General features: G+C 52.2%; 61 protein-coding genes (2 of these 61 running past the window's edge). 25 read left to right on the plus strand and 36 right to left on the minus strand.

Annotated elements, in window-relative coordinates:
- The 18 genes from BZK41_RS06215 to BZK41_RS06305 form a co-directional block, all read right to left on the minus strand.
- Positions 1–1,161 carry the 5' portion of a phage tail protein gene (locus BZK41_RS06215; protein WP_079937560.1) on the minus strand. The gene continues 627 nt to the left of window position 1, outside the view, so only the first 1,161 of its 1,788 coding nucleotides appear in the window; its start codon is at positions 1,159–1,161; its stop codon lies off the left edge, out of view.
- 11 nt (positions 1,162–1,172) lie between these two features.
- Entirely contained in the window at positions 1,173–1,766 is a 594-nt protein-coding gene (locus tag BZK41_RS06220; protein ID WP_079937561.1) for a phage tail protein, read from the minus strand.
- Positions 1,759–2,943 (minus strand): baseplate J/gp47 family protein, encoded by a 1,185-nt coding sequence (locus tag BZK41_RS06225; protein ID WP_079937562.1) that lies wholly within the window; start codon positions 2,941–2,943, stop codon positions 1,759–1,761. The genes BZK41_RS06220 and BZK41_RS06225 overlap by 8 nt, the downstream gene beginning before the upstream one ends.
- Entirely contained in the window at positions 2,936–3,271 is a 336-nt protein-coding gene (locus BZK41_RS06230) for a DUF2590 family protein (RefSeq protein WP_001656607.1), read from the minus strand. Before BZK41_RS06230 ends, BZK41_RS06225 begins: the two co-directional genes overlap by 8 nt.
- The gene (locus tag BZK41_RS06235) at positions 3,268–5,382 is read right to left on the minus strand and encodes a phage tail tape measure protein (RefSeq protein WP_079937563.1); all 2,115 of its coding nucleotides are present in this window, start codon (positions 5,380–5,382) and stop codon (positions 3,268–3,270) included. The genes BZK41_RS06230 and BZK41_RS06235 overlap by 4 nt, the downstream gene beginning before the upstream one ends.
- 1 nt (position 5,383) lies before the next feature.
- Positions 5,384–5,563 carry a hypothetical protein gene (locus BZK41_RS06240; RefSeq protein WP_000719046.1) on the minus strand — a complete coding sequence of 60 codons (180 nt, stop codon included), beginning with the start codon at positions 5,561–5,563 and terminating at the stop codon, positions 5,384–5,386.
- An 8-nt stretch (positions 5,564–5,571) separates the two neighbouring features.
- Positions 5,572–5,841: a putative phage tail assembly chaperone gene (locus tag BZK41_RS06245; RefSeq protein WP_001656609.1), complete on the minus strand. Its 270-nt coding sequence runs from the start codon at positions 5,839–5,841 to the stop codon at positions 5,572–5,574.
- A gap of 102 nt (positions 5,842–5,943) precedes the next feature.
- A complete protein-coding gene (locus BZK41_RS06255) occupies positions 5,944–6,327 on the minus strand; it encodes a hypothetical protein (RefSeq protein ID WP_079937565.1) in 384 nt (127 codons plus the stop codon).
- Positions 6,327–6,665 (minus strand): M15 family metallopeptidase, encoded by a 339-nt coding sequence (locus BZK41_RS06260; protein ID WP_001656611.1) that lies wholly within the window; start codon positions 6,663–6,665, stop codon positions 6,327–6,329. Before BZK41_RS06260 ends, BZK41_RS06255 begins: the two co-directional genes overlap by 1 nt.
- Positions 6,652–6,963, minus strand: coding sequence for a holin (locus BZK41_RS06265; protein ID WP_000980879.1), 312 nt, complete (start codon positions 6,961–6,963; stop codon positions 6,652–6,654). Before BZK41_RS06265 ends, BZK41_RS06260 begins: the two co-directional genes overlap by 14 nt.
- A 4-nt stretch (positions 6,964–6,967) precedes the next feature.
- Positions 6,968–7,423, minus strand: a complete 456-nt coding sequence (locus tag BZK41_RS06270) for a phage protein (protein WP_006624202.1) — start codon at positions 7,421–7,423, stop codon at positions 6,968–6,970.
- A gap of 3 nt (positions 7,424–7,426) precedes the next feature.
- Positions 7,427–8,569, minus strand: coding sequence for a DUF2586 domain-containing protein (locus BZK41_RS06275; protein ID WP_079937566.1), 1,143 nt, complete (start codon positions 8,567–8,569; stop codon positions 7,427–7,429).
- Between the two features lie 2 nt (positions 8,570–8,571).
- Positions 8,572–9,228, minus strand: a complete 657-nt coding sequence (locus BZK41_RS06280; RefSeq protein WP_042854138.1) for a phage protein — start codon at positions 9,226–9,228, stop codon at positions 8,572–8,574.
- Between the two features lie 35 nt (positions 9,229–9,263).
- Positions 9,264–9,740 (minus strand): phage tail protein, encoded by a 477-nt coding sequence (locus tag BZK41_RS06285; RefSeq protein ID WP_000080428.1) that lies wholly within the window; start codon positions 9,738–9,740, stop codon positions 9,264–9,266.
- Positions 9,737–10,210 (minus strand): head completion/stabilization protein, encoded by a 474-nt coding sequence (locus BZK41_RS06290; RefSeq protein ID WP_079937567.1) that lies wholly within the window; start codon positions 10,208–10,210, stop codon positions 9,737–9,739. Before BZK41_RS06290 ends, BZK41_RS06285 begins: the two co-directional genes overlap by 4 nt.
- Positions 10,211–10,312: 102 nt before the next feature.
- Positions 10,313–11,014: a phage terminase small subunit gene (gpM, locus tag BZK41_RS06295; protein ID WP_079937568.1), complete on the minus strand. Its 702-nt coding sequence runs from the start codon at positions 11,012–11,014 to the stop codon at positions 10,313–10,315.
- A 2-nt stretch (positions 11,015–11,016) separates the two neighbouring features.
- On the minus strand, positions 11,017–12,039 hold the full coding sequence (locus BZK41_RS06300; protein WP_079937569.1) for a phage major capsid protein, P2 family: 1,023 nt from the start codon (positions 12,037–12,039) through the stop codon (positions 11,017–11,019).
- Positions 12,040–12,067: 28 nt separating this feature from the next.
- On the minus strand, positions 12,068–13,129 hold the full coding sequence (locus tag BZK41_RS06305) for a GPO family capsid scaffolding protein (RefSeq protein ID WP_079937570.1): 1,062 nt from the start codon (positions 13,127–13,129) through the stop codon (positions 12,068–12,070).
- Between the two features lie 177 nt (positions 13,130–13,306).
- Between BZK41_RS06305 and BZK41_RS06310 the strand changes: the two genes are divergently transcribed.
- From BZK41_RS06310 to BZK41_RS06325, 4 genes are all read left to right on the plus strand, one after another.
- Entirely contained in the window at positions 13,307–15,118 is a 1,812-nt protein-coding gene (locus tag BZK41_RS06310; RefSeq protein WP_001631635.1) for a terminase family protein, read from the plus strand.
- Entirely contained in the window at positions 15,115–16,176 is a 1,062-nt protein-coding gene (locus BZK41_RS06315; RefSeq protein WP_079937571.1) for a phage portal protein, read from the plus strand. Before BZK41_RS06310 ends, BZK41_RS06315 begins: the two co-directional genes overlap by 4 nt.
- A 47-nt stretch (positions 16,177–16,223) precedes the next feature.
- Complete coding sequence (locus tag BZK41_RS06320; RefSeq protein ID WP_079937572.1) at positions 16,224–16,493, plus strand: ogr/Delta-like zinc finger family protein; 270 nt, start codon at positions 16,224–16,226, stop codon at positions 16,491–16,493.
- 112 nt (positions 16,494–16,605) lie between these two features.
- A complete protein-coding gene (locus tag BZK41_RS06325) occupies positions 16,606–17,958 on the plus strand; it encodes a P-loop NTPase fold protein (RefSeq protein ID WP_079937573.1) in 1,353 nt (450 codons plus the stop codon).
- A 96-nt stretch (positions 17,959–18,054) separates the two neighbouring features.
- Here the strand turns inward: BZK41_RS06325 and BZK41_RS06330 are convergent, their stop codons facing one another.
- The 6 genes from BZK41_RS06330 to BZK41_RS06355 all read right to left on the minus strand — a co-directional run bounded on the left by BZK41_RS06330 (position 18,055) and on the right by BZK41_RS06355 (position 23,708).
- Complete coding sequence (locus tag BZK41_RS06330) at positions 18,055–20,649, minus strand: replication endonuclease (RefSeq protein WP_079937574.1); 2,595 nt, start codon at positions 20,647–20,649, stop codon at positions 18,055–18,057.
- A gap of 163 nt (positions 20,650–20,812) precedes the next feature.
- Positions 20,813–21,823, minus strand: coding sequence for a phosphoadenosine phosphosulfate reductase family protein (locus tag BZK41_RS06335; RefSeq protein ID WP_079937575.1), 1,011 nt, complete (start codon positions 21,821–21,823; stop codon positions 20,813–20,815).
- A gap of 1 nt (position 21,824) precedes the next feature.
- A complete protein-coding gene (locus tag BZK41_RS06340) occupies positions 21,825–22,028 on the minus strand; it encodes a hypothetical protein (RefSeq protein ID WP_079937576.1) in 204 nt (67 codons plus the stop codon).
- On the minus strand, positions 22,028–23,011 hold the full coding sequence (locus tag BZK41_RS06345; RefSeq protein ID WP_079937577.1) for a DNA adenine methylase: 984 nt from the start codon (positions 23,009–23,011) through the stop codon (positions 22,028–22,030). Before BZK41_RS06345 ends, BZK41_RS06340 begins: the two co-directional genes overlap by 1 nt.
- 70 nt (positions 23,012–23,081) lie before the next feature.
- Positions 23,082–23,465: a hypothetical protein gene (locus tag BZK41_RS06350; protein ID WP_172313114.1), complete on the minus strand. Its 384-nt coding sequence runs from the start codon at positions 23,463–23,465 to the stop codon at positions 23,082–23,084.
- Between the two features lie 21 nt (positions 23,466–23,486).
- Positions 23,487–23,708 (minus strand): phage filamentation protein Fil family protein, encoded by a 222-nt coding sequence (locus tag BZK41_RS06355; RefSeq protein WP_000366435.1) that lies wholly within the window; start codon positions 23,706–23,708, stop codon positions 23,487–23,489.
- A 138-nt stretch (positions 23,709–23,846) separates the two neighbouring features.
- Between BZK41_RS06355 and BZK41_RS06360 the strand changes: the two genes are divergently transcribed.
- On the plus strand, positions 23,847–24,326 hold the full coding sequence (locus tag BZK41_RS06360) for a hypothetical protein (RefSeq protein WP_079937579.1): 480 nt from the start codon (positions 23,847–23,849) through the stop codon (positions 24,324–24,326).
- A 4-nt stretch (positions 24,327–24,330) separates the two neighbouring features.
- Here BZK41_RS06360 and BZK41_RS06365 read toward each other — a convergent pair whose 3' ends face one another.
- Together BZK41_RS06365 and BZK41_RS06370 are read right to left on the minus strand one after the other, a co-directional pair.
- Complete coding sequence (locus BZK41_RS06365) at positions 24,331–24,678, minus strand: hypothetical protein (RefSeq protein WP_000379073.1); 348 nt, start codon at positions 24,676–24,678, stop codon at positions 24,331–24,333.
- A gap of 22 nt (positions 24,679–24,700) precedes the next feature.
- Positions 24,701–24,976: a regulatory phage cox family protein gene (locus BZK41_RS06370; protein WP_000240614.1), complete on the minus strand. Its 276-nt coding sequence runs from the start codon at positions 24,974–24,976 to the stop codon at positions 24,701–24,703.
- A 116-nt stretch (positions 24,977–25,092) separates the two neighbouring features.
- Here BZK41_RS06370 and BZK41_RS06375 point away from each other — a divergent pair, with 116 nt between their 5' ends.
- Together BZK41_RS06375 and BZK41_RS06380 are read left to right on the plus strand one after the other, a co-directional pair.
- The gene (locus BZK41_RS06375) at positions 25,093–25,392 is read left to right on the plus strand and encodes a helix-turn-helix transcriptional regulator (protein ID WP_079937580.1); all 300 of its coding nucleotides are present in this window, start codon (positions 25,093–25,095) and stop codon (positions 25,390–25,392) included.
- 145 nt (positions 25,393–25,537) lie between these two features.
- Entirely contained in the window at positions 25,538–26,545 is a 1,008-nt protein-coding gene (locus BZK41_RS06380) for a tyrosine-type recombinase/integrase (protein WP_079937581.1), read from the plus strand.
- 181 nt (positions 26,546–26,726) lie between these two features.
- Here the strand turns inward: BZK41_RS06380 and clpA are convergent, their stop codons facing one another.
- Entirely contained in the window at positions 26,727–29,003 is a 2,277-nt protein-coding gene (clpA, locus tag BZK41_RS06385) for an ATP-dependent Clp protease ATP-binding subunit ClpA (RefSeq protein WP_003036804.1), read from the minus strand.
- Between the two features lie 30 nt (positions 29,004–29,033).
- On the minus strand, positions 29,034–29,354 hold the full coding sequence (gene clpS, locus BZK41_RS06390) for an ATP-dependent Clp protease adapter ClpS (RefSeq protein WP_003036810.1): 321 nt from the start codon (positions 29,352–29,354) through the stop codon (positions 29,034–29,036).
- A 323-nt stretch (positions 29,355–29,677) separates the two neighbouring features.
- On the opposite strand from clpS, the gene cspD reads away from it, so the two are divergent.
- On the plus strand, positions 29,678–29,902 hold the full coding sequence (gene cspD, locus BZK41_RS06395) for a cold shock-like protein CspD (protein WP_003036813.1): 225 nt from the start codon (positions 29,678–29,680) through the stop codon (positions 29,900–29,902).
- A 74-nt stretch (positions 29,903–29,976) separates the two neighbouring features.
- On the opposite strand, the gene macB is transcribed toward cspD, so the two are convergent.
- Together macB and macA are read right to left on the minus strand one after the other, a co-directional pair.
- The gene (gene macB, locus BZK41_RS06400; protein ID WP_079937582.1) at positions 29,977–31,923 is read right to left on the minus strand and encodes a macrolide ABC transporter ATP-binding protein/permease MacB; all 1,947 of its coding nucleotides are present in this window, start codon (positions 31,921–31,923) and stop codon (positions 29,977–29,979) included.
- On the minus strand, positions 31,920–33,035 hold the full coding sequence (gene macA, locus BZK41_RS06405; protein ID WP_079937583.1) for a macrolide transporter subunit MacA: 1,116 nt from the start codon (positions 33,033–33,035) through the stop codon (positions 31,920–31,922). The genes macB and macA overlap by 4 nt, the downstream gene beginning before the upstream one ends.
- 159 nt (positions 33,036–33,194) lie before the next feature.
- Here macA and BZK41_RS06410 point away from each other — a divergent pair, with 159 nt between their 5' ends.
- A complete protein-coding gene (locus tag BZK41_RS06410) occupies positions 33,195–34,145 on the plus strand; it encodes a VirK/YbjX family protein (RefSeq protein WP_079937584.1) in 951 nt (316 codons plus the stop codon).
- Here the strand turns inward: BZK41_RS06410 and BZK41_RS06415 are convergent.
- Positions 34,142–35,800, minus strand: a complete 1,659-nt coding sequence (locus BZK41_RS06415) for an ATP-dependent endonuclease (protein ID WP_003834292.1) — start codon at positions 35,798–35,800, stop codon at positions 34,142–34,144. The two genes, BZK41_RS06410 and BZK41_RS06415, sit on opposite strands and share 4 nt — an antisense overlap.
- Positions 35,801–36,171: 371 nt before the next feature.
- Here BZK41_RS06415 and aqpZ point away from each other — a divergent pair, with 371 nt between their 5' ends.
- From aqpZ to BZK41_RS06440, 5 genes are all read left to right on the plus strand, one after another.
- A complete protein-coding gene (gene aqpZ / locus BZK41_RS06420; RefSeq protein WP_139762579.1) occupies positions 36,172–36,867 on the plus strand; it encodes an aquaporin Z in 696 nt (231 codons plus the stop codon).
- A 143-nt stretch (positions 36,868–37,010) separates the two neighbouring features.
- Positions 37,011–37,910: a lysine exporter LysO family protein gene (locus BZK41_RS06425; protein WP_016150624.1), complete on the plus strand. Its 900-nt coding sequence runs from the start codon at positions 37,011–37,013 to the stop codon at positions 37,908–37,910.
- Between the two features lie 154 nt (positions 37,911–38,064).
- Complete coding sequence (gene hcp, locus BZK41_RS06430; RefSeq protein WP_079937585.1) at positions 38,065–39,717, plus strand: hydroxylamine reductase; 1,653 nt, start codon at positions 38,065–38,067, stop codon at positions 39,715–39,717.
- A gap of 10 nt (positions 39,718–39,727) precedes the next feature.
- Positions 39,728–40,696, plus strand: a complete 969-nt coding sequence (gene hcr / locus BZK41_RS06435; RefSeq protein ID WP_079937586.1) for an NADH oxidoreductase — start codon at positions 39,728–39,730, stop codon at positions 40,694–40,696.
- Positions 40,697–40,895: 199 nt separating this feature from the next.
- Complete coding sequence (locus tag BZK41_RS06440; RefSeq protein ID WP_079937587.1) at positions 40,896–42,512, plus strand: FAD-NAD(P)-binding protein; 1,617 nt, start codon at positions 40,896–40,898, stop codon at positions 42,510–42,512.
- A 71-nt stretch (positions 42,513–42,583) separates the two neighbouring features.
- Here the strand turns inward: BZK41_RS06440 and BZK41_RS06445 are convergent, their stop codons facing one another.
- Positions 42,584–43,018, minus strand: coding sequence for a DoxX family protein (locus BZK41_RS06445; protein ID WP_079937588.1), 435 nt, complete (start codon positions 43,016–43,018; stop codon positions 42,584–42,586).
- A 153-nt stretch (positions 43,019–43,171) separates the two neighbouring features.
- Between BZK41_RS06445 and poxB the strand changes: the two genes are divergently transcribed.
- The 4 genes from poxB (at position 43,172) to BZK41_RS06465 (ending at position 48,599) form a co-directional block, all read left to right on the plus strand.
- Complete coding sequence (gene poxB / locus BZK41_RS06450) at positions 43,172–44,890, plus strand: ubiquinone-dependent pyruvate dehydrogenase (RefSeq protein WP_079937589.1); 1,719 nt, start codon at positions 43,172–43,174, stop codon at positions 44,888–44,890.
- Positions 44,891–45,045: 155 nt separating this feature from the next.
- Positions 45,046–46,047: a low-specificity L-threonine aldolase gene (gene ltaE / locus BZK41_RS06455; protein ID WP_079937590.1), complete on the plus strand. Its 1,002-nt coding sequence runs from the start codon at positions 45,046–45,048 to the stop codon at positions 46,045–46,047.
- A 10-nt stretch (positions 46,048–46,057) separates the two neighbouring features.
- On the plus strand, positions 46,058–47,488 hold the full coding sequence (locus BZK41_RS06460; protein WP_079937720.1) for an SDR family oxidoreductase: 1,431 nt from the start codon (positions 46,058–46,060) through the stop codon (positions 47,486–47,488).
- Between the two features lie 97 nt (positions 47,489–47,585).
- Positions 47,586–48,599, plus strand: a complete 1,014-nt coding sequence (locus tag BZK41_RS06465; protein ID WP_079937591.1) for an NAD(P)-dependent oxidoreductase — start codon at positions 47,586–47,588, stop codon at positions 48,597–48,599.
- Here the strand turns inward: BZK41_RS06465 and BZK41_RS06470 are convergent.
- From BZK41_RS06470 to BZK41_RS06485, 4 genes are all read right to left on the minus strand, one after another.
- Positions 48,596–49,426 carry an N-acetylmuramoyl-L-alanine amidase gene (locus BZK41_RS06470; RefSeq protein ID WP_079937592.1) on the minus strand — a complete coding sequence of 277 codons (831 nt, stop codon included), beginning with the start codon at positions 49,424–49,426 and terminating at the stop codon, positions 48,596–48,598. The two genes, BZK41_RS06465 and BZK41_RS06470, sit on opposite strands and share 4 nt — an antisense overlap.
- On the minus strand, positions 49,423–49,746 hold the full coding sequence (locus BZK41_RS06475; RefSeq protein ID WP_001160725.1) for a heavy metal-binding domain-containing protein: 324 nt from the start codon (positions 49,744–49,746) through the stop codon (positions 49,423–49,425). The genes BZK41_RS06470 and BZK41_RS06475 overlap by 4 nt, the downstream gene beginning before the upstream one ends.
- A gap of 203 nt (positions 49,747–49,949) precedes the next feature.
- Positions 49,950–50,138 carry a cold-shock protein gene (locus BZK41_RS06480; RefSeq protein ID WP_071692589.1) on the minus strand — a complete coding sequence of 63 codons (189 nt, stop codon included), beginning with the start codon at positions 50,136–50,138 and terminating at the stop codon, positions 49,950–49,952.
- 10 nt (positions 50,139–50,148) lie between these two features.
- Positions 50,149–50,361 carry a cold-shock protein gene (locus BZK41_RS06485; protein ID WP_079937593.1) on the minus strand — a complete coding sequence of 71 codons (213 nt, stop codon included), beginning with the start codon at positions 50,359–50,361 and terminating at the stop codon, positions 50,149–50,151.
- A gap of 520 nt (positions 50,362–50,881) precedes the next feature.
- Between BZK41_RS06485 and BZK41_RS06490 the strand changes: the two genes are divergently transcribed.
- From BZK41_RS06490 to yegS, 7 genes are all read left to right on the plus strand, one after another.
- Positions 50,882–51,397, plus strand: a complete 516-nt coding sequence (locus BZK41_RS06490; RefSeq protein WP_079937594.1) for a lipoprotein — start codon at positions 50,882–50,884, stop codon at positions 51,395–51,397.
- A 225-nt stretch (positions 51,398–51,622) separates the two neighbouring features.
- Positions 51,623–52,351, plus strand: coding sequence for an arginine ABC transporter ATP-binding protein ArtP (gene artP, locus BZK41_RS06495; RefSeq protein WP_079937595.1), 729 nt, complete (start codon positions 51,623–51,625; stop codon positions 52,349–52,351).
- A 16-nt stretch (positions 52,352–52,367) separates the two neighbouring features.
- Complete coding sequence (artI, locus tag BZK41_RS06500; protein WP_003027298.1) at positions 52,368–53,099, plus strand: arginine ABC transporter substrate-binding protein ArtI; 732 nt, start codon at positions 52,368–52,370, stop codon at positions 53,097–53,099.
- 6 nt (positions 53,100–53,105) lie between these two features.
- Entirely contained in the window at positions 53,106–53,822 is a 717-nt protein-coding gene (artQ, locus tag BZK41_RS06505; RefSeq protein ID WP_003027301.1) for an arginine ABC transporter permease ArtQ, read from the plus strand.
- A complete protein-coding gene (gene artM, locus BZK41_RS06510; RefSeq protein WP_003840185.1) occupies positions 53,822–54,490 on the plus strand; it encodes an arginine ABC transporter permease ArtM in 669 nt (222 codons plus the stop codon). Before artQ ends, artM begins: the two co-directional genes overlap by 1 nt.
- A gap of 226 nt (positions 54,491–54,716) precedes the next feature.
- Positions 54,717–55,448 carry an arginine ABC transporter substrate-binding protein ArtJ gene (gene artJ / locus BZK41_RS06515; protein WP_079937596.1) on the plus strand — a complete coding sequence of 244 codons (732 nt, stop codon included), beginning with the start codon at positions 54,717–54,719 and terminating at the stop codon, positions 55,446–55,448.
- Between the two features lie 131 nt (positions 55,449–55,579).
- Positions 55,580–55,755 carry the start of a lipid kinase YegS gene (gene yegS, locus BZK41_RS06520; RefSeq protein WP_003834418.1) on the plus strand. Its footprint extends 724 nt past the window's final position, so only the first 176 of its 900 coding nucleotides appear in the window; the start codon lies at positions 55,580–55,582; its stop codon lies beyond the right edge, outside the window.

The raw sequence follows: 55,755 nt of genomic DNA on the forward strand, positions 1-55,755 counted from the left end.
CGTTGCAGCAGTCTCGTTACTTTCATCTGTTACTCCGCCATTAAGGCGAACCAGCCCCTTTTGTGAGGTAGAAGCATCGTAAATACCTATGTTTTGCCTGAATAATGCAGGGTTAAGGATATCCCCACCATTCCGCTCTTTAGCAAGACGTGCACCGGCATTATCCATCGCGATTTTGACTGCTTTTGGTGTAGCGGCTTGCCCTTCACTAGTGCTGTCTGTCGCGCTGCTTAACTGGGTGAATCCCTTCTCGCTGGTCGTGGCATCAGGATGATTTCGGGACTGCTCATGCCTTCTCAGTGCATCACTGGCGGCCTGGTCGTTAAGCGTGCCTTTCGGGCGCAGGTCCGTGATATTTCCGGCAGCATCAATACTCGCCACCGCAAAGACATAATGCTGCACACCGCCCAGCACATAATTGGCAAGATCTGCGGCAACGGTGATTTTGCTCTGTACTGCCCATTCGCTCGTTAACGTCCCGGTCCAACTGACATCAAGCCAGACCTTTGTCGGCTTCGCGGATGCGGTGATGTTCAGGTCTGCGGGCAGTTCAGCGCGTAACCCGGCGACGTATCCTGCCCCCTTTGTGACAAAGAACTGATTACCGGACTTTGCGACCAGATAGCCCGAATCAAAAAATGCCGCTGCGCCATACAGATCGATATTTTCGCGGCGCTGGCGTTCATCCATTGCCGCCAGGCGGGCAGTAAAATCAATCTGCCATGTCTCTGCCGGGGTGGTAATTTCCGTTGCTTCCCTGGCTCCGCTGTATTCCATCAGCATGGAACGGACCAGAACGTTTCCCTGCTGGCCGTTCGCATTTTTGATTTTGCGCTGGGTCGGGGCGTGAATAATCATCGCCAGTGTACCGGTGGCTTTATTTGCCAGCCCGATCCAGTTGAAATCAAAGTCGCCCACATCCGCCCCCAGGGTGACGGAATAAACGACAGAATTTTCATTCACAACGCCGGATTTGCTCACTGCCTGACGATAAACAATTTTATCCGCTGCGGGGATTGTCTCGGTATTATCAATCGGTTTATCGACATCCAGCCCCGGAATATACGCGAAAATAAATTCATCCAGCGTGACGGGCTGATTATTAATTGCCTGCTGTGCTTTCCATTCTGAAAATACTTTTGTAATAACCGCCTGTGACATAGGTCTTTCCTCTACTTCAAACTTGCGCTGTACGTTGCTTCGGGCTGGTTATTCACATCGCCCAGGGTGGCAGGCCAGCAAATATATTCCCCCTGATACCAGCCAATATTGATATTCAGCGGCAGGGCGGTGATCACTTCAAACTGGTAACGGCGGCATGTGCGCCCGTATTTGCGGATGATTTCCAGCAGGAGATCGCCATTTTCCGCAATCTGGTTGTTTGTCACACGAACGACAATCACGTCCCAGTCGAGTCCGTCCTGCCGTTCCAGTAATTCAACGTAACCAATCCCCAGTCGCTCAAAAATGGCAATAAAGCCCGCCACCTCTCCGGCCTGCTGCGCATTGATAAATGCGTAATTCACCCGCTTGCGGAAGATGTCGAGCGGCTCCCCCTTAAACCGAACGATGTCGCGTTCCCAGGCAATCAGGTTTAACAGCGGTTCGGGGCAGACCAGCGGATCAAACTGCTTTAACGGCCAGGTGATCCACCCGTACACCTGCGACCAGAACTTCACGCAGGCCCGCAACAGCCTGGCGGGGTCGCCTTTGTTCAGCCACGACGGCAATTTCAGACCGGCAAGCAACTTTGAAAACTCAGTCATTCTCAATCTCCACCGTTAACCCTGACAGGCGCGGGACCGACAATTCGCTGACAATATCCGTCAGGGAAAAATGCAGTGAATCGACAACCGGAAAAGCCTTGTGGATCTCGCGGCCCAGATTCGAAAAGGAATAGCGCGAATAGGGCTGCGTCTTTTTAACGTCGTAATTGGCGTTCTCGCGAAACGCGCAACGAATCAGGTCGGTAATACCGGTTTTTAACGCGCTCAGGTCTTCCGCTTCCATGTTTTCCACGCTTTTGACGTAGACCGTCACCGTCAGGGTGTGGCTGGTTTCCGGCATGGCATAACACTGCAGATCATCACCGTGTCCGTGGTGGCCCTGGGTATTCACATAGTCGTTAACCGCATCAATAAAGGGCTGTGATATTTCGCCGCTGTCCAGTAACAGGTAAGCATTTGCCGTACCCGGCCCACGCGGGGCATCGTGCAAAAAGTAAATGCGATCAACGCTCAGGCCCAGCACGCTGGCAATCATGCTGCGGTAGATAGCGTCAGAATGGTAATTCCCTACCAGATTAAACTGGTTGCGGGTGCGGTCGCGCAGCTCGTCGTCGCTTTCCTCGTTAGCCCCTGGCGTAATCAGCCATTCGTCCTCATTGACCGCGCTGGCGATCCCGGCCACCGCAACGGGTAAAATCCGGTAATAGCCGGGCGCAAGGTTATAGCCGCTGCCGGTGCCGGTCGCCGTGACGGGAACCAGCCCGCTTTCAACCCCGGCAGGCAGTGTCACGTCTTCATTCACCGCCAGCACGTAAACCACGCCGTTAATACGCTCGGTTTGCACCAGTGTTCCGGCAGGCACGACGACCACATCCGCCGCGTTCAGCTTGTAGAACCGCAGCACGCCAGCGGCAGCGCTGGCCGGTTTAGGCACAATATGGACCGCCCAGGCCAGCAGGCGCAGCATGGGACCGGTGGCCGTCGCAACAAACATATTGCGCAGGACCACATCGATCAGCGCCGCACGCAGCCATAACACTGGCGTGGTGACAATCTTCGAAATCAGGCGCCAGAAAGGTGACATCCTCGACGTGTTTGTGACAAACCCTTCCGCCTGCACGGTGGCTTTAAATGCCGCCGTAATTTCGGCCTCGGTCGCGGGCATCCCGCTGTCATTCAGCACTTTTTCAAAATCAATGTCGGGTTTCTCAGTCATAGTTAACCTCTGTACCGACAGGGCCGAAATCGTAGGTTTCCGCCGTGACATACAACCGCGAAAGGGTTTCTTCGGTGATCACTATGGTGCCGGGGACCAGACGTTCGTCGCTTTCCACCAGTAAGGACAGTTGCGTCAGCACGTCACCGCGCATTGTCGGGCTGCGCTCACCGATCAGGCGGGTGGTGATACCGCTTTCCAGAATGCTGTGAATAATGTCCTGGGTGATGCTGTCGCGGTTATCGCAACGGCGCGGCTCGTTGCCGCTGTCCAGCGTGAAATCGCCGTCAGTGATCAAAAGGTCGATGTATAACGGTTCGGTACTCATCCTGCGTTAAGCTCCTGCCATTCAGCCAGCTGGGCCGGGGTGATTCCATTGGGGGCGTTGATGTAGGTGTCGCCCCACGATTTACGGTTATCCACAGCGGTTTTGCTGTCGGTTTTAACCTGACTCATCAGGCCGCCGCGTGGGATGTCTGCATTGATTCGGTTCCCCGTCAGCACGGACGGGCTGTTCAGCTTCGACGAACCTGCAGCACTGTCAGGAATGACCGCGTTTGCCGGAACGGCAGCCGCTGCCGGTGGCGAAACGGTTTTCAGGTCGATGTTGACGCCGGGGATCTTGTTTAGCTTCTCAACAATCCAGTTATAGGTAGACGCAAAGGTATTTTTGAGGACGTCAAAAAGTTTGCTGAATACCCCGCCGATGGTCTGTGCGAACCCTTCAAAGGTGGCAAGCGGAGAAAGACCGGCAAAGAAATCAACCACCGCGGCCCAGCCGTCAGTGATGGACTGCCAGACCCGCGCAAACACCTGGCCCACCTGTTCAGCGACGGACATCACCCAGGCAAAAGCCGCCGTATTCATGATCGCTTCCGCCAGTTCTTCCCAGTGGGTGACGACGTACCAGACCCCCACGGCCAGAAGCGCCAGCCCGGCAATAATCAGGGTTATCGGACTCATCAGGAATTGCATTGCAGCCCCAGCAAACATGGTCGCCGCACCGTAAACCCGCATGGCAATAGCCCCGGCCTTTAACGCGATATTCCATGCAGCAAGCGCGATGCGGCAGACACCCGTCCACAGCGCCAGCAATTTTGACTGGATCCACAATGCGGCCAGACCAATGCGGGTTGTCAGCAGGGACGGACGCAACAGGTTGAGCGTCCATAACAGGAGTTTCCATGCACCGCCCAGCACCTTAGCGATTGCGGCCAGCCCCGTCATGGTGAAGCCAAAGACCCCCATCACGATATTGACCGCCGCCCCGGCCAGCCCGAAGGACAGCACGCCCAGGGTGATGTAACCCAGCCAGCGGGCAATATTCGGGAACATATCAAGCCAGCGGGCAAATTTTGCCCCCACGTCGGCAATACGGTTCATCAGCGGCGACAGGATAGGGATCAGCGTGTTACCAATCGCCACGCGAATGGCAAAGAATGTCGCTTTGATACGCTCCCACGGCTCGGCCATTCGTTCGGCCATTTCCTGGGCGCGTTTCATCCCGTCATTTCGGCCCAGCTCGGTGATGCTGCGATTTAATTTATCCTGCTGGCCGTAAAGCTTTTTGATAACGTCAGCACCGCCACCGAACGCGGCGTCCAGCGCCTGCTGTGCCTTGACGTTCCCTTCAATGCTCTGCCCGTATTTGCTCTGGAGTTTTTGCAGAATGTCACCCATCGGCAGCATTTTGCCGGTGGCATCGACAAAGCTCATACCCAGCTTTTCAGCGGCAGCCGGGGCGCTGCGTAAAAACTGCTCGTAGATCCCGCTGGCCTCAGTACCCAGCGTGCGCGAAAGCGTACCCAGTACGGCGAACTGCTCATCCAGGCTGACGCCAAAGTCAGCACCGGCGCTTTTCGTCCCCTCGATAAGCTCCTGCATGGTCTGCATTTTCACGCCGAAGTTTTGCACCATGTACGCCGTTTTTCCTGCCAGTTCTTCGGCAAAACGCACATGGCCCAGACTGGACAACTCTGCGTTGAAACGTGACGCCATTGCGCCGATGTATTCGCCCGCCTCTTCGCCGCTGGCCTTGACGCCTGCCGCCAGGGTATTGGCCGCGATGGTGACGCGGGGCAGGTCCATATCGGACAGGCCCGCCATTGCGCCTTTCATCGCGTAACTTGACCGGACCACATCAACGGCCCCTTTGCCGTAGCGCATACTGAATCGCATGGCTTCGCCGGACAGACGTTTCAGCGCATCCTCTGCCACGCCTTTGGAACCCACTTCTGCAAGTGCGGCGTTCATCTCATACGCCGGACCCACCACGCCCGCGATGGACTGTGCCACGCCCCAGACAGCTGCCGCACCGATCCCGATTTTTGTAAAAGACGCCTGCGATTTTTCAGCAAAGCCGGACAGCGAAGACTGGGCCGTTTTTAATGGCCGCGTCAGCTTATCGATCAGGCTCAGGGTAAAATCCAGGTGGCTCATATCAGTTTCCGTTAAATGCGATGGCTATCCCTTCCGCCGTCTTGCTGGCGCGGGTCTGGGCGAAATATTCGTCCAGCCACAGGGCGCGGGCGATGCTTTCTTCGTCGTCGGCTTCGTGCGGGAGGTAGTAGCGGCGCAGGGCAAGGTATTGCTCAAGCGCATTCTTGCGAATGGCCGCCACCCGCGCCGTCAGTTTTTTACTTCGATCTCAAGTTTTGGGGAGTAAATCTCGTTAACCTTCTCGACGATCTGCATTTCACAACCCGGATAATCTTCCATCAGCTTGTTGAGCGACTCTTTACACTCGGCATCAACAATGCGGCCCAGATACGTCACCATAGGGGCAACCTTATTGGTCATGGTCATTTCGTTAAGCAGGTTGTTAAACGCGGTTTTATTCGGCTCAAAGCTCAGATTTACGCCCGCCACGGTCATGGCAATTTTTTTCGGTTTACTCATTGTGCTAAGTCCTTACGTTGTCGAATGTTGCCCACCAGGGCGTTATGTCGGGCGGCGCAGTCGGTATACATCTGCCGGTAGGCTGTCAGCGCCGCGTCAAAGTCATTTCCGGTCGGTCCGGCCAGACGTGGCAGCGTGACCGGGCAAAGTGTCAGCTGGTTTTCCTGATAATTCTCGTTCGGCTTGATCTGCACTTTCGTTGAACAACCGGACGTAATCATCAGAAGCGCAAACGTTGCTAAAAACCGGCTTAATGATTTCTGTGCGGATTTCCCGTTCCGTGTGTCTTTCATTGGCTTTTAGCCCCGCGAGTTTTGCTTCCAGCGCTTCGCCAGACTTTTGCGTTACTTCAACGACAATCTGGCGTGTTTGTTCTGCCGCTTCACTGGCAGCGAGTTGCAGCTTTGCGTCGTGCCAGTCATGCGCCTGCCAGCCCGCTGACATTGCAGCGACCAGAATCAGCAAAAGACCCAGCAAATTGCGCATCAGCGAACCCCGTTATGCTCAAGACTGAAATGGTTCCCGTCCGGCTTACTGAAACGGCCACCCCACGATCCGCCGATGGATTCCCAGTATTCGCCCAGGGGGCGATAGGCGGCGCTGTCGGTCTGGTACTCGCCATTAACAAACAGGTTAAAATCCACCGCCAGGCGCTGGGTATGCAGGCTGTTAGCAATGCCGCTCCCTTTTTTTGCGTTAAGCGCGGCCTGTTCTGGCGTGCGGTACGCTTCGCCAAACGTCAGGCGATAGCCCTTTTCTTCTGCAAAATGAATCAGGTTGGCGATCATCACCGTGAAAAGTTGCTGTTTTTCACTCAGTTTCATTGCGCTTGCTCCCCCATCGCTTGATATACATGTCCAGGCAGCGCTTTAACCCCGCCTCAATAAACGCACTTCCCAGAATGCCCAGGGCGCAGGCCAGCCCAATGACGACCAGTTCCGGCATATCGGGGAATTTCAGCAGCGGGATTGCGGCCAGCGGTGCGACCGCAGATCCCAGAATCATCCGCCCGACCAGCAGACGGGTTGTGATTCGCTCATTGCTGACCATCAGTTGCCCCAGACCGATCACGGCCCCGATAAGCAACAGTTTTTCAAGCAGTGACGTTTCTCCGTTCATCATCGTGTCAGCCTTTCAGATCGCGAGTGTCACGGGCTGACAGGTACGGCACGCCGTCAATCGCGACAAAGTCCGGGCTTGTCACCATGAATTTAATTTTCTTCGTGGTTTTGCTGGCCTCGTTGGGGTTGATGTTGACGATGTCAGACAACGAAGGTACGCAGCCAAACACCTCGATTTTTTCTTCGTCGTCCCCGGCATTGGCATAGAACAAAAAGTCTTTTGCCGGAATGGCTCGCCAGGAACCTGCCGAACGGGCCACGGCGGTAAACTTTTTAAAGTTCTGGGAATCGACTTCGATTTCCACATCCGCCGAAACTGACCCTTTCGTGTGGCCGTTAGGGACGCCGCGGGTTTGTGCTACCGCGCTGTTGTCCGTAATGGTGACGGTGGCGTTTTCGACGTGAATCATGATGCCGTCGTAGTTCACATCGAATGATCCACCGCTAATACGTTCAGTCATTGATTAGCTCTCCAGTGAGGTGTCCAGTTCGATGCTGACGCCGATTTCTTTCGCGCTCTCATACGGTCGAACCACAAGATAAATCTGTACCGCTTCGTTACTGGTCCAGGTGATGGTGATGTCACCGTCCTTTGGTGGTTTCACTTCGCCCGGAAATTCGACGCCATTGATCTGGGTTGAAATCGCCATTTCGCGCAGCGGCTTGCCGAAATAGGTTTCATGCGCGGCGATGCTGCCCGGTGTGCTGTTCAGCGAACGATCGGCAATTTTGGGGATTGCACGCAGACGGACACGGCGGGAGGCTTTATCAACCACGCGCACGTTTTCAATCACCTGATAATCACCGCCTTCAACGTCCAGGGTGCGACCGTCAGCCCAGTAGATGCCGTCATAATCGTGATACCACATCGGCACGCTGTAGCGGTTCGCCTGCAAGGACTGCAACACGGCCAGATCAATTTCGGCCCCCGTCCCGTCGACCGGCAGGCCGTCGCGCCCCAGCGCGGTGACTGCACCGGTTGCAACGCGGGCTGGGCTGTCTGCCACCGTCACCGAACGGTTACACAAGCGACCGACCAGGACGCCGGGTTCGTTGCCCCACAGACGCGGGACCAGTTGCACCCCAGGCGATGCAATACCGTCCTGGAGTGCTGCCAGGCGCGTCACATAGTCGCTCCACGCTTCGTCCTTTTCCGGCCCGCCCCCAGCAAGGGCAAACCAGATAAAACGCCCAAAACTGGCCTGTAAGGTGACGCGCATTTCCGTTGCGCGGTTAATGGTGGCCGCGTCGGCGGTATCAAATGCCAGGACAACCCCTTCCACGGATGCCACGCTCTGGGCCTGTTTGACCGCGTTCATCCAGTCTTCGTCTGGTTTGTAGCCCTCGGCGTCCTTGTCTGGCTCTGCCAGCACATGCACGTAAGCAAACCAGTTCTGACCGGCGTTATTGGCCGCTGCGGCTACCATATTTTTTAACGGGCTGTCTTTGTCGCCCAGGGCTTTATCCAGATCGCTGCCGGTATTCAGCGACTGGGTTTTCCCGATGTTAGTGTCGCCGTAACCCACAAAGAGGATGACGCGCTCGACGTCGTTCGTTGTGCCGTTGAAGCGGTTTTTCTGACTGACGTTGACTGTAGGCCAGGTCATTTTTACCCCCTGATTTGCTGCGCGTTGACGTCCCAGCCGAAGCCGATTGCCTGCATTTGCCGCGCAATAATTTGGTTAAATTCGTCGTTGCTCACCCCCAGAAAAACGCGCCCCGGAATATCAATGGTCCATGTGCGTTTTGAGGGAGTGCCTTTCAGTTTTCGAATCAGTAATCCCGCCTGGGCCATGCTCATGGTTTCCATGATTTGCTTGCTGGACGGCTTAACCCAGCGCTTGCCCTTGCGGGTTTTGTAGCCCAGCGCCCGCAGGCGCTTGGCCTGTCTCGGTAGCGCGGGCTTGTCAGCCTGCGGCTTGCGCGGGGCGTTACTGGCTTTCATCTGGATCCTTGCGCCGTCCTGCTGGACCGCACCGACCAGACCCGCCGCAATGGGCTTCGTCCCGTTCCGGTAGTTCCCGCCCTTGAGGTAAATTCTTACCCCCTGAATCTCCGGCATTTCGCGCACGGCCAGCAGTTTGGGCAGCCCTTTTAACATCTTCCCTTTGCCACGCTTGCGCGGCTCCCACGGCGTACCGTCCGGGGCCGCCTGCTGGCGCTGGTGACGTTTTGCCGCTGCGACAATGCCCAGCTTTGCAATACGCCATAAAAGGCGCTGGCGCTTACGCGGGGGAAGGTCAGCTTTTGCCAGCGTTTCCCGCATCTGCTTTAGCTGTTGTTGGTTCAGCTCCCCACGGATCACGACGCGTCACCACGCTGGACAATAAATTCCAGTTGCGACGCCTCCCAGATTTCGGGGTTTACGATGTCCCATTTCTTGCCCTTGAAAGGGATTGGCCCTTTTTCCACTTCACGCAGGACCAGCGGATCAACCAGCGGGACAACCACATCCAGAATGCATGACCCTTCGTCGTCGAACTCCGGGTCCACGGTGGGATCGGCTAACTTCAGCTCGTCGCGCAGCTCGTTGGCGAACTCATCCACCCAGGCCAGCACCAGGGCATAAATCAGCCCCGGCGAATATTTGCGGTAGGGGAAGTCATCCCACGACAAACGGGCGGTGTAAGTCAGCACTCCGATCCGGCGCTGGTTGTTCCCCAGCGCTTTGGCGTTGCGTACCAGCTCGCAATCCTCCATTGAACTGGAAAACATCTGCATGGCATCAGGCGGCAGATTTGCCGTAATAAACGCCGTCAGGCTTTCAAGCTGGCTCATATCAGATGCACCCCTACGCGTGGTTGCCGCAGCATGTTTCGCATCACGTTGGCCGCCTCGGCCAGCAGGCTGGCGCGGGTGTCCTGGCTTTCCTGCCCCGGATGCGATTCACGCCGCCCGATGGTGGCGAACTCCCCCAGTAAATCGGCCTTTGCGCGGGCGTAGACCGCTTTTTTGTACTGGGCTGTTAACTGGGTTTCGGCGCCCATCTTTGCACCCGGTACATCTGCGGCCCGCTCGCAGGCTTTCGCGTTCCAGTACGTCACCACGTCGGCCAGCGCGTCGTTTACCTCCGCAATAGCAGCCAGCAGGGCCACGCCTGCGGTTTCTGGCGGCAGATCAGCGGGCAGCGTGCGCACCTTCTGAAACTCGGCCAGATCGAGATCGGGCCAGAATGTCACGCCGTTGGTGATCGCAGTTGGCGTCACCGTCACTGGCTTACCGCTGATACTGAAACTTGGGCCACTCATTGACACACCTCGGTTTTGCAATAGAAACGGGCTAACGGGTTCCACGGCCAACAACCGCATGGTTGATGCCTCCCCCGCGCCCGTCCCGGCTTGCGGGAGTCGTTAAAGCTGGGTCAGGCCGTTAATCCGGGCGCGGATTTTTTCGCGCATGGTCTTAACTCCGACGTTTTTGTTATACGCCGCCGCCTGGGCCAAAAGGGCGTCGGCCTGTTCCAGCGTATTCACATCATCCACGGCAGTGGCACGCGGCTGCCCCTTCTCGTCGCGCAGCAGGTAAAGACCGGCGAACTTGAACCACTTCGCGTTAATGTCTTCGTGCAAACGCCACTTTTCGCGGATGTTTTCAAACGTGCGGCTGAAATAGGGTTCGATGCTGTGACCGGCTTCCGCCTGCATGATCGCCCACTCCAGCACCGTGTCGGCCACAAAGGCGGGCAGGTTGCTTTTGAAGTTCTCCGGCGTGGCCTGGCTCTCACTGATAGCCACGTCAGCCCAGTCCAGCGCCTTGCCCATTTCCCCCGTATCGAACAACCAGATCACGCAGTAAACCAGGGCCGGATTGGCAAAGCGGGCATCACCGGCGAGGTATGCTTCAACGGTCGGCATCCAGCGCGGCAGAAGAACATCGCGCTTCATGTCCATACGGTCTGCGCGTGTCAGACTGCGAAGCCGTTCAACATCCTTTTCCAGTTCCAGCATTTGAATGTGAAAGCTGACCGGCGATGCCGTCAGGGCTTCGCACTTATCCAGCGCCTTTGCGGCTTTCATGCGTGCTCGATGTCGCTGACACGGGGTCATTGCCATTTTTACGCGCCCCCTCCCGGTGCAACTTCGCCGGTCGCAAGGGTGATTTTGTCGAATGCCGCATACAGCTCGTCATGCTCGACGCCGTAACCTTCCATGCGCAGATAGTTATTCTCGAAGCGCTTGCGGTCGTCGTTCCATTCCGCTTTACGCTTACGTGTACCCTGCTGGGTGTAGATATGCAGGTTGTCCAGCGTAGTGACGATAAGGCGCCCCTCAGGCATAAATGGCGGGGTGTACACGGTACGGCCAGCAATCTGGCGCCCAATAAGCTGCGCGGCGACTTTCTCAGTCGGGCGATCAATCTTATTCATCATCGTGGTGGCGTCGTTGCCGATAAGGTCGGCGGAAGCCAGCACAACCAGGCGCGGGTCATTGCGGAATGGCTCATAAATACAGGTATGCACCAGGTCTGTGACTGCCGCATCCAGACCAATAAAGTCAGCCCCTGACGCACCGATAGTGACGGCATCAGAAATAATCTGCTCAGATGAACGGTCTTTAACGATTTTGTGCCAGCCGATGTTGACGTCTTCGCCGTTCGGGTTGGCTTCCGGGTCGGTGTCTTCTGCAACACTCGTACCGTTGAACGCCACGCGTAACATGTCCAGCGCGAAAGATTCGTTACTGAATGCCTGAATACGCAGGAAAAACTCCTCTTCGCTGCCCGCGTTCGCCCAGGCAACCAGCAGGGAGTAAGGCAGATACGAACCGGAATCCGTTTCTACCAGTTTGTACTCGTTACCGGACACGCCCAGGGCGCGAGAGAAACGACCGTCTTTTTTACGTCCGGTGTAAATACCGGGTTTACCGGTGCTGACCACCTGGCCGGTGATCTGGTCCACATCCAGCACGTTAGGCAGCAGGCGCAGGAACTCAGAACTTTGCAGCAGGGCATTGCGCAGCTGGGTTTCTTTTGGATTGGTCAGCGAGAAGTAGCGCGACGTGTCTACCTGGCCGTTAGCTTTCGCCAGGCCTGCGGCAAACTTACGCAGCATCTGCTCTGCTTTAGGGGTTAATTGCATAATCTTTTATTCCTGAAAAAGTTGGCGATTACATGAATTCAAACGGTTCTTTGCTTCCGCCTGGCGCACTGCCAGGGCGGCGCGTATTGCCGTTTTCCATCGCTGACAACTTGGTCAGGACGGTAGTCAGCTGCGTGGTAAGGTTGTCCATCTGGTTGCCAGCTGGCTGGCGGCGGGCGGAAAAGTCACGGCGACGGCTGGCGCGTGGGCGTTTCGCTGGCGTCACATTGAATGACTTCATGACTTTTGCCAGGTTAGCTTTGGCTGCGCTGAATTCTTCCGCTTTGACTTCGTCTTCCGGGTTTTCGATAACGTCCTGCGCCAGCTCGGCCACCTCGTCGGCAGCATCAGCGATCTGGGCAGCAACATCTGCCACAACATCGGCGGCCTGTTCCGGTGTATCAACCGTGTCGGCGTCACCCGCTGCGGCGTCTTTACCGCTTTTAAGCAGATCCAGCATTTGCTGAATGAGCGCTTTTAATTCTTCCATTTTTTCTCCGTCGCCCTCGGTGGGCTTGTCAGTGTTTGGCTCTGGGGGTGGCGTAAAATCTTTGCTGGCCGAAAATAAACGCGACCAGAAAGAATTTTTTTTATCTGGTTTACTTGTCTGTAATTTTCCTAAACTGAATGTTTCCAGACTCCCGCGCTCGGCGTCCTTTTCTTCACCGGCTAAAACGAATTTAAGTTTTTCCGTTCCCAGACTTGCCGGAATATCTGTCACGGCCAGCCCGAAAAGATATTCACGACCGCTTCCTGCAAAATCAGTGACAAACTCGGCTGACGTAAATAACTTTTGCCCCATACGGTTGGCATCAATTAAAAATTGATTCGGGATTAACTGGGCATATAACTTCGTGACGTCACCTTCCGTTTCCACTTTCAGCGCGTCCACTTCCCCCAGGTTGCAGGTAAATTCACGCTCACTGATATCGTATTGCGGGTGGTGCGGCCAAATCATGGCGGTGTAGGTTTTGCGGGAATAGGTTTCTGCCGCATCAATCAACCATTGCGGTTCAATGGTGCGACCGTCCACAGCCTGTCCAGATGTGGCAATACATAGCCAATCCGTGCGGTAATGAGATTGCGGCATAACTGACCTTTAATAATGAATTTAAATAACAATGATTCGTTTGTGGTGGTCAGTATTGCGAATTGATTAAAACAGCGCGACCGCTTTATTTCTTATGTATTCGGTTATAAATGGTTAGCCACTTTTTACCGATATTTAATTATCAATTCTGCAAAATAATCCCGCCATAATAGCCGCATGGCTAAATATTCCGATGAATTAAAAGAAGCGGCCCGCACGCTTTACATAAAAAGCTGGACGCCGAAAGATATTGCGCAGGAACTTAATATTCCACCGCGTACAATTTACCACTGGGCTGACGTCGGGAAGTGGGCATCACTGCTGCCTGTTGAATCGGTGGAAAATGTCATCGCCCGCCGTATCGACCAGCTCTCCCGCCGCGAGAAAAAAACCGCGCTTGAACTGGAAGAACTGCGCGATCTGATTGCTCACCATGTGAAACTCATGGCGCAGCGCAACAAGCACGCCGAAAAGCTGGCAGAAATTCAGGCCCAGAAAGCGGCTTATGATGGTGAAGGGTACTGCCTCAGCAGCGCAGGCGGGGAACCTGGGGAAAGAAAGCGCCGGTATAAGAAAAACGACGTTTCCGGTATTACAGCGGAAATGCTCGACACCTGGGCGCGGGAACATCTCTTCGAGTACCAGCTGCACTGCCGCGAACATAAAGGCGAAGACTGGCGCTTCATTCTGAAAAGCCGCCAGGTGGGTATGACCTATTATTTCGCCTGGGAAGCATTCGAAGACGCCGTCATTACCGGTGATAACCAGGTCTTTTTCTCTGCAAGCCGCTCTCAGTCGGAAATCTTCCGCGAATACATCGTCCAGATCGCCCAGAACCATTTCGGCGTGACGCTGACGGGTAAAAATATCCGCCTCAGTAACGGCGCAATATTGCGCTTTTTGTCCACGAACGCCAGCACAGCACAGGGCTTTAACGGCCACCTGTATGGCGATGAGGTTTTCTGGATCCCGAAATTCACGCGCCTGCACGAAGTTGCCAGCGCAATGGCAACGCATAACAAATACCGCACGACCTACTTTTCGACGCCCAGCGCGAAAACGCACCAGGCTTACCCGGTCTGGACTGGCGAAGCCTGGCGCGGGGACGACCCGAAACGCAAAGGGGTGAAGTTCCCGAACGAAAGCGAAATGCGCCAGGGCATTCTCTGCCCGGATCAGATCTGGCGCTACATCATCACGATGGAAGACGCTATCGAAGGTGGCCTCGGTGCGCTTGTCGATATTGAACGGCTGCGCAACAAATACAGCCCGACCGCGTTCGCCATGCTCTACATGTGCCAGTTTGTTGACAGTAAGGACGCGGTTTTCAAGTTCTCCGCGCTTGTCGGCTGTGAAGTGGACCGGGCCACCTGGGGCGACTTTGATCTGACCGCTGCGCGGCCCTTCGGCAATCGCGAAGTATGGGCAGGTTTTGACCCGTCGCGCTCCGGCGACAACTCAACATTTGTGTTAATCGCGCCCCCCATAGAGGACGGTGAGCGCTTCCGCGTGCTGGCCGTCTGGCAATGGCAGGGCTTTAACTTCAGCTGGCAGGCCGACCAGATAAAGCAGCTTATGCGCCGCTTTAACATCACTTACATCGGGATCGATACAACCGGCATAGGTAAAGGCGTTTATGACCTTGTCAGCAAATTTGCGCCACGCGAAGCCACACCAATTCTTTACAGCGTCGAAAGCAAAAACCGCCTGGTGATGAAGATGATCGACGTTGTCGAGCGTAAGCGCATCGAATGGGCAAAAGACGCCGTAGACGAAACGAACAAGGAGCGCGTCGAAATTCCGGCCAGCTTTATGGCTATCCGGCGCACGACAACCAACAGCGGCAACGCGCTGACGTTTGTTGCCGAACGTTCAGACGCGACCGGCCATGCAGATGTTTTCTTCGCTATCTCGCACGCCGTAATTAACGAACCTATCGATCACGAATATGACCGCCCATCGGGCTGGTACTTTGGGAAAGCAGCATGACAAAGAAACAGCGTAATAATAAAAAATTCAGGTCCATCACCGGCAACAAGGTTGAAACCTTCACGCCAGGGCGCGGAAGCGTGATCACCTTTGGCGAACCAGAACCCATCCTGACGACCGGCACTGATTATCACAATATCTGGTATGACAATGAGTATGACCACTGGCGACTCCCGATTGATCGCCTGGCGCTGGCCCAGTTGCCGAACCTTAACGGCCAGCACGGTGGGGTACTGTATGCGCGGCGCAATATGGTGGCCGGTGGCTATATCGGCGGCGGCCTGACACCTGACCAGGTCGAACAGGCTGTCTTTGATTACCTGCTGTTTGGTGACGTCGCTATCCTGAAAATTCGTAACGTATTCGGGGAAGTGATCGACTTGCTGCCGCTGCCGTCACTGTATCTGCGCTGCCGGAAAGACGGCTCGTTTGCTGTTCTGCAGGAAGGGCCAGCGCTTATCTATGACCCGGAAGACATCGTCTTTTTTAAAATGTACGACCCGCGCCAGCAGGTGTATGGTCTGCCTGACTATATTGGCGGCATCCATTCGGTGTTACTCAACAGTGAGGCAACCATCTTCCGACGCCGTTACTACAACAACGGGGCGCACATGGGCTTTATTCTCTATACCAGCGATCCCAATCTTACGCTGGAAATGGAAAACGAAATCAAAGAGAAGATCGCCCAGTCCAAAGGGCTGGGTAACTTCCGAAATATGTTTATCAACATCCCGAAGGGCGACCCGGAAGGGGTTAAAATCCTGCCGGTGGGCGAAGTCAGCGCAAAGGACGAATTTGCCAACATCAAAGGGATCACCGCACAGGATATCTTTACCGCTCACCGTTTCCCCGCAGGTCTGGCAGGAATCATCCCGACCAATGGCGCGGTAATGGGCAACCCTGAAACCGCCCGCACAACCTATCGCAAGGATGAAGTTATCCCCTTGCAGCGCAAGCTAATGAACGGCGTCAACAATGACCCGGAGATCCCCGCACACTTGCACCTGGTTTTTGACGTGGATATCCCGGCAATTACCACCGAAAAGGGCGAAAAATGAGCGCAGTTAAGTTAAAATCATCCCCATTGTTAGCAATGGCGTGCGGGATGGTGAACATGCGAGTTTTTAAAATTAAATGTCCTGAATGCGGCTCACCGGCCATCATTCGCAAATCAGACTGGAAAGATAAAAAACTGGCGTCTTTATACTGTGGCTGCACGAAAGTGGAATGTGGTCATACATTTGTTTATAGCGTTGAGTTTTCACATACCCTCAGCCCCAGCGGGCTGACCGGCAACAAGCTGGTTAAATTTCTGATTGACCAGCTCAAGCCGGAAGAACGACAATTTGCATTGGATCTCCTCAACGGACAATAAGCATAAAAAAACCCTGCAAAAAGCGAGTTTTTACATTATGAGTTATGTAATGTTACTCGCTATTTTGTTACATTTATGGTGCATTTTGCCTTAATATCAAAGGAACATAGATATGCGATTAACTGCTCCAATCAAATCCTTTTCTGATGGTTTTTCCGAGAATGACGATATTTTTGACAGAAAGAAACTACACGATACTATTATGCGAGTTGCTACCAACGCACCTGATAAAAGTTTAGTTTTAGCGCTAGATGATAAATGGGGCAATGGAAAAACTTCATTTGTAAGGATGATGGAATCAGAGATAAACAAAAATCATTCAGATGATTTTGATGTCATATACTTTGATGCGTTCAAAAGTGATTATCAATCAGACCCATTTGTCGCATTAACATCAAGCATATATTCCCTTATAAGTAAAGAAAATGGAAAATTAAAAACATTATGCGAGGAATTATTAAGTGCTGGTAAAAAAATAGGCGCTTCATTTGCGATAAACAGTGCTAAATTTGCAATCAATACTCTATCTGGAGGGCTACTATCCGGAACGGTTCTTGAAAAAGCTAGCGATGTGATAACTGACTCTATATCTTCTCCAGTTGAGGAATATATAGAGGGAAAAATAAAAAATAGTGAAAATGAAATAGCAACCATAGAACATTTCGGTAAATTATTAACTCAAATATGTAAGCAAAGTGGTAAAAAGATATTTTTCATAATTGATGAACTGGATCGCGCCCGCCCCGACTTTTCTTTAGATTTATTAGAAAAAATCAAACATATTTTTTCTGTCGAAGGAGTGATATTTTTATTAGTAGTCAATCGCGAACAATTTGAAAAGAGCATTGAGTGTCGCTATGGGAATATTAACTCCAGATTGTACCTTAATAAATTTGTCCATTACTGGTTTTCTCTTCCAAAGATAAGTTGTCTATCTCAAACTGAGTTCAATTATCATCACCACTCAACAATAAAAAAACACCTACTTACGATAGATAGTGGTAACAACTTATTTGTCCGAAACGGCCCACTTGTAAATACCCTAGCTTATTTGCTGGATGTTAATGGTTGTTCATTACGTGAAGCTGAGCGTTGTTACTCAGTATTTGCAGTTATTGCCAATCCAAATAAAATAAACAATTTTACCGCTGATGCGTTTAAAGTAGCTATGGGGTTAGTTGCTTTCCTCAAAGTTCATGATTCTGAAATGTTATCCAATATCATATACAAGAAATACGAACTTCATGAAATACTACCTAAGCTTTCAGTGAATAACACCCACGCAGAATTTGTTTCTGAAATTTACTGGATAGACCATTTGTTACAATATCACTACATGTCAGATGAAGAACTACAAAAAGCCGACGTTAACAAGCGTTTTTCAGACATACAAAGTTACTATGGAAGAAGAGTACCAATTTTAGAAAACATGTTTGAAACCGTTGAAGGGTTTGATATCAATTAATAACAATTTTTTGCGGGCTCTTTACAGCCCGCAAAATCGCTCGAACCGGCGCAACGAGTTGTGTCGCCCCTCGCGATTGATGTCATCTGTTTGCGGTTAGCCCTTCACCACCTCAATCAATTTTTGATATTCCCCGAACGGGTCTAACCGCAGCTTTTCAGTATCAATGCCGTGGTTATTCCGCAGTCGCTCCCACAATCTGCCGACTTTCTCAGAATCACTTAGTTGTCGATGGGTGATAAGCACCCCACAGGAATTAGCCCGATGAATCCTTTCCCCGTCATTTAGGCTGGCCCCAGCCAGCAAAGACGCTGCCAGCGCTTCGCTAAGTTCCAGCCCGTAAATATTCGCCTCTAGCATTAGTTCGGTGATTACCGGGGCCAGCTCAGTGCGCCGGGCATCCTCAGCCATACGTCTGGACTCTAATTTCTGTGCGGCAGCCTGCCAGGCTACATCTAAATCACTGCCTGGGTGATATGGGGGATCGACGTTCCGACGTGTCGGCGGTGCTTGACGAAGCCGTTTCCACAATTTGCGACGCTGGGAATCGGTCATGCTGTCAAAATCGAATATTTCATCATCTGAATTTTCTGTCCTTACCTCGTCTTCAGATGAAAAGTCGGTGATTTTTTCGTCTTCCGTAGAGTTATTGACAGAACTCCAAGCGTCGCCGGTTGGCGACGGCAAAAGGTCAACCCCCAAACCAGGGCCGTTTTTGGCCTCAGTGGTAGCTTTGGATTTGGCGCGGATTTTCCACTTAACCAGACGGGTGCAAATACGGGAGGCATCACCCAGACGCGGCGACCAGACCCCGAAAACCTTTTCGGGGATCTCACAATAAGCATTCATTTCATCAGCTGGCTGATAGGCCAGACGGACGACATAGTTTTCACGCGGGATCAAAACACCACCCTGGCGGATGATATAGGTAGCAAAGCACCCGACATCGGCAGCGGCGCAAACCGCATCCATTGCAGGATCCACAAGCAACGGCGCACCGCGCTTGAAGGTATTGTCAATTTTCTGGCGGGTCGTGATCTGATTGCTCAGTTTGCGCAGCTCACGGTAAACCGATATGGGCGGCTGTCCGATGGGCTGAAACTGGCGGATGCGGTGAAGTGACGCCCATGCCATTGCATATTTGGCTGTTTCATTCAGCGGCTTGCCGCTTTCGTCGTCCAGTTCACCGGCCAGCGCGTGACCGTCGATATTCTTCGAAATGTATTTGGCGATATACGCCGTTGCTGACCCTTTCCGTGGGTCCATTTTTTTTGACTTGAAACGAGCACCGGTATTGCGGCCCAGCTCGTCGCGGTCTTCCGCAATGAAGTAGGCGCGAAGGATCGCAACCGTGGCTTTAACCTGCTCTTGTGGCATAAATAGCAACGCGTGCCAGTGTGGTGTCCCATCGTGATGCGGTTCGGCGACGCGGAAGCCATAAGGGCGCAAATCTTCGCGTTTCAGTTTGGCGGTTGCCCGGTTCCATACACGGCATAAATAGCGTTGCGCCTGTGCAACCGTGTCGTAGTTCCATTTTGCGTTATGGTGGCCTGACGCAATATTGCCGTGATATTTCGACGGGCAGGTGATGGTCAGGAAGATGCCAACATCGCCACGACTCTGGGCGACAAGCTCCACGCCAGCCATACGGGCCATAAGCTCATGACGACGAATTGCAGGGTTAGACGTGGATTTGTTAATCATGTCCTCAAGCGACGAAACGTTGCCGTCTTCGTCTACCAGTTCATGACTTTTGAAGAAATTACGGTTTTTACGTCGCTGTTCCTGCCATTCCATCAGGCTTGATGCGCTGATATACGGATGCGCTTTTTTATTTACCGCACCAACAGCACGCAGCTGGTTTTCGCGCCAGTCACAACGCAGGCGCCAGATTTTGCGCCCCCACCAGTCAGGCGAAGCCATACGCAAAATGGCTGTGCATATGCGCTCGCGTTCCCACGGCGCATACCATGCAGGCGGCACAATGCGAAGCGCCAGCATTTCGCGGCCCAGGTGGCAATAAAGCCAGTCCAGTTCTTCGACGTTCATGTCTGAAACATTCCGTCCCAAGGCTTCGCATTCCGTCCCCAGCATTTCAGCCATGCGGCTGGCGATCTCATTAGCGGCGCTTAATGCCTCCCGCTTGGTGAAATCGGCCAGCCGTTGCCAGCGCCCGAACCAGTACGCGGCCAGTTCGCCGGTGAGATCAGGCGAAACACCTTGCCTTGTGCGCACAACATCAAGACGCAGCAATGATTTTTTCACGGTCCCCATAAGAAAATCATTGGTGTGTCTGGTTTCACGGTTGACCCGTAACCACTCAATTTTTTTACGCCAGACCTCACGAATGAAGAACGGCTCTGATAATAAACGCGCTTCGACACCTTCCGGCGTATTGGCCCAGGCTGCCGCCGTAGCTTTGGCGGCTTCCATTTCCTGCCGAATGATATTTTGTTTGGCGGCCAGTGGCAGGCCGCACGGTTCGTACCTGTCCAGCGCCTGGATCAGCGCGTTACGTTCGCGAACGTCGTCAGGGTTGTAACCGGCGCGTTTGAAGATGTGATTGATGTGTTTTTTTACGGCAGGATGATGCGCCACCGCCCCGGCAAGCGGGGCGATTTTTTTCGGTTCGTAGGTGTACAGGCCAACAGCTTGGCGCGGAGCGTTCCAGGGCCAGGCGAAATCCGTCATACTTCGTCACCTACTTTGACTCCCTTAGCTTTAGCCTCGGAATCACAAATAAGGACTTTTGGAGCAATACAGCCACAACAGATAACATCAACATAGACAAGCCAGAAACGACCATTGAAACTGCGTTCAATTTTTTTTATGCGGTAAACGTTCGGACGTATGATCATTCACACACCCCCGCATAAATGCTTGAACATGCTGTTATATCGGTCATCGCGGTAATCAGATCGAACTGACGCCCCCCCCTGCTGGTTAACGCCCAGTCCTGATAAGAGAAGATGCCGTATTTATCTACTGTCACTTTGCTACCGTCTTTCTCAGCCCTGACCGGATCGAGAGTAGAAATACAGAATGTGGAATTACCACGGCGGGAGCATGCCGAAACAAGACGCTCCCATTCAGCAACCCTGCTCAACTCTTCTGGATGGCGCAGGAAGGCATTCCCCAGCTCGCTTTTGTTGCATTGAACGCAAGGAAAGCAGCCCACGCGTGAAAAACCTTCCTGATACAAAGGATTTGGTTTGATGCCATGGCGACGAGCAATTGCGAATACTTCGTCATGTGTCCAGGCATGGATCGGACGATAGACATTCAACCCGCGTACTTCGCCTGCATCCTCTTCCCAGACAGGCTGTTGTGCTCGTTCCGGTGACTCCTGCGCACGAACCCCCAACCAGTTGATAACCTCGCTATATTCATCCAGTAACGGGAATATCACCTGATCCCGAACGGGAAGGTGCTTTAACTCAGTGGTACAAAAGCGGCGTTGTGATGACGGGAAACGCCCTTTCCATAGGCAAAGATCAAGAAACGGAATACCGGTAGGAACAAGGCATTCCAACGCGCGTTTTATTGCCCTGTCAGCCTCGCTGTCTGTCATGCCGCACTCAACTACAAGGGTTGTCGGCCAGACTTTTTTTACAAACTCTCTCTTAGCCATAATCCGCGCTGTGAAATCAGCTTTAATGCGGCGAATGGGGTAAAACTTCGTTTCCAGATAGTCCAGATAATCCAATGTTTTTGGGTGTTCGTGACCAGTGTCAGCGAACACCGCAAGCGGCTGAATGTCGTGCTCAATGGCCCATAACCATGTCGCCGTTGAGTCTTTCCCACCGGAAATTGACCCTACGTTGATAGAATCGGCAGCAAAACAAAGAGGATTGATGGCCTGCATGTTATGCCTCCTCTTTGCGCGAATGCTTTTCGATTAGCGGGTCTAATAACGTATTGAAAGAAATCAGCAATGTATTAGCCACGTCAGGCCCAGCCAGAACGCCCGCTAACGTCGCATGGGCAAGCGCAATAGTTTTAGCTTCGTTAAGCGCAGCCAGCGCACCGCGGGTAAATTCGGATTGGGTTGCATCGATACGGGTTGCCATTAAAAAGCCTCCACGCCATTGGCCGCAGCAGATGCCAGCATTTCGTTGTAGGTCGCGTTCCCCATTACCGGGCCGCAGTCAGGACAACAGCCACCACCGGCACGACCGCAGCCGCTACACACTTTCAGGACGCCAATCACTTCACTGGCGGCCCCTCTGGTAATGGCGTTCGCACTGACAGAACGGTTAACGCTGATTTCCTGGAAGTTGAAAGCGCGATAAATCTCGCGGGTGGCTGGGGTGTCGCTATTGGACAGGATCACCGGCGAACCAGTAAGGCGGTTAATATCCAGCAGGGCTGCAGATAACTGGCGATGCTCTTTAATGCCAAACGGGGCGGTGTGGTATTGGGTGAAATTAGCGGTGTCGCTTGCTGGCAGGTATGGCGGATCGCAGTAGATAACCGCGTCACTACCAATCATGATTTTTAACGTACTCTGGAAATCGCAGCACACGAAAATGGCTTTCGTGTCATTAGCTTTTTCAGAGAATAAACGGATCTGTTCTTCCGGGAAGTAAGGCGGGGTTTTGTGTCTACCAAAGGGAACGTTATATCCACCCTGTTGGTTGTAGCGTACTACGCCGTTATATCCGTGACGGTTCAGGTAAAGAAATTGTGCTGCACGAAGAATCTTGCCCGTGTCCGGTCCATCCTCAAACACATTGCACGATGACAGAAGGTCATGGGCGCGAGCGTTGAAATCATCGCGGATCCACTTATAGCCGTCTTTATCGCCGTACACTTTAAACAGCGGGCGAGCAGCGTCGATCACCGCATCAGGCCAGCGGGTTATCTGGCGATACAGGTTAATTAAATCTGGGTTGATATCACCCAGGATATAACGGCGATATTCAGTATTGAGGAAAACAGAAGCACCGCCGACAAACGGTTCCACCAGGCAATCGGCTTTCGGCAGAATCGGCAGCAAATCAGGCATAACGCGGCCTTTACCACCGGGCCATTTAACGAGAGATCGAATCATTTTTACTTTCTCCAGGGTGCAAGAAGCCCGACGCGTTAGCGCCTGTTTCTTTTTTATGGGTAGTTAGTTGTTAATTGACTGCGTTATCTGGCGCGGGTGGTTTGTCGCGTATCGCCTGAATTTCGGCGCGTGGTGCGGCGTAGTCCTCAAATTCCCACGGCATTGATGCTGCAAGTTCGGAAAGGCGCTTAATGCCCATCAAAAGGCACGTTTGCTCCTTTTCGGTTAGATTTTCGTAAGTGCAACCCAACTGCTTGGCGGTCAGCTTCGGCATTCCGGCTATGTATCTGGACGCATCGTTTGCCAGGATGAAAATCACCTTTTTGCAGGCATCATCCAGGCGGTTAAAACGGGTTGCAGTGTCATTCACGCGTGAGGCGTTCAAACTGGCTTGCAGCCGCGCCCGTTGCTCTAAGAACTGGCGGCGGCCTGGCTGTTGTCCTGTCTTATCCATCAACATAACCACATCCCCGAACTACGCAAAGATGCCCATTAAGCGGGAAAACCAGCGGCGCTTATTACGCGGGCGCGACATAAACGGTACACGGCAGTTTTTAACAAATTGAACATCTGCCGCTTTAGGCTGGAAGAACCGCCCGTCCGGGGTTTCAATCCAGCCGCGTTGATGCTGACGGTGGGTGATCTGCTGGCCGTGGGTGAGCAGGCTGGCGAGTGAAGGGCACTGTGTTAAGTCCATGTTGATCTCCGTCATATTGAAAAGATGCCGGGATATAACCCCACGCCCGGCGCGTGTTTCCTGTGATAACATCGCTATGCCTGTGTAACTTTGAGCAGTGAATCAGGCATAACAATCACCAACACAGAAGGAGTTGTAATGAAATTCAATGTGTTTTTTAAAAAAGACCACGGATCACACTGGGTACTTTCCGATGGTTCCCCCCTCTTTGAAAGTCAACTATTTGAAACAAGACCTAAAGCCATTGATGACCTTGAGAACTTTGTAGGCCTTATGGAATCGCCAATTTTTATTAAGGCTGGTGACGATATTAATTCTGGCGATACAGAAAACTGTCCATCTGTAGTTATTTCTTTAAAACAGCATGAATCGCTATGGGGCTGGGAATTATTTATCTCAAAAAATGGACAACTGTCTAAAGTTACCGAAAGTTCAGGTAATGGCTTTGACTCATTAGAATTAGCAAAGCAAAGTGCCCAGTTTTTTATTAATGCCATTATCGACGCTCCTATTCTGGATCAAGCCGATGTCACTATCCCCGGTATGCACTTCTCAAAATCTTTCGAGGAAACGCACCACATTGGTGACATTCACCCATCCAGTAAATGGTTCAAATAATCCATCACTGCGGCGTTATCGTTTTTCTTGTGCGAGGTGGAACATCTCGCACGGTTTCTTCATCAACCATCAACTCATAAATTCTGATGCTGTTATCACCGTTTGATACGTCATCAAATACCTGAAAAAGAAAACTCATGAACTGCTCATAAGTGACGCTGGGTTCAACATACCCACCAGTAACCTCAATTAACGGTGTTAGCCCTGAATTATCTGCTAAAGAAACGCAGTCCAACTTATCCAAACGGAAAAAGTAATTACCGCAAGGCGTTCTTTTGTCCTTAATCCGTATAAATACATTTGATAACGCTGTATGACTATCTGAGAGCTTAAAGATTTTTGCCGTGTCCATTTTATTCAGCCCTGTAAGTTGCTTATGATGGATTGCCCAGACCCAACCACATTAACCACCCTTCCCTAATTTCCTTCGGGCGGCTCTCATACGCCATTTTCATTCCGTTGTTCCAGGCTGGGAGGTAGACCCAGTACTCACCTGCCCGCCCGGAAGTTGATTGCGGATCGGTCATCTCAACTACGGGTAGCTTTCCTTTTTCAATCATCCCCTTCACCGCTGCCGGTGTTTTACCAATGAGTTTTGCGAACTCCTGATATGGGACGGCATCTGTGCTTAACGCGATCTGTTTAACCATTTAAGGCCCTCACAAGTTTAAGAATCGTCACCAATGGCTTATAGTTGCCTTTGATGTTCATTTCTAAACATCAAACAGTCTACATCTAAATCAAATAGTATTGAGATCTAAACACTATGTCAAACACCTTAAACGAGAAAATTGTACTCATCAGAAAGTCTGAGTATCTCAGCAGACAGCAACTAGCTGATTTAACAGGCATTCCCTATGGCACTTTAAGTTATTACGAAAGTGGTCGTTCTACACCACCCACGGACGTAATGATGAGGATTTTGCAAATGCCCCAGTTCAGCAAATACACGTTGTGGTTTATGACCGATCAGGTTGCTCCCGAAGCCGGTCAGATAGCACCGGCCCTCGCACACTTTGGGCAAGATGTAACAACATCGCAGCACTCAGACCAAAAGATTGGTTAACCATTCACCAGGCGCATCTTTATTACAAAATTTGTTTACTTGTTGCCAAATACAACAAGCACAACAAGTTTGTGAAATCTAAGCGCAAGGGAAAATTAACAGCAGCAAAGAAAACACAACCTAGCACCATTCATTTGGGGGTCTTATGACAATTAAGAAACTCGATGATGGTCGTTATGAAGTGGACATCAGACCTGCAGGGCGCAACGGAAAGCGCATCCGCAGGAAATTTGACAAGAAAAGTGAGGCTGTAGCTTTTGAGAAACACACTCAATACAACCATCACGATAAAGAATGGCTGGCTAAACCGACAGATAAGCGGCATCTGTCTGAATTAACAAAAGTCTGGTGGGATCTGAAAGGCAAGCATGAAGAACACGGAAAATCCAATTTGGGTAAGATTGAAATCTTTACCCGGATCACTGATGACCCTTGCGCGTTCCAGATAACCAAAGCGCTTATTAGCCAGTACAGCATGACTCGCAGAGGGCAAGGCATAAAACCGGCCAGTATTAACCGCGACCTTACCTGCCTGAGTGGTATGTTTACTGCGCTAATTGATGCGGAGTTGTTTTTTGGCGAACACCCTTTCAGAGGGATGAAAAAGCTCAAGGAGCAGAAACCAGAAACAGGCTATCTGACGCAGGAAGAAATAACATTGTTGCTTGCCAATCTTGACGGGGACAACAAGAAAATCGCGATTCTCTGTTTAAGTACCGGCGCTCGATGGGGTGAAGCTGCGAAACTGAAAGCTGAGAACGTAATACAGAATCGGGTTACGTTCGTTAAAACAAAGACGAACAAACCGCGTACTGTCCCTATCTCTGAGGAAGTAGCTGTAATGATTGCGGGTAAGGGTTATCTGTTCCCTGATGCCTCATACCCGAAGTTCAGGCGAACAATGAAAGATGTAAAACCAGATCTACCGGACGGGCAAGCAACTCACGCATTGCGTCACAGTTTTGCTACCCACTTTATGATTAACGGCGGGAGTATCATCACCTTGCAGAGAATACTGGGACATTCACGGATAGAGCAGACAATGGTCTATGCGCACTTTGCACCGGAGTATCTTCAGGATGCTGTTTCACTCAATCCGCTACGTGGTGGTATTGACTCCCAGAGTGTCCACACTGTGTCCACAGTAGGGTAGTTTATTATGGCTTTCAGTGGTCTTGCGTGCCGCGCAAACCCGCATTGCACCGCTGAAAGCCCATGTTACCTACCCTGAAAAACGCCCTTACGCAGGCTTATTTTTTGCCTGTTTTTTACCTTTCCGAAAATCAGGCGAAAAAAAACCGGGCATTACGCCCGGCTCATTAAGTGGTTGAAGATTAATGTGCAGCTTCTGGTTTGTGCTTTTGCGCACTCTGGAAACCATAGGTCAGCTCATTTTTCTCTTTATCCAGCGCAACGGTCACCTGACCGCCATCCACAAGCGAACCGAACAGCAGTTCGTTAGCCAATGGTTTTTTCAGGTTATCCTGGACAACACGCGTCATTGGACGTGCGCCCATTGCGCGGTCATAGCCTTTCTCTGCCAGCCAGTCACGTGCTTCCTGACTCACTTCCAGAGAGACACCTTTCTGATCCAGCTGTACCTGAAGCTCGACGATAAACTTATCAACAACCTGATGAATCACCTCGGTAGAGAGATGATCGAACCAGATAATGTTGTCGAGACGGTTACGGAATTCCGGCGTAAACACTTTTTTGATTTCGCCCATTGCATCAGTACTGTTGTCCTGATGAATCAACCCAATCGATTTACGCTCAGTTTCACGTACGCCGGCGTTGGTGGTCATGACCAGCACCACGTTGCGGAAATCCGCTTTACGCCCGTTATTGTCGGTCAGCGTGCCGTTATCCATCACCTGCAGCAGCAGGTTAAAGACATCCGGGTGTGCTTTTTCGATTTCATCCAGCAGCAGTACCGCATGCGGATGCTTAATAACAGCATCAGTCAGCAAACCGCCCTGGTCGAAACCGACATACCCCGGAGGCGCACCAATCAGGCGGCTAACGGTGTGGCGTTCCATATATTCGGACATATCAAAACGCAGCAGTTCAATACCGAGTGCTTTGGACAACTGCACCGTGACTTCGGTCTTACCGACGCCAGTTGGTCCGGCAAACAGGAACGAACCGACCGGTTTATGCTCGTGTCCCAGACCGGCACGGCTCATTTTGATCGCTTCAGTCAGCGCCTCAATGGCTTTATCCTGTCCGAATACCAGCATTTTCAGACGGTTGCCCAGGTTTTTCAGCGTGTCGCGATCGCTCTGCGAAACGCTCTTCTCCGGGATCCGCGCAATGCGGGCCACAACGGACTCGATATCCGCCACGTTGACGGTTTTCTTGCGCTTGCTGACCGGCATCAGACGCGCACGCGCGCCCGCCTCATCAATCACGTCAATCGCTTTATCCGGCAGATGACGATCGTTAATGTATTTCACCGCCAGTTCGACCGCTGCACGCACCGCTTTGGCGGTATAGCGGACGTCATGGTGCGCTTCGTATTTCGGCTTCAGACCGTTGATGATCTGCACGGTCTCTTCTACCGATGGCTCAGTGACATCGATTTTCTGGAAACGGCGCGCTAAGGCACGATCCTTTTCAAAGATATTGCTGAATTCCTGATAGGTTGTGGACCCTATCACACGGATCTTACCGCTGGAGAGCAACGGTTTGATCAGGTTAGCCGCATCCACCTGGCCGCCCGATGCCGCACCCGCACCGATAATGGTATGGATCTCATCGATAAACAGAATGCTGTTAGTATCCTGTTCCAGCTGTTTCAACAGCGCCTTAAAACGTTTTTCAAAATCGCCGCGATATTTGGTGCCTGCCAGCAGCGAGCCAATATCCAGGGAGTAAAGGGTACAATCAGCCATGATTTCAGGCACATCACCCTGGACGATACGCCAGGCGAGCCCTTCGGCAATGGCGGTTTTACCGACACCAGACTCTCCCACCAGCAGCGGGTTGTTTTTTCTGCGACGGCACAGTACCTGAATGGCGCGCTCCAGCTCTTTGTCCCGGCCAATGAGCGGATCAATTCCGCCCACTCGGGCAAGCTGGTTAAGGTTAGTCGTGAAGTTCTCCATACGGTCCTCCCCGCCAGCTTGCTCTTCGTTATTTGGCTGATTCCCAGAGTCAGAAGACTGGCTGGGTTCGTCTTTGCGCGTGCCATGAGAAATAAAATTCACCACATCAAGACGACTTACTTCATGCTTACGCAGCAGATAAGCCGCCTGAGATTCCTGCTCGCTGAAGATAGCGACCAGCACATTTGCGCCGGTAACTTCATTGCGCCCGGAGGACTGAACATGAAAGACCGCGCGTTGCAGTACACGCTGAAAACTCAACGTTGGCTGCGTGTCGCGTTCTTCCTCACTGGCAGGCAATACAGGTGTGGTCTGTTCAATGAAGGCTTCGAGTTCCTGACGGAGCGCCACCAGATCCACAGAACACGCTTCCAGCGCTTCGCGGGCCGATGGGTTACTGAGCAACGCCAGTAACAAGTGCTCGACGGTCATAAACTCATGTCGGTGCTCGCGCGCTCTGGCGAAAGCCATGTTTAAACTGAGTTCCAGTTCTTGATTGAGCATAGGCACCTCCCCCAATGTTTATGCCTGCATTCAGGCTTTTTCCAGCGTACACAGCAACGGATGCTCGTTCTCCCTCGCATATTTGTTCACCATCGCCACTTTGGTTTCAGCCACTTCGGCAGTGAACACACCGCAGATAGCTTTACCTTGATAGTGAACTGCAAGCATCAGTTGCGTTGCACGTTCTACATCATAAGAAAAGAATTTTTGTAACACGTCAATAACAAACTCCATCGGAGTGTAATCATCATTGACTAATATCACTTTATACATAGATGGCGGTTTTAGCGCGTCGCGCAATTTATCTTCCGCCAGCAGATCGAAATCCAGCCAGTCGTTCGTCTTACCCATTGTCAGTCGTCATCTTCAGTTACGGTTTCCGGCAGAAAATCTTGCCGCTGACAAGCAGCCTATGCGCACAATCAATCTACCTCAAGTATTAGATAACTATCATCTATTAGTGCCATCCGCGACATCTGTCACATAACCGACAATAGCGTTAACTGCTTCAAATTTTGATGCATTTTTACCCTATTCCGTCTGTCTGGCGCTTGACGCCTCGCCTGATTTCTCTAAATTGTAGTTTCGAGAGTTGGCGAGGTTTTGAACAGCCCCCACTCCGCCACCGGTTCATTCCATCTTACTTATATAAGATTTACGAAGGATGTCGAAGTATGGAAACGGGTACTGTTAAGTGGTTCAACAACGCCAAAGGGTTTGGTTTCATTTGCCCCGAAGGCGGCGGCGAAGATATTTTCGCCCATTATTCCACCATTCAGATGGATGGTTACAGAACGCTAAAAGCCGGACAGTCTGTCCAGTTTGATGTCCACCAGGGGCCAAAAGGCAATCATGCCAGTGTCATCGTGCCTGTCATTGAAGCAGAAGCTGTCGCATAGCTCTTCTGTCTCATTGTGTACATCCCGCAGTCAAAATGCCAGCCCTTGCGGCTGGCATTTTTATCTCTGTGGCATTATTCCCGCGCCAAAGCATCTACTGGGTCCAGACGTGCCGCATTCCGCGCCGGTAGCCAGCCAAACAACACCCCGGTTGCCGTTGAACACAGAAACGCCGTCAACAACGCGACGGGTGAGAATCCAATTTCCCAGCCCGGCAGGAATAACTGTAGCGTAAAGGCGATCAGCATCGACAGGCTAATGCCCAACGCGCCGCCAACCAGACACACTAACACCGCTTCAATTAAGAACTGTTGCAGCACGTCACTGGCGCGAGCGCCAACCGCCATACGAATGCCAATCTCACGCGTTCGTTCGGTTACTGAAACCAGCATAATATTCATCACGCCAATCCCACCGACCACCAGCGAAATCACCGCCACCAGCGTCAGGAAGAGTTGTAATGTACGTGTGGTCTTTTCGGCGGTTTTCAAGATACCGTCCATATTCCAGGTGAAGAAATCCTTCTTACCGTGGCGCAACGTCAACAGTCGGGTCAGTTGCTGTTCGGCCTGGGCACTGTCAAAACCATCCTTCACTCGCACGGTGATCGAGTTCAGCCACGACTGTCCCATGATTCGTCCGGACATAGTGCTATAAGGCAACCAGACCCGCAGGATCTTGCTACTGCCAAACATCGACTGTTTCTCTTCTGCAACACCAATCACCGTGGCAGGCATATTCCCCACCAGCACGACCTCGCCGACAACTTTCGCTTTGTTGGGGAACAACTGACGCCGGGTATTACTGTCGAGCACCACCACCTGAGCGCGCCCCGCCAGTTGCTCGGCGTTAAAGGTGGTCCCTTCGCTGAATGTCATGCCATAGACGTTAAAATAGTCGCCGCTAACGCCATTAGCACTGGCAGCAACGTCGATATTGCCATAGCGTAACCGCAGGTTCTTCGACACCGCAGGTGTCACCGAACTGACCCAGGGCTGCTTCTGAAGCGCCGTCAAATCGTCATACTTCAACGCCTGTTGATATTGCGGATCGTCGTCGCCGAAATCTTTGCCTGGATAGATATCAATGGTGTTAGTACCAATAGCGCGAATATCTGCCAGTACCAATTGTTTAGCCGCATCGCCTACCACCACGATCGACACCACCGAAGCAATACCGATGATGATCCCGAGCATGGTCAGTAGCGTTCGCATTTTATTCGCGGCCATTGCCAGCCAGGCCATGGTAAGCGCTTCACGAAAACCGCTGACAAACTGGCTCCAGCCGGATGCCGTTTTCACCGTTGGCTCCGCGATATCGCGTCCGCCAGAGGGTTTCTGTGGCGGAGGATTGCGCACAATCTCACCGTCACGAATTTCAATGACCCGCTCGGCCTGCGCGGCGACCTGACTGTCGTGAGTAACGATAATTACCGTATGCCCGCGATCGCGCAGTTGATGCAAAATGGCCATTACCTCTTCGCCGGAATGGCTATCCAGTGCACCGGTGGGTTCATCGGCAAGAATAACCTGCCCCCCGTTCATCAGCGCACGCGCAATACTGACCCGCTGCTGCTGACCACCGGAAAGCTGGGAGGGTTGATAGTCAACCCGATCACCCAACCCCAGCCGCTGGAGTAATTCCTGCGCACGCGCCAGGCGCTGCTTACGTTCACTGCCAGCGTAGACCGCCGGTACCTCAACGTTTTGTGCGGCGGTTAAATGCGACAGCAAATGATAGCGCTGGAAGATAAAACCAAAATGCTCGCGACGCAGCTGCGCCAGCGCATCGCTATCCAGCGTGGAGACATCACGTCCGGCAACGCGATACGTCCCGCTGGTTGGCTTATCCAGACAGCCGAGAATGTTCATCAGCGTCGATTTACCCGATCCAGATGCCCCGACAATCGCCACCATTTCCCCGGCCTGAATGCTCAAGGATACGTCCTTCAACACCTCAACCTGGCCTTCGCCTGACGGATAACTACGGCGGATATGGCTCAGTTCAAGCAATGCCGTCATTTTGCAGCTCCAGCGTTGCCCTCACCGGTAATGACTTCATCCCCCTCTTCCAGTCCTTTCACGATCTCCACATCGGTGTCATTACGCGCGCCGATAACCACTTCACGTTCGCGGGTTTCGCCGTTACGCAGCAGCCTGACGTTATAACGGTTGTTGCCAATAGGATCACCCAGTGCCGACAGCGGGATAGTCAGGACATTTTTGACATCAGTGAGCTGGATATGGACCTGCGCGGTCATATCCAGACGCAGGATCCCTTTCGGATTGGGAACTTCGAAGCGGGCATAGTAGAAAATCGCATCATTCACTTTCTCTGGCGTCGGAAGAACATCTTTGAGCTTACCTTCATAACGCGTCTGCGGATCCCCCAGTACGGTAAACCAGGCTTTTTGCCCAGGGTGCAGGTGAATTACATCGGCCTCGGAAACCTGCGCTTTTACCAGCATAGTGCTCATATCCGCCAGGGTCAGAATATTAGGTGCCTGCTGGGCGGCAATAACGGTTTGCCCTTGCAGGGTAGTAATTTGCGTTACTTCACCAGCCATTGGCGCAACGATGCGGGTGTAATCAAGGTTGGTTTTTGCCGTATCGAGAGAAGCCTGATTACGTTTAATTTGCGCGTCAATTGTGCCAATTTGCGCCTGTTTGACCGCCATCTCGGTGGCCGCCGTGTCGAGATCCTGCTGTGAAACGGCCTGGGTTTTCGCCAGCTTCTGCTGGCGGGAAAGCGTGACCCGCGCCAGCTTCCACTCAGCTTCGGCTTGTAAACGCTGGGCACGCAATTCCATTAGCGTCGCTTCAACCTCTTTGATTTGGTTTTGCGCCTGTTCAGGATCGATAACGCCGAGTAACTGATCTTTTTTTACTTTATCGCCAATCGCGACCGACAGCGTTTTTAACTGCCCGCTGACCTGCGCCCCAACGTCAACTTTACGCAGCGCATCCAGTTTCCCGGTGGCCAGTACGCTTTGCTGCAGATCGCCAGGACGAACAATTAATGTTTGATACTGGGGTAAAGGCGCATTAAGCGTTCGCCAAAGTGCAATTACCGCCACAATAAGGATGATGGCGAACAGAAAATAGCGTTTTTTGATTTTTCCCTTGAGCTTCATAAATGTCCCAATTCCCCCAATACGTCCACCAGAGTGGAGTGCTAAACATCAACGTTAAATAAATCACCGTTGAAAAGCGCAAGAATAACAGAGTTATTGATGAATGGTTAAGATCCGCTGTGCTGAAATTAGTACAAGAGTATCAATCGGATTTATATTATGAGCCAGCTAACTGAAAGCACTTTTCATTCTTCAAAACCAGTCACAAGTTTTAGCCTCTTTTGTAGCCTGATGACCGGACATTGGCGCCCCGGGCAATTTTGGCATCAGCGTAGCTTTCGTCGTAAGTTTTTGTTGCGCTCAGCGCTTATACCGCGATTAACGCGTGAATGGATGACCGAGTTGGCGCAATGGCCTGACCTGGATAGCATACTTGCACGCCAGCCGCGATTGCCGGTTCGTTTGCATCGCGCCTATCTCGCGAAAAACCTTGACCACAAAACGAAACTGGATGCAGTGCGTTATCATTACAATGCTATCCGCAGCTTTTTTTCAGCCACTGAATTTAAGGATTATTTAAGTGAAGATGGATTACAACTTGCACAAATTGAGGGAAAAAATAGCGAAGTATTTAGCGTAATAATGACTTCATTCATCATACTGGATAAAGAAGGTGAAAGCACCATTCTGGTATGCAATTGCGCTGGCGAGACTTTAGCGGAAATGACGTTTACACTGTGCAATTATGAAGGGAGCAGTACGCTGTTTATTGGCGGGTTACAGGGAGGCAGCCGATTACTGCCACATGAAGAAATTCAAAAAGCGACCAAATCATGCCATGGGATTTTCCCAAAACGTATTGTGATGGAAGCCATTTGCTGTTTTGCGGAACAATTAAATATCGAACAAATTCTGGCTGTAAGTAATGAACAGCATATTTTTCGCAGCCCGCGCTACGACGATAAAAACAAGGTAATCCTTTCCGACTACAACACCTTTTGGGAGTCGGTTGGCGGCGAATGCGACAGCCACGGGTACTATCATATTCCGCGCACGCTGGCGCGAAAAAGCGAGACGGATATTGCCAGCAAAAAACGCGCAGAATACCGCCGTCGCTATCAGCTACTGGACAGCATCCATTCACAGCTGTCGTTGATGTTTCGCCACTAATCCGCTCTGCCGCGTGCCAGCCACAGCACGCGGGAAAACATTTTTCGCAGCAGCGTTGGCACCGCATCAACGCCCCGTCGCCCGGCTTCCATCGCCACCTCAATGGCCAAATCCGGTTTTGACGAACGATGTATCGCCTTGGAGATTATTTTGCGCATATTCATGGGCACATTCTCCGGGATTTGCGCCACCCGGTGAAAGACGTCAGCAAACCCCTGGCGATACATAAAGTGTTCCATATCCAGCGCGGGGAGCATGGTCAAATGCTCACGTTCTTCCTCTCTGTCGTCATTCAATAAGCTACGTACCGTAGCCGCATACTTTTTACCGGCTTCATCGCCATCGACCAGCACATGCCACTCTATCCCCATCCGGCGGGCGAATTTAACCAGCGGCTTAAGACCGGACTGGGCAAATTCAATTACCTTAATCCCTTCTGCATCAAAGTGGTGCCCGCACTGGCGGGCCAGTTCGTTAATAACCCAGGTTTCCGTTTCACCTTCCACCAGCAGCCAGCAGCGGGCAAACAATGACGATGCACGATTAAAACGAATATGAAAGGCAATACGCCGACCATCTTCTGCACTGATCCCACCCGGCCCAAGCCGCCAGGCAGCGACGCGGGATGATTCACGTACCAGACGAACAACATGTTCAACAGGCGTAAGGGACAGCAGCTCACCGGAATTGGTGGTCGCCACTCGCTGCAGAGGTAGTAAATTCAACAAATGCCAGGCCACCGACAGCATGATGGGATGTAAACGCGTTTCCGGATCTTCCACCAGCAATAAAGGTCGGGCGTCTTTATCCAGCCTAAGTGTGCCTTTGGCCTGCAACAAGGTCGAAAACAGGCCCAACAGGATCACGCGGTGCGTGCGTCCGCCGGGTTTATCAATCATGCGGTTAATAATGTCCAGATAGCGCCAGCTCCGTTGTTCGTTATTGGAGCGACGACGCATCAGACGGTAGCGGGACTGGCCAGCCCCTTGCTCGGAAAAATAGTGCTCCAACAACTGGACCATGGCCGATAACCCCTGGCGGATCTGCCCGTCGGTCAGGTTTTGCGGCCGGGTAGCCAGCTCACGCGCCAGAAAATCCAGTTGGCGGGCGGTGACTTCGACATCTGCCGAATCCGGCACGGTACCATTGCGGATCCGTCGCATAAATCGCGCGTCACGCAGACGCAGTACCGGCATCAGGCGCACAAGATGCCGCGCCTGATCGTTAATGTCATCGAGAGGTAATGGATGGCCGTCGCCGTCAAGAAAACTGCGCAAGGTCAGAACGCTACCGTCATCCGCACACTCGCCTTCCAGACGATAAAAAATGCGGTGATAGCCATCCTGACACGGCGTCCAGCTGGCTTCCAGAGGACGATAGCGACGTACCCGGTGACGACCCGGCTGGGATTCACGAAACGTAAGGATAATGTGCAGGTGGTGTTCCCGGCCCTGTATATCACCCGGCGGGAACCAGAAATCCTCGCGGACAAAATGGTACAAGTCTGACTCCGGCGACAGCAGCAGGGTTAAAGCATCCAGCAGACTGGATTTACCCCACGCGTTCTCCCCAATCAGCACGTTGCTCTGCTCCAGCATCAACGACAGACGGTTAATACCACGAAATCCAACAATCTCAACGCGTTCGAGAATCATATAGCCTCCGGAAATGCTAACTTTTTCCTTCAAGTTATCAGGAGTATAACGGCAAGCGGGCGCTCAGGACACCCGGTATGATCAGGAGGTTAGTCGCAGAAATTGAAAAATATAAGAATATTCTTCTTATGTTTTCCCCGGAATATTATTTCAGAACTCAATCATCACCTTCTCCTAATTGAACTATGCTTCATTCATCCAATATTCATAAAGGAATAACGACATATTGCCTTAAATCAAATTTTTTCATCAATTTAACTGGCGAAGGGATGAGATTTTTTTCTAAAATACCCGCTCTTTCATCATCGTCCCTTTTAGCGATGAATTACCGGGCAAGGAACACGAACCCGGAACTTTTAATTGAGGTGGTTATGTTCAGGAAATTAGCAGCCGAATTCTTCGGTACGTTTTGGCTCGTCTTTGGTGGGTGCGGTAGCGCAATACTGGCCGCAGCATTCCCGGAGTTGGGTATTGGATTTGCCGGTGTGGCCCTGGCGTTTGGTCTGACGGTACTGACCATGGCATTCGCCGTAGGTCATATTTCCGGTGGACACTTTAACCCAGCGGTAACCTTCGGTTTATGGGCTGGCGGTCGCTTCCCGGCAAAAGACGTTATTGGTTACGTTATTGCTCAGGTTGTGGGCGGTATTGTTGCAGCAGCGGCACTGTATCTTATTGCCAGCGGTAAAGCAGGTTTTGATGCAGCGGCCAGTGGTTTTGCTTCGAACGGTTTTGGTGAACATTCACCAGGCGGTTATTCCATGCTTTCTGCCGTCGTCATTGAAATTATTCTGACCGCAGGTTTCTTATTAGTGATCCACGGCGCGACCGATAAACATGCTCCGGCAGGTTTTGCACCTATCGCAATAGGTCTGGCATTAACGCTGATCCACTTGATCAGTATTCCGGTCACCAACACTTCCGTAAACCCGGCGCGTAGTACCGCAGTCGCCATCTTCCAGGGCGGCTGGGCATTGCAACAATTGTGGTTCTTCTGGGTTATGCCGATCATCGGTGGGGTACTCGGCGGTCTTATTTACCGCACCCTGCTGGAAAAACGCGATTAATCGATTACAAAAAGACCTGGCGAAAGTAAGGTCTTTTTTTTCCTCGCTATATTTCCTTTTATTTGCAACTTTACTCCCTTCTTTGCATTGAGTAGTGTGTGCTGGCGCATTTCGTCTTACTTCTCAGCAAGGATCTGGTTTTCATGTTTTCAGGGCTGTTAATCATTCTGGTTCCCCTTATTGTGGGCTACCTTATTCCGCTCCGGCACAGGACTGCATTACAACTTATCAATCGCCTGTTAAGCTGGATCGTCTACCTTATTCTCTTTTTTATGGGTATTAGCCTGGCGTTTCTGGATAATCTCGCCAGTAACCTGCTAGCCATTCTTCATTATTCTGCGGTCAGCGTGACGGTCATTATACTGTGTAACATTGCAGCGCTGTTCTGGCTGGAGCGTTCGCTGCCCTGGAGACACAACCACAAGCAAGAAAAGCTCCCCTCGCGAATTGCAATGGCGCTTGAGTCGCTTCAGCTTTGTGGCGTCGTCGTCATCGGTTTCCTGCTCGGCCTCACTGGGCTTCCCATTCTGCAGCATGCCACCGAAGCCAGCGAATATACGTTAATCTTTTTACTGTTCCTGGTGGGGATTCAACTGCGCAACAGCGGTATGACCTTAAAGCAAATTGTGCTGAACCGTCGGGGGATGATCGTGGCCGTCGTCGTCGTCGCCAGTTCGATGCTGGCGGGGGTTATAAACGCGTTGATCCTCGGTCTGCCGCTGAAAACCGCGCTGGCGATGGCATCGGGTTTTGGCTGGTATTCCCTGTCCGGTATTCTGTTGACCGAATCGTTCGGACCGGTGATTGGTAGTGCCGCCTTCTTTAACGACCTGGCCCGTGAGCTGATCGCCATTATGTTGATTCCAGGAATGGTGGGCCGCAGCCGCTCTACCGCGCTGGGATTATGCGGCGCGACATCAATGGATTTCACCCTGCCCGTTTTACAACGCAGCGGCGGTCTGGAAATGGTCCCGGCAGCCATCGTCCACGGCTTTATTCTGAGTCTGTTAGTGCCTCTGCTGATGGCGTTTTTCTCCGCCTGACGCCGGGACAAATACCTCTCTGGCGGTAGTCAGCTACCGCCAAAATTGCGCTAAATCAATCTCCCTGCAAGTAGTAGCAGAAATCCCTTTTATCCCTTCGCGCACAGGCATAACCTTAAACATGTATATTAAATATAACTTTAAAGGTGTGACCATGTTTTGTGTGCAATGTGAACAAACCATCCGTACTCCGGCAGGAAACGGCTGCTCTTACGCGCAGGGTATGTGCGGTAAAACGGCTGAAACCTCCGATTTGCAGGATCTGCTGATTGCTTCCCTACAAGGTCTGTCTGCATGGGCTGTTAAAGCACGTGAATACGGCATCATCGACCATGAGGTTGATAACTTTGCGCCGCGTGCGTTCTTCTCCACGCTGACCAACGTAAACTTCGACTCCCCGCGTATTGTTGGCTATGCCCGTGAAGCTATCGCCATGCGCGACGCCCTGAAAGCGCAATGCCTGAACATCGACGCTAATGCGGCGGTCGCCAACCCGATGGCCGATCTGCAACTGGTCAGCGACGATCTGGGCGACCTGCAACGTCAGGCCGCTGAATTTACCCCGAACAAAGACAAAGCAACCATCGGCGAGAACATTCTCGGCCTGCGTCTGCTGTGTCTGTACGGCCTGAAAGGTGCGGCAGCTTACATGGAGCACGCGCACGTTCTTGGTCAGTACGACAACGATATCTATGCTCAGTACCACAAAATCATGGCGTGGCTGGGTACCTGGCCTTCCGATATGAACGCTCTGCTGGAGTGTTCAATGGAAATCGGCCAGATGAACTTCAAAGTGATGAGCATTCTGGATGCCGGTGAAACCACCAAATACGGTCACCCGACCCCGACTCAGGTCAACGTAAAAGCAACCGAAGGTAAGTGCATCCTGATCTCCGGTCACGACCTGAAAGATCTGTACAACCTGCTGGAGCAGACCGAAGGTACCGGTGTTAACGTCTATACTCACGGTGAAATGCTGCCGGCACACGGCTACCCGGAACTGCGTAAGTTCAAGCACCTGATCGGTAACTACGGCAGCGGCTGGCAAAACCAGCAGGTTGAATTCGCTCGCTTCCCTGGCCCAATCGTGATGACCTCTAACTGCATCATCGACCCGACCGTTGGCGCGTACGACGACCGTATCTGGACCCGTAGCATCGTCGGTTGGCCGGGTGTGAGCCACCTCGAAGGCGACAACTTCGGTCCGGTTATCGCTCAGGCACAGCAGATGGCTGGCTTCCCGTACAGTGAAATTCCGCACCTGATCACCGTAGGTTTCGGTCGTCAGACCCTGCTGGGCGCTGCTGATACCCTGATCGACCTGGTGAGCCGCGAAAAACTGCGTCACATCTTCCTGGTTGGCGGTTGTGACGGCGCACGTGGTGAACGTAACTACTTCACCGACTTCGCCACCAGCGTGCCGGATGACTGCCTGATCCTGACCCTTGCTTGCGGTAAATACCGTTTCAACAAACTGGAGTTCGGCGATATCGAAGGTCTGCCGCGTCTGGTGGATGCCGGTCAGTGTAACGATGCTTACTCTGCCATCATCCTGGCGGTAACCCTGGCTGAGAAACTGGGCTGTGGCGTGAACGATCTGCCGCTGTCTCTGGTGCTCTCCTGGTTCGAACAGAAAGCGATTGTTATTCTGCTGACCCTGCTGTCTCTGGGCGTGAAAAACATCGTCACTGGCCCGACTGCGCCTGGTTTCTTCACACCGGATCTGCTGGCAGTTCTCAACGAGAAATTTGGTCTGCGTTCCGTGACCACCGTTGAAGAAGACATGAAGCAACTGCTGAGCGCGTAAGGAGTAAAGAATGACAATGCCAACTCATCAGTGCCCATGGCGGATGCAGGTTCACCACATCCATCAGGAAACGCCGGATGTATGGACAATTTCGTTGCTGTGCCACGATTATTATCCTTACCGCGCCGGGCAGTATGCACTGGTCAGCGTACGTAATTCAGCGGATACGCTGCGTGCTTACACCATTTCTTCAACGCCGGGCGTTAGCGAGTACATTACGTTGACCATCCGCCGGATTGACGATGGCGCAGGTTCACAGTGGCTAACCCGTGACGTGAAGCGCGGCGACTATATCTGGCTGTCTGATGCAATGGGTGAATTCACCTGTGAAGATAAAGCGGAAGACAAGTTCCTGATGCTGGCCGCAGGCTGTGGCGTTACGCCAATCATGTCAATGCGTCGCTGGTTGGCAAAGTACCGCCCGCAAGCGGATGTACAGGTAATCTTTAACGTTCGCTCGCCGCAAGATGTCATTTTTGCCGACGAGTGGCGTGAATATCCGGTGACATTAGTCGCTGAAAACAATGCCACCGAAGGTTTTGTTTCCGGCCGACTGACTACCGAACGGCTGCAAAGCGTACCGGATCTGGCCTCGCGTACCGTGATGACCTGTGGCCCGGCACCGTATATGGATCTGGTCGAGAAAGAAGTCAAAGCGCTGGGCGTGACGCGCTTCTTTAAAGAGCAGTTCTTCACACCTGTTGCCGAAGCCGCCACCAGTGGTCTGAAGTTTACCAAGCTACAGCCGGCGAAAGAGTTTTACGCGCCGGTGGGCAGTACGCTGCTGGAAGCGCTGGAAAGCAACAAAGTTCCGGTTGTCGCCGCATGCCGTGCAGGCGTTTGCGGCTGCTGCAAAACCAAAGTGGTTGACGGTAACTATACGGTCAGCAGCACCATGACACTAACCGACGCAGAAATCGCTGAAGGTTATGTGCTGGCCTGTTCCTGTCATCCGCAGGGTGATTTAGTGCTGGCGTAATTGGCCGGTATCTGATGTGCAAAAGGCTGCCTGGCTGTACCGGGTGGCCTTTTTTATGCTCTCAGGCGCTGCAAAATTCTGATGTTTTCACTCTCCCCGGCAAAATACCCTCTTCCCCCGCAAATTATCGGCCACACTTATCCTGCGCAGATTAAGCATAATTCCCGACTACCACGTCGAACTTTCTACAAGGATCCCCATGAAAAAAGTGGCCATTGTCGGCATCGGTCCCACCGGGATTTATACGTTTCATGCTCTGGTTGAGCGCGGTGAACCGCTGGAAATAGAGCTTTATGAGCAAGCTGAAGAGGCGGGCGTTGGCATGCCTTATAACAGCGATAACAACGCAGACCACATGCTGGCAAATATAGCCAGCATTGAGATCCCGCCGATCTATATCAGCTATCTGACGTGGCTACAAAATCAAAACCATGACTATCTGGCCCAGTTTCAGATTGAACGCACCTCTTTGCATGAGCGGCAATTTTTGCCCCGCGTGATCCTCGGCGACTATTATCGCGATCGTTTCTTAGCCATTGTCGATAAAGCGCAAAAAGCCGGTTTCACGATTCGCGTACATGAATCGAGCGAAGTCACCGACCTGCGAGCAGACCCGAATGGGGTTTCTTTATGGATCAACCACGCGTCACAGCCCGTTGAGGTGGATTTCGCCGCTATCGCCACCGGTCATCTGTGGCCCGAAACGGATGATCAGGCACGCAAGTTTTTCCCCAGCCCGTGGACCGGTCTGATGGACGTCCAGATTAGCGCTTGCCGGGTAGGGATTCTGGGCACCTCGCTAAGCGCTATCGATGCCGCGATGGCTGTGGCCAGTCAGCATGGTACCTTCACTACCAATACCGACCATTCACTACAATTCACACCTAAATCCGACATTGGAAATCTGAAGCTGACCCTGATGTCGCGCAGTGGGGTACTGCCTGAAGCGGATTTTTACTGCCCCCTTCCGTATGAATCGCTGAATATCGCGACGCCAGAAGCAATTGAAGATGCCATTGCCCACGGCCAAAACGGATTACTGGACCGCATCTTTCAGCTTATTGCGCAACAACTGCAAAATGCGGCGCCAGGCTGGTGCCAACAGGTAGCGCTTGCGACGCTTAACGCCGACACGTTCCCCGAAGTCTATTTTACCGACAGGCTCAAACACGATCCTTTTGACTGGGCAAGGCGTAATCTGGTGGAGGTGGAACGCAACAAGCAGGAACAGCATACCGTCGTCTGGCGCTATACCTTGCTGCGCCTGCACGAGGTTATCGAGGAGATAGTCCCTCACCTTGATACCTGCGACGAAAAACGTTTCAGGCGCGGACTGGCGCGGGTATTTATTGATAACTATGCGGCAATCCCGTCTGAGTCTGTCCGCCGACTGCTGGCGCTGCACGACGCCGGGCTGATTGAGATCCTCGCACTCGGCGCGGATTATAAGCGTACGAATGAACAGGAAATGACGGTAATTTACCACCATGGTCGACGCAGCGAATTTGATGTGTTTATTGACGCCCGAGGACAACGGGCATTGCAGAGCAAAGATATCCCGTTCCCGACGCTACGCGATCAGCTGCTGGCCTGTGGCGATGAGATCCCGGATATTGGCGAAGATTACACCCTGCAAGCCCCAGAGAATGCCCGCAATCGCATCGCTTTTGGCGGGCTACCGTGGTTAATGCACGATCGTCCGTTTATTCAGGGACTGGTGGTCAGCGCAGAAATCGGCGCCGCGATGGCAAAGGCATTGACGCAACAAGCGCAGAGACGTCGGCACAAACTATGGAACAGTGACGACATGGATTAGCAGTCAGATTGAATGACGAGGCGGAGAAATGCTACGCGTTCCCGCCTCTGTAGTGACTATCGGATGGCAAACTATCGCCAGGCTGAATTTCCGGCAACGGAGAATCGGCCCGCCCCCAAAAACGCCACGGCCAGCGCGCCGATGAAGAAATACACCAGACTTTCAATCGCCCATGCGCCCGTTTTATCCAGTGACCAGGTTTCGCCCATCCCGACCATCAGCCATGCCACAACCATCGTAAACGCCAGCCCCAACGCCGCAGGACGCGTCAGGATGCCAAGAATAATCAGGCACGGTGCCACAACCTCTCCCAGCAGAACGCCGTACGCAATAAAGCCTGGGAAACCTTTCGCTATTAGCATGCCGCTGATGCCATCAATACCAGAAAACAGTTTATGCAGCCCATGAAACAGCATCAGTCCACCGACGGCAAGGCGTAACAAAAACTTGCCAAAATCTTCGTGCGTCAGTACTCGGTTAACTGAATTTAATAGTTTTATAACCATTTGAATTTATTCCTTGTTTCACCATGTCCAATAACAAACTACGCTTAATACAGGTTAAATGAAACCTGCCGGAAATAAGGGGGAAATGAGAAGCATAACTATTATCTTCATCTAAACTTGTAACCGGTATCACATTAGAGGAGAAGGAAAACCATGAAACAAACGGTTGCCGCTTTTATTGCTAAAACACTCGAACAGGCTGGCGTAAAACGCATTTGGGGTGTAACGGGTGACTCGCTAAATGGTCTGAGTGACAGTCTGAATCGTATGGGAACAATTGACTGGATGCCAACCCGTCATGAAGAGGTTGCAGCCTTCGCCGCGGGCGCTGAAGCGCAGTTGACAGGCGAACTGGCCGTCTGTGCAGGCTCGTGCGGGCCAGGCAACCTGCACCTGATCAACGGGTTGTTTGATTGTCACCGTAACCACGTTCCGGTCCTGGCAATCGCCGCGCATATTCCCTCCAGTGAAATAGGCAGCGGTTATTTTCAGGAGACCCACCCGCAAGAGTTGTTCCGCGAATGTAGCCACTATTGCGAGCTGGTTTCCAGCCCAGAACAGATCCCACAGGTGCTGGCAATTGCCATGCGTAAGGCGGTGCTCAACCGTGGCGTCTCCGTGGTGGTTTTACCCGGTGACGTGGCGCTAAAACCTGCGCCAGAAAGCGCCACCACGCACTGGTATCATGCGCCGCTCCCGATGGTGACTCCACAAGAAGAAGAGCTGAGAAAACTGGCGCAACTGCTGCGCTACTCCAGCAATATCGCCCTGATGTGCGGCAGCGGCTGCGCCGGTGCACATAAAGAACTCGTTGAGTTTGCGGCTAAAATCAAAGCGCCGATTGTTCACGCCCTGCGTGGTAAAGAGCATGTTGAGTACGATAACCCTTATGACGTGGGTATGACCGGGCTGATTGGCTTTTCATCCGGTTTCCATACCATGATGAATGCCGACACGCTGATCCTACTCGGTACCCAGTTCCCCTATCGCCCGTTCTACCCCACCGACGCCAAAATTATTCAGATTGATATCAATCCGGCGAGTATTGGCGCGCATAGTAAAGTTGATATGGCGCTGGTAGGCGATATTAAATCCACTCTCCGTACCCTACTGCCTCTGGTGGAAGAGAAAACCGAGCGGCAGTTCCTGGACAAAGCGCTGGAGCACTATCGCGAGGCGCGCAAAGGGCTGGATGATTTAGCCAACCCCAGCGATAAAGCCATTCACCCGCAATATCTGGCACAACAGATCAGCCACTTTGCCGCTGACGATGCCATCTTTACCTGCGACGTTGGCACGCCAACGGTGTGGGCAGCACGCTATCTGAAAATGAACGGCAAACGTCGCCTGCTCGGATCGTTTAACCACGGGTCGATGGCGAATGCCATGCCGCAGGCACTCGGCGCACAAGCGACCGACCCAGGACGCCAGGTTGTGGCAATGTGCGGTGACGGCGGCTTTAGCATGCTGATGGGCGACTTTTTGTCGGTTGTACAGATGAAGCTGCCGGTGAAGATTATTGTCTTCAACAACAGCGTGCTGGGATTTGTCGCAATGGAGATGAAAGCGGGCGGTTATCTGACCGACGGCACCGAACTGCACGACACCAACTTCGCGCGGATTGCCGAAGCCTGCGGCATTACAGGCATTCGCGTGGAAAAATCCTCAGAGGTTGATGAAGCGCTGCAAAGGGCGATGTCGATTGACGGCCCGGTGCTGGTCGATGTGGTCGTCGCAAAAGAAGAGCTGGCGATCCCGCCGCAGATCAAACTCGAACAAGCCAAAGGTTTTAGCCTGTATATGCTACGCGCAATCATCAGCGGGCGCGGTGATGAAGTGATCGAACTGGCGAAAACGAACTGGCTCAGGTAAAACATCCTTATTAAATCACACACAAAATCATTCATGATGCATCAAGGCGGCTAGCCCGAAAATCCCCAGTCACATAGGTATACTATGTGACTGGGGTTTAAGGGTGCGACCAACGCCGAGGCAGCTTGAAGGATGAAGTGTAATAAGGAGACACCATGATTGATTTACGCAGTGATACCGTTACCCGCCCGAGTCGCGCCATGCTGGAAGAGATGATGGCAGCCCCGGTCGGGGATGACGTGTATGGAGACGACCCTACCGTTAACGCCCTCCAGCAATACGCCGCAGAGCTTTCTGGTAAAGAAGCCGCTATTTTCCTACCCACCGGCACTCAGGCAAACCTGGTGGCGCTGCTCAGCCATTGTCAGCGTGGCGAAGAGTACATTGCCGGTCAGGGCGCGCATAACTATCTCTACGAAGCAGGTGGCGCAGCGGTGCTCGGTAGCATTCAACCGCAGCCTATCGATGCCGCACCGGATGGCTCCCTGCCTCTGGACAAAGTAGCCGCGAAAATCAAAGCGGACGATATCCACTTTGCCCGCACCCGTCTGCTCAGCCTGGAAAATACCCACAACGGCAAAGTGCTGCCGCGCGAGTATCTGAAAGACGCCTGGGAATTCACCCGTGAGCGTAATCTTGCCCTGCACGTAGACGGCGCGCGTATTTTTAACGCCATCGTCGCCTATGGCTGTGAACTTAAAGATGTCACGCAATATTGCGACTCGTTCACCATTTGCCTCTCCAAAGGTCTGGGAACACCGGTAGGTTCGCTGCTGGTCGGCAGCCACGAGTACATCAAGCGCGCCATTCGCTGGCGTAAAATGACCGGTGGCGGAATGCGCCAGGCCGGTATTCTGGCAGCGGCCGGGCTGTATGCGCTGAAAAATAACGTGGCACGGTTACAGGAAGATCACGACAACGCCGCCTGGATGGCGGAGCAGCTGCGCGAAGCAGGGGCGGACGTCATGCGCCATGACACCAACATGCTGTTTGTTCGCGTTGGTGAAGAGCACGCTGCCGCGCTGGGCGAGTATATGAAAGCGCAAGGCGTGCTGATTAACGCCTCCCCGATTGTGCGCCTGGTGATGCACCTGGACGTATCACGTGAACAACTTGCTGAAGTCGTCGCCCACTGGCGCGCTTTTTTAACCCAATAAGGAGATGGGCGTGCCGCAACGGATTTTGGTTCTTGGCGCCAGTGGCTACATTGGTCAGCATTTGGTACAGGCGCTCAGTCAGCAAGGGCATCAGGTGCTGGCTGCGGCACGTCGCATTGAACGGCTGGAAAAGCAGCAACTGGCCAATGTCAGTTGCCACAAGGTCGATTTGAATTGGCCAGATAATCTCACCCCGCTGCTGACAGGTGTTGATACGGTTTATTATCTGGTTCATGGTATGGGCGAAGGCGGTGACTTTATCGCCCACGAGCGACAGGTGGCGATGAACGTGCGCGATGCGCTGCGTAATACGCCAGTTAAACAGCTTATTTTCCTGAGCTCGTTGCAGGCTCCCCGGCATGAACAATCCGATCATCTGCGTGCGCGACAGATAACCGCTGACACTTTGCGCGAGTCAGACGTACCGGTGACCGAATTGCGTGCAGGTATTATCGTAGGGGCAGGTTCCGCCGCCTTTGAAGTAATGCGCGATATGGTTTACAACCTGCCAGTTCTCACCCCTCCACGCTGGGTGCGCTCGCGTACCACACCTATCGCGCTGGAGAATTTAATGTACTACCTGGTGGCATTGTTGGAAAATCCCACACAACATCACCGCGTCCTCGAAGCCGCCGGGCCGCAGGTGTTGAGCTATCAGGAACAGTTCGAGCATTTTATGGCGGTCAGCGGCAAACATCGCCTGCTCATCCCCATCCCCTTTCCTACCCGCTGGATTTCGGTCTGGTTTTTGAACGTCATTACGTCAGTGCCGCCGACCACGGCCAAAGCGCTGATCCAGGGCTTAAAACACGACCTGCTGGCCGATGATACCGAATTACGTGCGCTGATCCCGCAAAAGCTGATTGCCTTTGATGACGCGGTGCGTAGCACGTTGAAGGAAGAAGAGAAACTGGTCAACTCCAGCGACTGGGGTTACGACGCACAGGCGTTTGCCCGCTGGCGTCCGGAATATGGCTATTTCGCCAAACAAGCTGGCTTTAGCGTTGATACCTCCGCCAGCAAAAAGGCTCTGTGGCAGGTTGTGAATCGACTCGGCGGCAAAGAAGGCTATTTCTTTGGCAATATTCTATGGAAGACGCGCGCGGCGTTGGACCTGCTGGTCGGCCATAAGCTGGCAAAAGGTCGTCCCGAACACCCACTATTGCAAGTTGGCGACACCGTTGATAGCTGGAAAGTCATCATCGTTGAGCCGGAGAAACAGCTGACGCTGCTGTTTGGGATGAAAGCGCCAGGACTGGGTCGTCTGAGCTTCACACTGGAAGATAAAGGTGACCACCGACGCATTGATGTACGCGCATGGTGGCATCCGCACGGTATGCCTGGCCTCTTCTACTGGCTGTTGATGATCCCCGCCCACCTGTTCATTTTCAGGGGGATGGCGAAGCGTATAGCCAAACTTGCAGAACAAATCACAGACTAATGATAAAAAGAGCCTGTATTCTTTCATGTTTCCCATTGCATACAGGCGTATTTCACGGAAGAATGCGCACGACGTTTTTTAAACACAGTGGATTGATATGAAGGTACTGGTTACCGGAGCCACCAGCGGCTTGGGCCGAAACGCGGTTGAGTTTTTATGCAGCAAAGGCGTCAGCGTCAGAGCCACCGGTCGCAACGAAGCGATGGGCAAGCTGCTGGAGAAAATGGGCGCAGAATTTGTGCATGCGGATTTGACCGAGCTGGTCTCTTCGCAGGCAAAAGTGATGCTTGCCGGCATTGACACACTGTGGCACTGCTCCAGTTTCACCTCTCCATGGGGAACTCAGGAAGCTTTTGATCTGGCCAACGTTCGTGCTACCCGCCGTCTGGGCGAGTGGGCTGTAGCCTGGGGCGTACGTAACTTTATTCATATCTCCTCTCCGTCGCTGTATTTTGATTATCACCATCATCGCGATATCAAAGAAGACTTCCGTCCCCATCGCTTCGCCAATGAATTCGCCCGCAGCAAAGCGGCTGGTGAAGAGGTGATTGCGCTGCTCGCCCAGGCCAACCCGCAGACTCGCTTTACTGTCTTGCGCCCGCAAAGCTTGTTCGGACCTCACGATAAAGTCTTTATTCCCCGCCTGGCCCATATGATGTACCACTACGGCAGTATCCTGTTGCCGCACGGCGGGAGTGCGCTGGTGGATATGACCTATTACGAGAACGCGGTTCACGCGATGTGGCTGGCGAGTCAGGAAGCCTGCGATAAGCTGCCGTCGGGTCGCGCGTACAACATCACCAACGGTGAACATCGCCCCCTGCGCAGTATTGTGCAGAAGCTTATCGACGAACTGAATATTGATTGCCGTATCCGCTCCGTGCCCTACCCAATGCTGGACATGATTGCCCGCAGCATGGAGCGTTTAGGCAATAAATCGGCGAAAGAGCCAAAGCTTACGCATTACGGCGTTTCGAAGCTGAATTTTGACTTTACGCTGGATACCAGCCGCGCCCAGGAAGAGTTAGGTTATCAGCCCGTTGTGACGCTGGATGAAGGGATTGAGCGTACCGCGGCCTGGCTGCGTGACCACGGTAAGCTGCCGCGTTAACCCTGCCCGTATTTCTCCAGTAACGCTTCGGCAATCGCCTGCGTTTCCGCGTCCGCCACGCCGTTCCACAACGTCGGGCGGAAGTGCATCTGGAATGCCATAATTACCCGCTGCTGTTCACGCGGCGTCATCTCAGGTTTCACCTCATAGCCATAGCGTGACAGCAGATCGAGCAATGACGCGGTTTCTACCGGCGTATGGGGCGCTCGTCCGGCGAGATAAAATGCCACACGCTGGGCTTCCGGCCATGCGCCAATTCCCTGAGCGGCCAGAGCTTGCCACGGAAACAGCGGGCCGGGATCGTCCTTACGCTGCGGCGCAATGTCTGCATGAGCCACCACGTTTTGCGGTTTTATGTCGTAGCGGGCGATAATATCTTTCGCCAATGGGATTAACGCCTGAATCTGCGCAGGCTCAAACGGCGCAAAATACTTGCTGCCCGCTGATTTTTGCCAGCCGCGGTTTTCCAGCTCAATGCCAATTGAGGTATCGTTAATACGCGTAGCGCCGCGCCAGAAGCTAATCCCCGCATGCCAGGCCAGATCTTTTTCCGGCACCAGTTGCCAGATACGCGGTTTACCGTGGTAAAGCGGCGGCACTGCTGGGATCAAATAGTGCGAACTGACGTTTTTATCGGTCAGCGTAGCCAGAGAAGAGTCAAAATCATCGGCCGTGTAATGGATAACCAGCACTTTAATGCGCGGATAAGCAGCCTGCGCCTGACGTCGGGTATCTAACTGATACCCGTCTTTGTCGACAATCCCTTTTTCTCCAGCACATCCCGCCAGCAACAGCGTAAATACTAACAGACACAACAGACGCTTCATCGGCGAGTTTTCACCGCAGTACCGCTGACGCTCACCATCAGCATGCTACCGTCTTTGCCCACGGTTTCGTAATCGATATCGATACCGACTACCGCATCAGCACCGAGCGCTTTCGCCTGTTCACCGAGCTCCTGGAAAGCAATTTCACGCGCTTTACGCAGCTCTTTTTCATACGCGCCGGAGCGACCGCCAACAATATCGCGAATACCGGCGAAGAAATCGCGAAAGATGTTCGCGCCTAAAATGGCTTCGCCGGTAACAACACCGCAGTATTCCACGATGCTCTGCCCTTCCAGCGTAGGGGTTGTCGAAAACTGCATCATTAATCTCCTTTTTGCGCTAAGAGCACGATCTCAAAAGCATTATCGAACCAATACACTATGACACTCAAAGAGAAACCCGCCAAATAAAACTGCTATCCTTGTTGATGTGTAGCGGTTTCAGGTGGTGCGTTTTTATTTTTATTTGACTGGCATGCCGCCAGAAATAAAAAAGCCCCCTGATGTGTGGGGGCCTGAAATTATTATTTTCTGAAATCTAATGGCGCCTGGCCGGACTGAATGTACATTGCTACGTTATCAAATGTAATCATTTTTGATTTACAAAAAATACATTTTGCCCCGAATGGATTTCCTTCAGTAACATCAAAGGTTGATGTTCTGTATTGGGAACCATGGCAACATGGACAGCGAAAGTGAATATGATTAGTAATAATAGTTACCTCAAAGCGCCACAACATTAATTGCGGATGGACCTTTAGGCCCCTGCTCCACACCAAATTCGACTTTCTGGTTTTCATTCAGCGTCTTGAAATCATTACTTTGAATCGCTGAAAAATGGACAAAGACATCTTTGCTGCCATCTGCAGGCGTAATAAAGCCAAAACCTTTTTCAGGATTGAACCATTTAACTAAACCAGTCATTTTAGTAGACATATATTTATTCCTTAATTTGAGCCTTTCGGCAAGCTTGGTTTTTATGACAGAAACTTCGTAGTGCTTAATGAAGAGACTCAAAGAGGGGATAAACGGATTACACCTGAAAATGAGAACTGCTTGAGTAAACTACTTTGTATATCGTCTGTTATTCAAACCGACCGGATCATTAACGCACGGGCACCGAGATTAAGCAACTCTTATTTTAGCCATCCGGAGTCCCTTATAGCCAACAACACGGCACGAGTTTTGTTTAACCAGGCGTAAAGCGCGGCAAATGGAACATGCAAATGCTCAGATGGTCTATACAGTATAAGAAGCATGAATGGCCGCCAACGCCCCATTGCAGGTTGATATACTAAAGCTGAAGCTGGCAACGAGCGCCACCAACATGCTTCAGGTGGGGCGCCCGCGAATTTGCTTTAGCAAAAACAATGTGTTAATCGATCATACAATCTTTAGCGAGACCGAATTATTCATCGTAGAACACAATTAGTAGGAAGCTTATAAGGAAATCATTATGCGCTATTCGAAACTCTCTCTGCTGGTTCCATGTGCACTACTTCTCAGCGCCTGTACTACCGTGACGCCGGTCTATAAAGACAACGGCACGCGTAGTGGTTCATGCATAGAAGGTGGGCCAGACAGTGTGGCTCAACAATTCTATGATTACCGTATTCAGCACCGAAACAATGACATTACCGCCCTTCGTCCGTACCTCAGCGACAATCTGGCAAAACTGCTGACCGATGCCAGCCGCGATAGCGCGCATCGCGACCTGTTTAACAGCGATCCGTTCTCCAGCCGCGCCACGTTACCGGACAGTGCCAGCGTCGCCAGCGCATCGACCATTCCGAATAGTGATGCACGCAACATTCCACTGCGCGTAGAGCTTAAACAGGGTGACCAAAGCTGGCGTGATGAAGTGCTGATGATCCGTGAAGGCCAGTGCTGGGTCGTTGACGATGTCCGCTATCTGGGCGGTAGCGTACACGCGCCAGCCGGGACGCTGCGCCAGTCTGTCGAAAACCGCTAACCGCTCCATTCACCCGTCTGAATCATAACCCCCATAAATTGTCTGGCATTCTGCATAGAATGCCGACAATTATTCTTACCCGCTGGTGGCTCCGCTATTTTGTGCTATGTTTAGATAAGAATGCGGTTTGCATTTAACTTTTAACGCATAAATATTGCATAACTATTCTGTCAACGGTAGTATCTGCGGCTTCAATAGCTATCAGACTGCCAGTATCGAGTGTCAATGAGTATTCAATTAAACGGCATTAACTGCTTCTACGGCGCACATCAGGCGCTGTTCGATATCACGCTGGATTGCCCTCAGGGTGAAACACTGGTGTTACTTGGCCCAAGTGGAGCCGGGAAAAGCTCGCTGCTGCGCGTACTCAACCTGCTTGAGATGCCGCGCTCGGGCATGCTCTCTATTGCGGGTAACCGTTTCGACTTCACGAAGACCCCGTCCGATAAAGCCATTCGGGAACTGCGTCAGAACGTGGGCATGGTCTTTCAACAATATAATCTTTGGCCGCATCTGACGGTTGTGCAGAACCTGATTGAAGCGCCCTGCCGCGTATTGGGTCTGACAAAAGACCAAGCGATGGCGCGCGCCGAGAAGCTGCTGGAGCGTCTGCGTCTGAAGCCGTACAGCGATCGCTATCCACTGCATCTTTCCGGTGGTCAACAGCAGCGTGTGGCCATTGCGCGCGCGTTGATGATGGAGCCGCAGGTGCTGTTGTTTGATGAACCGACCGCCGCGCTTGACCCAGAAATTACCGCCCAAATCGTCAGCATCATTCGCGAACTGGCGGAAACCAATATTACTCAGGTGATCGTCACCCACGAAGTGGAAGTTGCACGTAAAACGGCCAGTCGTGTGGTGTATATGGAAAACGGTCATATCGTCGAGTTTGGGGATGCGAGCTGCTTTGCCAACCCGCAAACCGAAGCGTTTAAAAACTATCTTTCTCACTAAGATTCGGGACAATACAATGAAAAAAGTTCTGATTGCCGCGCTAATCGCAGGTTTTAGCCTTTCCGCTACCGCAGCCCAAACCATTCGTTTCGCCACCGAAGCGTCTTATCCTCCGTTTGAATCTATCGATGCGAATAACAAGATCGTAGGTTTTGACGTTGATCTGGCAAACGCGCTGTGTAAAGAGATTGACGCTACTTGCACCTTCACCAATCAGGCTTTCGACAGCCTGATCCCAAGCCTGAAATTCCGTCGTTTTGACGCGGTAATGGCCGGTATGGATATCACGCCTGAGCGTGAAAAACAGGTTCTGTTCACCACGCCTTACTACGACAACTCTGCGCTGTTTGTGGGCCAGCAGGGTAAATACACCAGCATTGACCAGCTGAAAGGTAAAAAAGTTGGCGTTCAAAACGGTACTACGCACCAGAAATTCATCATGGATAAACATCCGGAAGTGACCACTGTGCCGTATGACAGCTACCAGAATGCCAAACTCGATCTGCAAAACGGTCGTATTGACGGCGTCTTTGGTGATACCGCTGTGGTAACCGAGTGGCTGAAAGACAATCCTAAGCTTGCCGCGGTTGGTGACAAAGTGACGGATAAAGATTACTTCGGTACGGGTCTGGGCATCGCGGTACGCCAGGGCAATACCGAGCTGCAGCAGAAATTTAACGCTGCGCTGGAAAAAGTGAAGAAAGATGGGACTTACGAGACCATCTACAACAAATGGTTCCAGAAGTAATATTTGATGAATGAATTTTTTCCTTTAGCAAGCGCCGCCGGGATGACCGTCGGCCTTGCCGTTTGTGCGCTGATCATTGGCCTCGCGCTCGCCATGTTTTTTGCCGTCTGGGAGTCAGTAAAATGGCGCCCGGTGGCATGGGCAGGCTCGGCCCTGGTCACCATCCTGCGCGGTCTGCCAGAAATTCTGGTGGTTCTGTTTATCTATTTCGGCTCTTCGCAACTGCTGCTGACGCTGGCCGATGGCTTTACGATCAATCTCGGGTTTGTACAAATCCCGGTTCAGATGCAGATCGAAAACTTCGACGTCAGCCCGTTCCTGTGCGGTGTCATTGCCCTGTCATTACTGTACGCCGCTTACGCGTCGCAAACGCTGCGTGGCGCGCTGAAGGCCGTGCCACTCGGACAATGGGAATCAGGTCAGGCGTTGGGTTTGTCTAAAGCCGCGATCTTCTTTCGTCTGGTGATGCCGCAGATGTGGCGTCATGCCTTACCGGGACTGGGTAACCAGTGGCTGGTATTGCTGAAAGATACCGCGCTGGTCAGCCTTATCAGCGTGAACGATCTGATGCTGCAAACCAAGAGTATTGCCACCCGTACCCAGGAGCCGTTTACCTGGTACATTGTGGCGGCCGCTATCTACCTGGTGATTACGCTGGTGAGTCAGTACATTCTCAAACGCATTGACCTGCGCGCGACACGTTTTGAGCGGAGACCAGGCTGATGCTTGAGTATTTACCTGAATTGTTGAAAGGGCTGCATACCAGCCTGACGCTGACGGTCGCCTCCATCGTGGTTGCTCTGGTGCTGGCGCTGATCTTTACCGTCATCCTGACGCTGAAAACACCGGTGCTGGTGTGGCTGGTTCGCGCTTATATCACGCTGTTTACCGGTACACCGCTGCTGGTGCAAATCTTCCTGATCTACTACGGACCAGGACAGTTTCCGGCATTGCAAGAATATCCGGTTCTGTGGCATCTGCTCTCTGAACCCTGGTTATGCGCCTTAATTGCGCTGTCGTTAAACAGTGCGGCCTACACTACGCAACTGTTCTACGGCGCTATCCGTGCAATCCCGGAAGGCCAGTGGCAGTCCTGCGGAGCGTTAGGGATGAGCAAAAAGGATACGCTGGCGATTCTGTTGCCGTACGCCTTTAAACGCGCCCTCTCCTCGTATTCCAACGAAGTGGTGCTGGTATTTAAAAGTACCTCACTGGCTTACACCATCACGCTGATGGAAGTCATGGGCTATAGCCAGCTGCTGTACGGTCGTACTTATGACGTTATGGTCTTCGGTGCCGCGGGTGTGATTTACCTGATCGTCAACGGCTTGCTGACGCTGATGATGCGCTTAATAGAGCGTAAAGCGCTGGCGTTTGAACATCGGAATTAAATCGGTGTTTGTGCCTTTGTAGGTCGGATAAGGTCTAACACCGCCATCCGGCAAATGTGCATAAGTAAAAAACATAAAGACGGACAACAACCTAAATTGTCCGTCTTTTTTTATGTCAGCAAAAATATTTAATCATTTTTATTGCATATAAATTCATTAAATGGCATTGTTACTCCACGCCGCAAATACGGTAATAATCATAAGATTGACAGACGGGAGTTCCACCATGAAAAAGTTAGTACTGGCCGCATTACTTGCTACTTTCGCCGCTGGCGCCTCAGCTGCTGATAAAATTAGTTTCGGTGTATCAGCCACGTATCCGCCATTTGAATCACTGGACGCGAGCAATAAAATTGTCGGTTTTGACATCGACCTGGCAACGGCGCTGTGCAAACAAATGCAGGCAGAATGTACTTTCACCAATCACGCTTTCGATAGCCTGATCCCCGCGCTGAAATTCAAGAAATATGATGCGGTAATTTCCGGAATGGATATCACCCCTGAGCGTAGCAAGCAGGTAGCATTTACTCAGCCTTACTATGCCAACTCCGCGCTGGTGATTGCGAAAAAAGACACCTATAAAACCTTTGCTAACCTGAAAGGTAAGCGCATCGGTATGGAAAACGGCACCACGCATCAGAAATACCTGCAGGATAAACATCCTGAGGTGAAAACCGTGGCCTACGACAGCTATCAGAATGCGATTATTGACCTGAAAAATGGCCGTATTGATGGTGTATTTGGTGATACTGCTGTGGTTAACGAATGGCTAAAAACCAACCCACAGTTAGGCGTAGCCACTGACAAAGTTACCGATCCGCAATACTTCGGTACTGGTCTTGGCATCGCGGTTCGCCCGGATAACAAAGCCCTGCTGGAAAAACTGAACAGCGCGCTGGCGGCCATCAAAGCTGACGGCACGTACCAGAAAATCAGCGACCAATGGTTCCCGCAGTAACGTCTGCTCAATCTGAAAAGCCGCGCTCTGCGGCTTTTTTTATCTCTTCGCCTGCGCTTTCAGTCAGTTCTTACGCCATAAATGCTTTCCTGGCATACACTTGTTAAAACGAAAAAAAGTGAGGCAAACGGATGATAGCGTTCCCTGCCAGTTTACTGATCCTCAATGGAAAAAGTGCTGATAATCTCCCCCTGCGTGATGCCATTGCGAAGCTTCGCGATGAAGGCGTGGAAATCCATGTTCGCGTGACCTGGGAAAAAGGCGATGCCCAACGCTACGTTGATGAAGCTCGTCAGCTAGGCGTTGA

Origin of the sequence: Citrobacter sp. A316, assembly GCF_002042945.1 — a bacterium.
Lineage (GTDB): Bacteria > Pseudomonadota > Gammaproteobacteria > Enterobacterales > Enterobacteriaceae > Citrobacter > Citrobacter portucalensis.

Excerpts from the sequence above, each read along its gene's own strand:
- BZK41_RS06220 (WP_079937561.1), bottom strand. The coding sequence starts at position 1,766 with ATGACTGAGTTTTCAAAGTTGCTTGCCGGTCTGAAATTGCCGTCGTGG.
- BZK41_RS06225 (WP_079937562.1), bottom strand. The coding sequence starts at position 2,943 with ATGACTGAGAAACCCGACATTGATTTTGAAAAAGTGCTGAATGACAGC.
- BZK41_RS06230 (WP_001656607.1), bottom strand. The coding sequence starts at position 3,271 with ATGAGTACCGAACCGTTATACATCGACCTTTTGATCACTGACGGCGAT.
- BZK41_RS06235 (WP_079937563.1), bottom strand. The coding sequence starts at position 5,382 with ATGAGCCACCTGGATTTTACCCTGAGCCTGATCGATAAGCTGACGCGG.
- BZK41_RS06245 (WP_001656609.1), bottom strand. The coding sequence starts at position 5,841 with ATGAGTAAACCGAAAAAAATTGCCATGACCGTGGCGGGCGTAAATCTG.
- BZK41_RS06255 (WP_079937565.1), bottom strand. The coding sequence starts at position 6,327 with ATGCGCAATTTGCTGGGTCTTTTGCTGATTCTGGTCGCTGCAATGTCA.
- BZK41_RS06260 (WP_001656611.1), bottom strand. The coding sequence starts at position 6,665 with ATGAAACTGAGTGAAAAACAGCAACTTTTCACGGTGATGATCGCCAAC.
- BZK41_RS06265 (WP_000980879.1), bottom strand. The coding sequence starts at position 6,963 with ATGATGAACGGAGAAACGTCACTGCTTGAAAAACTGTTGCTTATCGGG.
- BZK41_RS06270 (WP_006624202.1), bottom strand. The coding sequence starts at position 7,423 with ATGACTGAACGTATTAGCGGTGGATCATTCGATGTGAACTACGACGGC.
- BZK41_RS06275 (WP_079937566.1), bottom strand. The coding sequence starts at position 8,569 with ATGACCTGGCCTACAGTCAACGTCAGTCAGAAAAACCGCTTCAACGGC.
- BZK41_RS06280 (WP_042854138.1), bottom strand. The coding sequence starts at position 9,228 with ATGCGGGAAACGCTGGCAAAAGCTGACCTTCCCCCGCGTAAGCGCCAG.
- BZK41_RS06285 (WP_000080428.1), bottom strand. The coding sequence starts at position 9,740 with ATGAGCCAGCTTGAAAGCCTGACGGCGTTTATTACGGCAAATCTGCCG.
- BZK41_RS06290 (WP_079937567.1), bottom strand. The coding sequence starts at position 10,210 with ATGAGTGGCCCAAGTTTCAGTATCAGCGGTAAGCCAGTGACGGTGACG.
- gpM (WP_079937568.1), bottom strand. The coding sequence starts at position 11,014 with ATGGCAATGACCCCGTGTCAGCGACATCGAGCACGCATGAAAGCCGCA.
- BZK41_RS06300 (WP_079937569.1), bottom strand. The coding sequence starts at position 12,039 with ATGCAATTAACCCCTAAAGCAGAGCAGATGCTGCGTAAGTTTGCCGCA.
- BZK41_RS06305 (WP_079937570.1), bottom strand. The coding sequence starts at position 13,129 with ATGCCGCAATCTCATTACCGCACGGATTGGCTATGTATTGCCACATCT.
- BZK41_RS06310 (WP_001631635.1), top strand. The coding sequence starts at position 13,307 with ATGGCTAAATATTCCGATGAATTAAAAGAAGCGGCCCGCACGCTTTAC.
- BZK41_RS06315 (WP_079937571.1), top strand. The coding sequence starts at position 15,115 with ATGACAAAGAAACAGCGTAATAATAAAAAATTCAGGTCCATCACCGGC.
- BZK41_RS06320 (WP_079937572.1), top strand. The coding sequence starts at position 16,224 with ATGGTGAACATGCGAGTTTTTAAAATTAAATGTCCTGAATGCGGCTCA.
- BZK41_RS06325 (WP_079937573.1), top strand. The coding sequence starts at position 16,606 with ATGCGATTAACTGCTCCAATCAAATCCTTTTCTGATGGTTTTTCCGAG.
- BZK41_RS06330 (WP_079937574.1), bottom strand. The coding sequence starts at position 20,649 with ATGACGGATTTCGCCTGGCCCTGGAACGCTCCGCGCCAAGCTGTTGGC.
- BZK41_RS06335 (WP_079937575.1), bottom strand. The coding sequence starts at position 21,823 with ATGCAGGCCATCAATCCTCTTTGTTTTGCTGCCGATTCTATCAACGTA.
- BZK41_RS06340 (WP_079937576.1), bottom strand. The coding sequence starts at position 22,028 with ATGGCAACCCGTATCGATGCAACCCAATCCGAATTTACCCGCGGTGCG.
- BZK41_RS06345 (WP_079937577.1), bottom strand. The coding sequence starts at position 23,011 with ATGATTCGATCTCTCGTTAAATGGCCCGGTGGTAAAGGCCGCGTTATG.
- BZK41_RS06350 (WP_172313114.1), bottom strand. The coding sequence starts at position 23,465 with ATGGATAAGACAGGACAACAGCCAGGCCGCCGCCAGTTCTTAGAGCAA.
- BZK41_RS06355 (WP_000366435.1), bottom strand. The coding sequence starts at position 23,708 with ATGGACTTAACACAGTGCCCTTCACTCGCCAGCCTGCTCACCCACGGC.
- BZK41_RS06360 (WP_079937579.1), top strand. The coding sequence starts at position 23,847 with ATGAAATTCAATGTGTTTTTTAAAAAAGACCACGGATCACACTGGGTA.
- BZK41_RS06365 (WP_000379073.1), bottom strand. The coding sequence starts at position 24,678 with ATGGACACGGCAAAAATCTTTAAGCTCTCAGATAGTCATACAGCGTTA.
- BZK41_RS06370 (WP_000240614.1), bottom strand. The coding sequence starts at position 24,976 with ATGGTTAAACAGATCGCGTTAAGCACAGATGCCGTCCCATATCAGGAG.
- BZK41_RS06375 (WP_079937580.1), top strand. The coding sequence starts at position 25,093 with ATGTCAAACACCTTAAACGAGAAAATTGTACTCATCAGAAAGTCTGAG.
- BZK41_RS06380 (WP_079937581.1), top strand. The coding sequence starts at position 25,538 with ATGACAATTAAGAAACTCGATGATGGTCGTTATGAAGTGGACATCAGA.
- clpA (WP_003036804.1), bottom strand. The coding sequence starts at position 29,003 with ATGCTCAATCAAGAACTGGAACTCAGTTTAAACATGGCTTTCGCCAGA.
- clpS (WP_003036810.1), bottom strand. The coding sequence starts at position 29,354 with ATGGGTAAGACGAACGACTGGCTGGATTTCGATCTGCTGGCGGAAGAT.
- cspD (WP_003036813.1), top strand. The coding sequence starts at position 29,678 with ATGGAAACGGGTACTGTTAAGTGGTTCAACAACGCCAAAGGGTTTGGT.
- macB (WP_079937582.1), bottom strand. The coding sequence starts at position 31,923 with ATGACGGCATTGCTTGAACTGAGCCATATCCGCCGTAGTTATCCGTCA.
- macA (WP_079937583.1), bottom strand. The coding sequence starts at position 33,035 with ATGAAGCTCAAGGGAAAAATCAAAAAACGCTATTTTCTGTTCGCCATC.
- BZK41_RS06410 (WP_079937584.1), top strand. The coding sequence starts at position 33,195 with ATGAGCCAGCTAACTGAAAGCACTTTTCATTCTTCAAAACCAGTCACA.
- BZK41_RS06415 (WP_003834292.1), bottom strand. The coding sequence starts at position 35,800 with ATGATTCTCGAACGCGTTGAGATTGTTGGATTTCGTGGTATTAACCGT.
- aqpZ (WP_139762579.1), top strand. The coding sequence starts at position 36,172 with ATGTTCAGGAAATTAGCAGCCGAATTCTTCGGTACGTTTTGGCTCGTC.
- BZK41_RS06425 (WP_016150624.1), top strand. The coding sequence starts at position 37,011 with ATGTTTTCAGGGCTGTTAATCATTCTGGTTCCCCTTATTGTGGGCTAC.
- hcp (WP_079937585.1), top strand. The coding sequence starts at position 38,065 with ATGTTTTGTGTGCAATGTGAACAAACCATCCGTACTCCGGCAGGAAAC.
- hcr (WP_079937586.1), top strand. The coding sequence starts at position 39,728 with ATGACAATGCCAACTCATCAGTGCCCATGGCGGATGCAGGTTCACCAC.
- BZK41_RS06440 (WP_079937587.1), top strand. The coding sequence starts at position 40,896 with ATGAAAAAAGTGGCCATTGTCGGCATCGGTCCCACCGGGATTTATACG.
- BZK41_RS06445 (WP_079937588.1), bottom strand. The coding sequence starts at position 43,018 with ATGGTTATAAAACTATTAAATTCAGTTAACCGAGTACTGACGCACGAA.
- poxB (WP_079937589.1), top strand. The coding sequence starts at position 43,172 with ATGAAACAAACGGTTGCCGCTTTTATTGCTAAAACACTCGAACAGGCT.
- ltaE (WP_079937590.1), top strand. The coding sequence starts at position 45,046 with ATGATTGATTTACGCAGTGATACCGTTACCCGCCCGAGTCGCGCCATG.
- BZK41_RS06465 (WP_079937591.1), top strand. The coding sequence starts at position 47,586 with ATGAAGGTACTGGTTACCGGAGCCACCAGCGGCTTGGGCCGAAACGCG.
- BZK41_RS06470 (WP_079937592.1), bottom strand. The coding sequence starts at position 49,426 with ATGAAGCGTCTGTTGTGTCTGTTAGTATTTACGCTGTTGCTGGCGGGA.
- BZK41_RS06475 (WP_001160725.1), bottom strand. The coding sequence starts at position 49,746 with ATGCAGTTTTCGACAACCCCTACGCTGGAAGGGCAGAGCATCGTGGAA.
- BZK41_RS06485 (WP_079937593.1), bottom strand. The coding sequence starts at position 50,361 with ATGTCTACTAAAATGACTGGTTTAGTTAAATGGTTCAATCCTGAAAAA.
- BZK41_RS06490 (WP_079937594.1), top strand. The coding sequence starts at position 50,882 with ATGCGCTATTCGAAACTCTCTCTGCTGGTTCCATGTGCACTACTTCTC.
- artP (WP_079937595.1), top strand. The coding sequence starts at position 51,623 with ATGAGTATTCAATTAAACGGCATTAACTGCTTCTACGGCGCACATCAG.
- artI (WP_003027298.1), top strand. The coding sequence starts at position 52,368 with ATGAAAAAAGTTCTGATTGCCGCGCTAATCGCAGGTTTTAGCCTTTCC.
- artQ (WP_003027301.1), top strand. The coding sequence starts at position 53,106 with ATGAATGAATTTTTTCCTTTAGCAAGCGCCGCCGGGATGACCGTCGGC.
- artM (WP_003840185.1), top strand. The coding sequence starts at position 53,822 with ATGCTTGAGTATTTACCTGAATTGTTGAAAGGGCTGCATACCAGCCTG.
- artJ (WP_079937596.1), top strand. The coding sequence starts at position 54,717 with ATGAAAAAGTTAGTACTGGCCGCATTACTTGCTACTTTCGCCGCTGGC.